The organism is Bradyrhizobium sp. CCBAU 11357 (assembly GCF_028128865.1).
GTDB lineage: Bacteria > Pseudomonadota > Alphaproteobacteria > Rhizobiales > Xanthobacteraceae > Bradyrhizobium.
Genome location: NZ_LBJW01000100.1, coordinates 114,139 through 171,387 on the forward strand (window position 1 = coordinate 114,139; position 57,249 = coordinate 171,387).

Sequence of the window (57,249 nt, forward strand, 5' to 3'; positions counted from 1 at the left end):
CGCTGCCGACGATGGCCTCGGCGTGACGCGGCTGAAACAGCAGGGCGCGATCGAAACTCTCCTTGGCACGCATGATCTGCCCAAGCACGATCTCGACCATGCCGCGATTGCAGAACGCATCGGCATAATCCGGCTTCAGCTTGATAGCGCGCTCGTGCAGCTCGAGCGCCTGTTCGTACTGCCCCAGATGCATCAGCGTGTTGCCGAGATTGGTCAGCGCCACCGCGAAATTCGGTTTCAGCGCGATCGCCCTCTCCTGGCACCGCCGCGCCTCCTCGTAATTGCCGAGGTCGAAATGCACCGTCGCGAGGTTGTTATGGGCATCGTGCAGGCGCGGATCGAGCGCAATCACGCGCTCCAGCAGCTCTTTGGCCTCCTCGAGGCGCCTTCCGTCATGGGCGCACATGCCGAGCAGGTGAAGGGCGTCGACATGATCCGGAAGGGCTTTCACGATCTCGCGGCACAGCGCCTCGGTTTCGGCATATCGGCCCTGGCCGTAGGCGTCCGCCGCGGCGGCAATCACGGCGTCGGCCTGCTTCAGCAATTTCTTCTGCAATCGCGCATTCTGGAACGCGCGCGCGCCGCCGCCGCTCTTCTGCAAGGTGTCTCTCCGTAGGATGCCCTGCGCAGAGTCTAACTGATTCGCGAGCCGGGCCGGCCGGTCTGCCGAGATCCGTCGGTTCCGGGATTTCACGGGGCCCGGCGCAAGATCTTGCTACGCCACCCCCGAGGCGGCGGCACAATGATCGCGCCAGAACCGGCGATAGGCCGCTTCGACCTCGCGCGTGTAAAGTCGGACGTCGCCGGCGGGCGAGGCAGCGATCCGCGCCGGCAGATCCGCCCGCAACTTTGCCAGATGGGCCGGCTGCGCCGCATATTTGCACGCGATCGCGGCATAGCCCTCGTCATCCTCGGCCACCCAGTCATCGAGGCCGACGGCCGCGACGATGGAGCCGCCGGCGCGCGACGAAGCGCCGCTGCCGAGCTTGGCGACGACCGGAACGCCGGCATAGAGGGACTCCCAGGTGCTGATACCGCCATTCTGCGGGAACGTATCGAGGGAAATGTCGACCATCGCAAAGGCCCGCAGATGCTCGGGGCGCGAGGTCGAGCCCATGCAGATGACGTTCTCTTCGGCGATGCCCTGCGCCGTGAACCGCGCGATCAGCCGATCGCGCAGCAATGGATCGTCAAGCAGCCCGTTCTTGACGATGATCTTCGATCCCCTCACCGCATGCATGACTTTCGCCCACACCCGGATGGCCTCGTCCGAAATCTTGAAGATGCGGTTGAACACGCCGAAAGTGACGTAGCCGTTGCGGAGCATGGGAGGCTCCGAAGGCGGCACGTGCAGGATCGGATCGATCGTGATCAGGCACGGCAGGTCATGGACCTTCTCGGCCAGGAGATGGCGCGCCGATTGCGGGATGAAGATCGGGTCCGCGAGCACGTAGTCCATGGTTCGAAGGCCTGTCCCCGTGGCGTGCCCGAAGCCCGTGACCTGGATCGGCGCCGGCTTGCGGGCAAAGACATGAAGCCTGCTGCCAGTCGTGTGCCCGGACACGTCGATCAGAATGTCGATCCCATCGGCCTGGATGCGGTCGGCCAGCTCATCATCGGACAATTGCGCGGCGTCGACAAAGACATCCGCGAGGGGCTTGAACCTCTCCGTCATCTCGTCCTGCACCGGCCAGCAGGAATAGCAGACGATCTTGAACCTGTCGTGATCATGATGGCGCAGCACCGGCAACAGCGAGTACGCCGCCGAGTGATTCCTGAATTCGGACGCGACGTATCCGATCACGATCCGCCGGTCCGGATCGAGCGACCGGGGCGCCAGCGTCCTTTGCGCAAGCTTGGCACCGATCGCATCCCACCAGTATCTTCGCGCGGCCTGCTGCGCGGCGAAATCGGCCTCCGGCAGGTAGTCCAGCACGAAGATCTTGTATCCGATCGCTTCCGGGAAGTCCGGCGCGATCTCGAGCGCAGCGTCGAGGTGTGCGAGCGCGGTCCCGATGTCTCCCTGATTGACGTGGCAAGCCGCCAGAAGCGCCAACCCCATCTCGGATCGCGGATTGACCTCGAGCAGCGTCTTGACGCTCGCCATCGCCCGCGCCGTGTTTCCCGCGAGAATGTCGATCTGCGCCCGCCAGCACAGCGCGAGCTCGAGCCGTGGCGATTGCACTAGAGCCGCGTCGAGATCCGCGGCCGCCTGCTCCAGCCGGGACAAACTGAGGTTGAGCCGTCCACGCTGCAGCAGAATCCGCGGCGAACCCGGCTTGATCGCGAGCGCTGCGTCGAAGGCGGCAGCCGCCTCCGCGAAGTGCCGGAGCTCGAGGCTGACCATGCCCCTGCCCGCGATCGCCTCGGCGTGAGATGGCTGAAACGACAGGGCGCGGTCGAAGCTCGCCTTGGCGCGCTTGAACTGGCCGGTCATCAACTCCGCCATGCCGCGGTTGCAGAACGCATCGGCATAATCCGGCTTCAGCCTGATCGCCCGCTCGTGCAGCCCGATCGCCTCATCGCCGAGGCCGATGTGCAGCAGCGTATTGCCGAGATTGGTCAGGGTGATCGGACAATTCGCCTTCAGCGCGATGGCCTTCTCCTGGCAGGCGCGGGCGTCGTTGAATTTCTCCAGGGCGAAATAGACGGCCCCGAGATTGCCGTGCGCGTCGGGCGAGCGCGGATCGAGCGCAATCGCACGCTCGAGCAGGAATTCGGCCTCGTCGAGCCGCCCGCTGTCGAACGCGCGCAGGCCGAGCAGGTGCGTGGCATGGAAATGATCGGGAACTTCCTTCAAGATCTCGCGGCAGAGCATCTCGGCCTCGGCAAGCCTGCCCTGCCCGAGCGCCTCGATCGCGAAGGCCATGACGGCGTCCGCCTGCTTCTTCAGCTTCTTTTCCAGTCGCGCATTCTGGTATGCGCGCGCGCCGGCACTGCTCTGCAAGGTCTCTCTCCGGAGGATGGGTCCGAAGAGAGGCAAGCCGACTCGGATGGTGCCAGGCTTGCGGTCAGGCCGGCGAGGCCCCCGGCGCCGAGGCTCAGCGCAGAATCTGGCTCAGGAACAGCTTCGTGCGCGCGTGCTGCGGGGCGGCGAAGAACTCGTTCGGGGTGTTGGCCTCGATGATCTGCCCGGCGTCCATGAACACGACGCGATTGGCAACCTCGCGGGCAAAGCCCATCTCGTGGGTGACGACCAGCATGGTCATGCCTTCTTCGGCGAGGTCGACCATGGTGTCGAGCACCTCCTTGACCATCTCGGGGTCGAGCGCCGAGGTCGGCTCGTCGAACAGCATGACCTTCGGGTTCATGGTCAGGGCCCGGGCAATCGCGACGCGCTGCTGCTGGCCGCCGGACATCTGGCCCGGAAACTTGTTGGCCTGATGCGGGATCTTGACGCGCTCGAGGAATTTCATCGCGGTCGCCTCGGCGTCCTTCTTGGGGATGTTGCGGACCCAGATCGGCGCCAACGTGCAATTGTCGAGCACGGTCAGATGCGGAAACAGGTTGAAGCTTTGGAACACCATGCCGACTTCACGGCGAACCGCGTCGATGTGCTTGAGGTTCGGCCCGAGCTCGATGCCGTCGACGACGATCTCGCCCTCCTGGAATTCCTCCAGCGCGTTGATGCAGCGGATCAGCGTGGACTTGCCCGAGCCCGAGGGGCCGCAGATCACGATGCGCTCGCCCTTCTGCACCGCAAGGTCGACATCACGCAGGACGTGGAATTCGCCGTACCATTTGTTCAGGCCGGAAATCTTGACGATGGGGTCGGACATGGTGGCCTCGATCAGTTGCGGCGGTGGGCGTTGAGGCGCCGCTCGACGAACAACGAATAGCGCGACATTCCAAAGCAGAACATGAAGTAGATGATCCCGGCGAAGGCGAAGCCGGTGAACGCCGTCGACGGCGTCGACCATTTCGGATCCGCGAACGAGGCGCGCAGCGAGCCGAGCAGATCGAACAGCGCCACGATCGAGACCAGCGAAGTGTCCTTGAACAGCGAGATGAAGCTGTTGACGAGGTTCGGAATGACGTGCCGCAGCGCCTGCGGCAGCACGATCAGCGAGGTCGTCTTCCACCAGGACAGCCCGAGGGCGGCGGCCGCCTCGCTTTGCCCGCGCGGGATCGCCGCGAGCCCGCCGCGGACGTTCTCGGCCTGATAGGCACCAGTGAACAGCGCGATGCCGATCAGCGCACGCACCAGGCCATCGACGGTGAAATTGCCGGGCAGGAACAGGGGCAGCATGTAGGTTGCGAAGAACAGCACGGTGATCAGCGGCACGCCGCGCCAGAACTCGATGAAGGCGATCGAGAAGATCCGGATCAGGGGAATCGTCGAGCGGCGGCCGAGCGCGAGCGCAATGCCGATCGGCAGCGAGGTGACGATGCCGGTGACGGAGACCACCAGGGTCACCAGGAGGCCGCCCCACAGGTTCGTCGTGACGACCGGCAATCCGCCGTGGTCGAGATCCATCAGCTTGATCACGATGGCGATGGCCATGAAGGTGGCGATGCTCGATGCCAGAGCCCGCCCGCCGGTGCGAACACCGCCGCCGAGAACGAAGGCGATCAGGCAGACGATCGCGGCTGTGATGGCGAAATCCGTCCAGACCGACTGGCCGGTGCCCTGGATATAATCGCGCAGCCAGGTGAGCGGAAAGATCAGCCAATGGATCACCGTGCCGAGCAGGACGATGAGGCTGCCGACGGCCCAGAGCAGCGGGCCGACCGCAGAGGTCCTGCTCGAGGTGAGCAGCGCCTGTCCGGCACCGACGATGCTCTCGTCGAACAATTGCAGCAGGCCGGCGGTCCAGCTCAGCCCCAAGCCCTTGATGCCGCCGCCGTGCAGCAGGAAGAAGGCCACCACCGGAAAGGCGACGAAGAACAGGCCGGCATTCAGGCTCTTTGCCGGCAGCCGCGGAATGAGCAGCGGCAGCAGCAGGATTGCTGCGAGCAACAGCGTCAGGTTCACCCGCCAGCGCTCGGCCTCGGGATAGAAGCCGTAGATCAGTTGCGGGAGCTTCGCCTGGATGTAGGGCCAGCAGGCGCCGACTGCGAAGCCGGCGTTCTCGGCGAGGCACGCGGCGCGGTCCTTGCCGCTCCAGACTGCATCGACCATCAGGAACTTGACGGAGGGAATGATGGTGAACCAGAGCAGCAAGGCGCCCAGGATCGTCAGCAGGATGTTGGTCGGCGAGTTGAACAGGCGCGTGCGCATCAGGCCGATGAAGCCCGTCGTCTTCACCGGAGCCGGACGCTCGGCGAGCAGGTCCTGGCGGACGAAGTTGGATGACATGACATCGCTCATGCGCCGAGACTCCGGCTGACGCGCCAACCGTAGACGCTCATGATCGCGCTGGTGAGGAGCGAGATCAGGAGATAAACACCCATCGTCATGGCGATGATCTCGATCGCCTGGCCGGTCTGGCTCAGCGACGTGCCGGCGAACACCGACACCAGGTCAGGATAGCCGATCGCGACCGCCAGCGACGAGTTCTTGGTGAGATTGAGGTACTGGTTGGTCAGCGGCGGCACGATGACGCGCATGGCCTGCGGCACGACGATGAGGCGGAGCGTGGCGCCGCGGCTGAGGCCGAGCGAAGATCCCGCCTCCATCTGCCCCTTGTGAACGGACAGGATGCCCGCGCGCACGATCTCGGCGATGAAGGCGGCGGTATAGGTCGACAGCGCCACCGTCAGCGCCACGAATTCCGGGATGATGCGTGAGCCGCCGGCGAAGTTGAACCCCTTCAGCTGCGGCAGCTCGAAGGTGAAGGGCAGACCGAATACCAGCATCGTGGCGAGCGGAAGCCCGAACAGCAGGGCCAGCACGTAAGGCCAGATGTGGATCACCTGCCCGCGCTGAAACAGCGCTCGCCTGGCGTAGAAGCGCAGCGCCAGCGCGGCGACGATGCCGAGCGCCAGCACCGCCAGGAACGGCTCGAGACCGCTCTGGCCGATCGGGCTCGGAACGACGAGGCCGCGATTGCTGATGAAGGCGACGCCGAGCAGGGAAATGCTCTGCCGCGGATTGGGCAGAGCCGCGAGCACCGCCAGATACCAGAACAGGATCTGGAACAGCAGCGGCAGGTTGCGGATGACCTCGACATAGATCTCGCCGACCCGCGATAGCAGCCAATTGGGCGACAGCCGGCACAGCGCGACGATGAAGCCGATCACCGTGGCGAAGAAGATGCCCACCACGGAGACCACGAGCGTGTTCAGCAGCCCGACCACGAACACGCGCAGGAACGTGTCCGAGCCGGTATAGGAGATCAGGGTCTGGTTGACGTCGAAGCCGGCATTGTTCCTGAGGAAGCCGAAGCCGGCGGCGATGTGCTGGTTCTCGAGATTGGCCCGCGCATTGGAGACGATCTCGTAGCCGATCCAGCCCAGGATCGCCGCGAAGGCAAACTGGACGGCAACGCCGTTCCAGCCTGCCTTGCCGCCCAGAATGCGCCGGATCTTCAGCGCGATCTGGGGCGGCGGTTTTCGAGCCTCGGTGCTCATGCCGCTGACGGCCGATCAGGGGTTATCAGCGGATCGGCGGCGCGTACTGAAGACCGCCCTTGTTCCAGAGATTGTTGACACCGCGATTGATGCCGAGCGGCGAGCCGGTGCCGACGTTGCGATCGAACACCTCGCCGTAATTGCCGACGGTCTTCACGATCCGCACCACCCAATCCTTGGTCAGGCCGAGCTGTTCGCCGAAATTGCCGTCGCTGCCGAGCACGCGCTTCAGCTCCGGATTTTCCAGCTTCGCCTTCTCGTCGACGTTCTTCGAGCTGACGCCGAGCTCTTCGGCGGTGAGCATCGCAAACAGCGTCCATTTCACGATGTCGAACCACTGGTCGTCGCCGTGGCGCACCATCGGCCCGAGCGGCTCCTTCGAGATGATCTCGGGCAGCACCATATGGTCGTTGGGACTGGCGAGCTTGAGGCGATTGGCGTACAGGCCCGACTGGTCGGTGGTGAAGACGTCGCAGCGGCCGGCTTCATAGGCCTTGACGGTTTCGTCGTTCGTGGCGAACGCGATCACCTCGTACTTCATGTTGTTGGCCTTGAAGTAGTCGGCGAGATTCTGCTCGGTGGTGGTGCCGGTCTGCACGCAGACCGACGCGCTGTTGAGCTCGAGCGCCGAATTCACCTTCAGCGACTTCTTCACCATGAAGCCCTGCCCGTCGTAATAGGTCACTCCGGTGAAATTGGCGCCGAGCGAGGTGTCGCGCGAGATGGTCCAGGTGGTGTTGCGCGAGAGTACGTCGATTTCGCCGGATTGCAGCGCCGTGAAGCGGTCCTTGGCGGACAGCGGCACGAACTTGACCTTGGTCGGATCGTTGAAGATCGCGCCGGCAATGGCGCGGCAGACGTCGACGTCGATGCCGGTCCAGTTGCCCTTGTCGTCGGGCGACGAGAAGCCCGGCAGGCCCTGGCTGACGCCGCAGGACACCATGCCCCGGTCCTTGACGGTCTTAAGCGTTTGCGCATCGGCGGCTTGGGCGGTGAGGCCGGCGGCGAGAGCAAGGGTGAGAGCCAGGGTTACGCGTGTCATGGGCTTTGGGCCTTTCAAGGTCGTCTCAAGGTCAGGAATGTTGTCGTTAGGTTCATCTCTGCCAGGCCAGGTCTTCTAACTGGCCTTGCAAGAGTCATGCTGGAAAACCTTGCCGAACACTCGCCGATCTCGGGAGCCCATATACCTTCATCCCCACCGCTGGCGCCCGCCATGTCGTTGGCTGTGACGCGAAGTCCGGTCAGGCAATGGATCGAAGGTCGCGGCAGGCCCCTCAACATGCGGCGACTGAATAGCACCTGCGCATCACAGAACGACTGGCGAGCCGGGTCAAGGGGTTGACGGGACTCTTCTGTGTTCTGTTATTAACGACCGCGGCCTTCCGGCCGGCCCAGGGGCGCGATGCGTCCGGTGGAAAACGCGGTTTTGAAAGCAGACGCATGGATTCTTCGCACCCCCAAGAGCAGCACGCCGAGACCCGGCTGGTCACCTCCGGCCGCGACACCAAGGCGCAGAAGGGGTTCGTCAATCCGCCGGTCTTCCACGGCTCGACCGTGCTCTATCCGACCGCCGAGGACCTGCACGCCCATCGCGGCGAGTTCACCTATGGCCGTCACGGTTCCCCGACCACCAAGGCGTTCCAGGAGACTCTGATGGCGCTGGAGGGTCCGCAATGCGCCGGCGTCGGCATCGTGCCGTCGGGGCTGTCGGCGATCTCCACCACCCTACTCTCGGTGCTGAAGGCCGGCGACCACATCCTGGTGGTCGACAACGTCTATCGGCCCACGCGCAATTTCTGCAACGGCATGCTGACCCGCTACGGCGTCGAGACCACCTATTTCGATCCGCTGATCGGCGCCGGCATCGACAAGCTGTTCAAGCCCAACACCCGGGCCGTTCTGGTGGAGGCGCCGGGCTCGCAGTCGTTCGAGATGCCCGACATCCGCGTCATCGCCGACGTCGCGCATGGGCGCGGCGCGCTCGTCATCGACGACAATACCTGGGCGACGCCGCTCTATCACCGCTCGCTGGAACAGGGCGTCGACATCAGCATGCAGGCCGCCACCAAATATATCGGCGGCCATTCCGACATCATGTTCGGCACCATCTCGGCCAACGCCAAGGCCTGGCCGATGATCGCCGAAGGCATCCGCCTGCTCGGCGTCTGTGCCGGCCCCGACGACGTCTTCCTGGCGCTGCGCGGCCTGCGCACCCTGTCAGTGCGGCTCGCACAACATCATCGCTCCGGGCTCGAGATAGCGCGCTGGCTGGCGGCGAGGCCTGAGGTTGCGCGCGTGCTGCATCCCGGGCTTGAGACCGATCCCGGTCATGCGATCTGGAAGCGCGACTTCAGCGGCGCCTCGGGCCTGTTCAGCATCGTGCTGAAGCCGGCGCCGCAGAAGGCGGTCGACACCATGCTCAACACGCTCAAGCTGTTCGGCATGGGCTTCTCCTGGGGCGGATTCGAAAGCCTCGCGATTCCCTTCGATTGCGACGCCTATCGCACCGCGACCAAATGGGCGCCCGGCGGCCCGACGCTGCGTCTCCACATCGGGCTCGAGAGCACCGACGATCTCAAGGCCGATCTCGATCGCGGCTTCGCTGCCCTCAAAGCGGCAATGTGAGCCTCAGGATTGGGCATCTCGCCTGGCAAACGCGCCACTGCGATGCAGCCAACTGGCGGGATTGAACAAGCGGAGCCGAATCCTGGATCAGCGGTCCAACGTCTTCGAGGCGGTGCCGCGGTTCTTCCAGATCAGCATGATGTTGCGGATATAGATGATCGTCGCCAGCGACTGTCCGAGGATGATGATGGGCTCGCGCTTCACGACGCCATAGACCAGCGTCATCAGCCCGCCGCCCATCGAGCAGAACCAGAACGCCATCGGCACCACGCTGTTGCCGGCGCGCTCGCTCGCGATCCATTGCACCAGGAAGCGCGCGGTGAAGAACAATTGCGCGACGAGGCCGAACGCCAGCCAGAAGTCGAACTTGGCGACGAAGACGTCATAGAGATAATTGCTCAGCGCCTGACCGTATTGAATGATCATGCGTTCACCTCGGTCACTTCTGGAGTCGGCTTCTTGCGGCGGATCAGCCACCACACGCCTGCGAGATCCATGATGCCGATCCACAGCCGATCGAAGAAGCCATAGTTGGACACGCCGGAATGGCGCGGCCGGTCGATCACGTCGACATAGGCGATGTCGTAGCCTTCGCGGCGGACCAACGCGGGGAGGAAGCGATGCAGCCCGTCGAAATAGGGCAGCATCAGGAAGACGTCGCGGCGGAACGCCTTCAGCCCGCAGCCGGTGTCGCGCGTGCCGTCCTTCAGGATGGCATTGCGAACGCCGTTCGCCACGCGCGACTGGAGTTTCTTGAAGCCGGTGTCCTTGCGCCCGACGCGCTGGCCGGCAGCGAGCCCGACGCGCCCTGCCCCCTTCTCGACCGCCGCGATCAGGTCGGGCAGGAAGGCCGGATTGTTCTGGCCGTCGCCGTCGAGCGTCGCCACGATCTCTCCGCGCGCCGCGCGCACGCCGCTGCGCACGGCCGCCGACTGGCCGCCCGATCTTGCATGGCGAAGCTGACGCAGATTGCTCCGCTCTTTCATGATGGCGCCGAGCCGCTCGCCGGTGGCGTCGGTCGAGCCGTCGTTGACGTAGATGATCTCATAGGGCCAGCGGCCATCGAGCGCCGCGCCGATCTCCGCGATCAGCGGCGCGATGTTGTCGGCTTCGTTGCGCACGGGAACGACGATGGAAACCGAAGGCTGGGACGTCGACAAATCGAGGCTCGTGGTTGGAATTGACCTGCCCAAGGGAACCGGCGGTCCCGGCAGGCAGCCGCTTTTATGGGGCGGATGCCCGGTGGGCAACCCTTTTAAGGCGGTCGGAAAACGTCCCTGAAAGCGGCACGATGGTGCCGTCGGCACGGATGGCAAAGCCGAGCTTTCGGGCCGCGAACCAGTAGCGGACGGCCATGGCGCCGACCGTTCCGACCAGCGCGCCGGCCACGACGTCACTCGGGTGATGCGCCAGCAGCACGAGGCGCGTCAGCAGGATCACGATTGCGTAAGTGAACATGAAGACGCGCAGGCGCGGCCACAATGCGGACACGGCAAACGCCAGGGCGAACGCGGCCACGGCGTGGCCCGACGGCAGGCTGGCATAAGCTCCCGTCCCCTCGAACGGCACGAAGTTGAACGGATTGGCCGTGCCCCCGACGAAGGGGCGTCCGCGGCCGATGAGATATTTCAGGATCTCGGCAACGAAGGCTGACACGGCAACCGACACAAACATGAATTGCAGCCGCGTGCCGAAGCCGAGCAGCAGCGCCCGGCGGCTTCCGTGCTGCCCGGCCGCGACGAGCGCCAGCACCACCAGCGCAGCCCCCAGCAGCGAGAGGATATACTCGTCCTTGCCGAAATCGGTCAGGATCCGGATCGGCCACAGGCTCGGCGTGCCGCGCGGCGGCATCAGCTGGATCTCGGTCTGATCGAACGCGACCATCAGCACGATGACCAGCGCTGCACCCGCCATGGCAAGCCACAGCGAATGCCGCGCCAGCTTCCGGGCGGCCTCGGCGCGGCGCGAATGCGAGGGCGACCGCACGAGCTGCGCCAGCGCGCGCCAGGACACGGCGAGCAATTGCGCGGGGTAGCCCGCATGCGGCGCAATATCGGTCGGGGCCCCCATCCTATTCGGCACCTTCCGAGCGGAAGATCGAGATCGAGATCGCGCGCCCTTGCGAGAAATTGTAACCGTCGATGCGCGCGCCGACCTTGTAGCGCAGCCCGATCGCCTCGGCGCGCTGCACGAAGCTGCGCTCCGAGCGCTGCTCGATCAGCGCGAAGCGGCAGCTGCCCTGCCGCAGGAAGTCCGCCGCGCCGGAGCCGTCGGTGAGCAAGGTCCGGGTGCCCGCCAGGAAGACGAGGCTCGGCTCGTGATAACCGGCCGCAGCCGCCTTCGGTCCGACGCAGGTGACGTTGCGAAGCGCGCGCGCGATCTCGATGCTGGGAAAGAGCGGCGTCAGCGACGGCAGGACGATGCCGTAAATCGTCACGGCGAGCATCAGGGCTGCGACCAGCGCGTTGAGCAACGAGCGCTCGGCGCGGTTGGTATCGAACAGCCACCAGGCGAACAGGCCGAAGATCAGCGCGGCCGCGATGAACGGCCAGGCCACGAAGGCGGGCTGCCGCGTCAGCATCACCGCGCCGACCACCGCAATGATCGAGGCGGCGGCGGGGATCGCGAACCACCAGGCCGAGCCGCGCATGAGCCAGGAGCGCGACAGCACGCGCCGCTCCACGGCGCCGGCGGTGAGGATCGCGATCGCAGGATACAGCGGCAACACGTAATGCGGCAGCTTGGTCAGCACCGCCTCGAACACGATCCAGGACGGGATCAGCCAGGCCAGCAGGAACTGCGCGCCGGGCTCGCGCCGGGCCCGCCACACCGCGGGCGCCGCCATCGCCGCCAGCGGGGCCCCCGGCCAGAACGTGATCCAGAACAGCGCCAGGTACAGTCCGGGCGGCGCGCCGTGGGATTCCTGGGCCCCGATCTTGCTCAGCATGTCGCCGCCGACGGAATCGGCAAAGAAGGTTTCGCCCGCGCGCCAGAAGATCGCGACGAACCAGGGCAGCACCAGCACCAGCATCCACATCAGGCCCCAGACAGGCCGCAGCTTCCACAGCCAGGAGGCGTCGCGGTCCTGGATCGCGAGCGCGACGATGGTCAGGCCTGCGAACATCAGGATCAGCGGGCCCTTGATCAGGATGCCCACCGCGAGCGCGGTCCAGAAGATCGCGGGCCAGCTCCACGGCGGATGCGTCTCGTCCTCGGCGCGCTGCCAGGACAAATAGGCCCGCGCCATCGCGCCCATCGCGGCGACGACGCAAAGCAGCAGCATCGCATCGGTCTTCGCCAGCCGCGCTTCAACACCGAGCAGCACGGAGGCGCACATCATCAGCGCCGCCAGCACCGCGGCGCGCCGCGTGACGAAGCCGAGCGCGGCCCAATAGGTCATGAGCACGGCGCCGATCGCGCCCATCAGCGACGGCAGCCGGTAGACCCAGATGCGCAATTCGGCCTTCGGCAGCTTGAGCATCGTGGCGGCTTCGACGGTCGCCGATTGCAACCAGTAGATGCCGACCGGCTTCTTGTAGCGGACGTCCTCCTGAAAGCGGATATCGACATAGTCGCCGCTCTCGACCATCTGCTTGGTGGCCTGGGCAAACCGTGCCTCATCGCGATCGATCGGCGGAATGGTGAAGAAGCCCGGCAGGAACAGCAGCAGCGCGAACAGCACCAGGAAGCCGACCGCGCGCGCGTGGCTGGCGGTGACGATGTCAAGCATGCGCACGAGCCCGCTGCCCGGATTTGCGGGCGATTTCGACTCGCGGGGGGCTCCAAAACGGGGGCTTGGGTAGGTCTCGGCCATTGGTTCCGCTTACGCTGAAACCGCCATGGCCACAACCGCTTAAGGCAGGGTCATTGAATTCGAATGACGACTGTGTCCGCGGCGCCCGTGGCGTCGATCACGGTGAGCCGTGCAAAGCCCGGGCCGGGTGGATCGATCAGCCGTTGCCGGCGGCCGTCGATCTCGCCGAGCGCGGTGCCGTTAACCATGACCGTCAAGGGCAGCACGCCGCCGGCGACCTTGACCGGCATGGCTGCGCTCTCCCGGCCACCTGATCGATCGACGTCGATGCGCGAGCCGTTCAGGGGAAACTGGATGTGCAGCGCCTGCTCGCCCCCGCTTCGCACCAGTTCGCCGACCGGGCGGAACCGCATCAAGGGCAGCGGCAATTTCGCGTTGCTTGCGACCAGGGTTCCCTTGGGCGGCTTTGGCAAGGGGGCCAGCGTCTTGCCGCTGCGGGCGAAGGCGTCGAACAGGATGGGCGCAGCCGCGACGCGTCCGATCAGGCCGGGAACCGGCGCCCCATCCGGACGGCCGACCCAGACGCCGATGGTCATGCGGCCATCGAAGCCGACCGACCAGGCATCGCGATAGCCGTAGGAGGTGCCGGTCTTGAAGGCGATGCGGTTGTGGGCGGCGTTCTCCGGCGGGGGCGTGCCGAGCAGGACGTTGCCGACCTGCCAGGCTGCGACCTGATCCAGCAGCCGGAGCGGCTCGCGATCGTCCTTGGCCGTCACGATCTCGCGGAGCGGCTTGGTGGTTCCGAGCCGGGCGAAGCCGGCATAGAGCTGGGCAAGGTCCTGGAGCGTCACGCCGACGCCGCCGAGGCCCATGGCAAGGCCGGGCGCTTCGTCCTTGGGCAGGATGAGGTTGCCGCCGGCCTGCCGCAGCCGCGAGGCGAGCCGGCTCGAGCCGACGCGGTCGAGCAGCACGATGGCCGGCACGTTCAACGACAATTGCAGCGCCTTCCTCACCGGCACCGTGCCCTGGAAGGTCATGTCGAAATTTTCCGGCGCATAGGAGCCGAAGCGGACCGGCCGGTCGTCGATCAGGCTGTCGGGATGGACGAAGCCGTCCTCGAAGGCGAGTCCGTAGATGAAAGGCTTCAGTGTCGAGCCGGGCGAGCGGACGGCGCGGGTCATGTCGACCTGCCCTGCCCGGCTCTCGTCGAAATAATCGGCCGAGCCGACGCGCGCGAGCACGTCGCCGCTCTCATTGTCGATCACGATGATGCCAACCGAGATGTTCGGACCCAGCGCGATGGCGCGGTCGCGCGCCAGCGGCTCCAGCATCTTCTGCAGGTTCGCATCGAGCGTCAGCTTGATGATCGGCGTGTCCTTGACCGTCGACATCGCAGAGTCGGAGGCATGCGGCGCCAGGATCGGCATCGGCTTGCGCAGGTTCGGCACCGCCACAGCCTTGGCCTGCGCCGCGTCGCCGGCACTAACCACGTGCTCCTCGACCATGCGGTCGAGCACGCGGTCGCGCGCCTTTCGCGCCGCCTCCGGAAAGCGGTCGAGCCGACGCGTCTCCGGCGATTGCGGCAGCGCGACCAGCAGCGCGGCCTCCGCCAGCGACAGCCGCTTCGGCTCCTTGCCGAGATAGGCGATCGACGCCGCGCGGATGCCTTCGAGATTGCCGCCATAGGGCGCGAGCGCCAGATAGAGATCGAGGATCTGCTCCTTGCTCATGCTGCGCTCGATCTCGATCGCACGCACGATCTGCCGCAGTTTGGCGTAGAGCGAACGCTGCCGCCGCGGCTCGATCAGGCGGGCGAGCTGCATCGTGATGGTCGAGCCGCCCGAGACGATGTGACCGCGCGTTCCCAGCTGCAACGCGGCGCGCCCCAGCGCCAGCGGATCGATGCCGTCATGGGCGTAGAAGCGCTGGTCCTCATAGGCGAACAGAAGTTTCAGATAGGTCGGATCGACGTTGGTCCTGGCATCGACCGGCAACCGCCAGCGCCCATCCGCCATGGCATAGGCGCGCAGCAGCTTGCCGTTGCGATCGACAATGGTGGTGGAGACCTGGCGGGCTTCGTCGAGCGGGAGCGGGCCGAGGGAATAGACCCAGGCGACGAAGCCGATGACGGCGAGGATGAGGGTGAGTGCAGCGGCCGAGAGAAGGCGCATGATGGTGCGTCGTTCTCCTCTGCCGTCATTCCGGGGCGGCTCGAAGAGCCGAACCCGGAATCTCGAGATTCCGGGTCTGGTCCTTCGGACTATCCCGGAATGACGAGATACTTCGTTGGCCTCGCTCATCTCACTCACTTCGCCGCCCGCACCTCGACACTGCCAGTGCCGGTCCGCCCATAGCGCGAGGGGTTGTACATGTCCTCGACATAGGCCTGCGGCAGCACGTATTTGCCGGGCGAGACCGCGCGCACGACATAGGCGACGGTGAACACCGACTTGGAATCCGAGGCCCGGTCGACGGCCGCGGTGAAGCGGTCGTCGCGGAACTCGGTGTCTTCAGGCTCCTCGCCGTCCTCGATCCAGTCCAGCGTGCCGCTGTCGCCCGACGAGACCAGCTTCGGATTGTCGATCTCGAGACCGGCCGGCAGATAGTCGGACACCATGATGTGGCCGTACTCGGGCTTGGCCTCGGTGATCTTCAGCACCACCGCAAAACGCTGGTTCTGCTTGACCTTGCTGATGTCGGCTGGCTTGCCGTCGAGCGTGAAGTAGCTGCGCTCGATCTTGAAGCCGTTGGACGCCGCCGGCTCCGGCGTCACCGGTGAGCCCGAGACCGAGACGACCGCCTGCACCGGCGCATCGCCGGTGTTGGTGATCTTCAGCGGCTTGCCGCTCAGCGTGTCCGCCTTGTAGCTGCGATACAGGGCGGTCTTGACCGGCTGGCCATCGACCTCGATCGAGAGGTTCTCCTTGGCGAGCGCCCGCGCCGCCAGCACCAGCCACGCATTCTCCTGCGTCGAGGTGTAGGGCGTCAGCCCGCGGGCGGTCTCGACCCGCGACACCGCTTGCGTCAGCGTCGCCCTCGGCGCGTTGCCTTCACTGGCGAGCGACACCAACGCTGCGGCATCGCGCAGCTGCGAACCGTAGTCGGTGCGGCCGAATTCCAGCGCGGGCTTGGGCGCGAGGCTGTCGAGCGCCGCGCCATAGACCCGCTCGGCTCGGTTGCGATCGCCGACGAGAGCGAGCGCCGCCGCGAGCTGCGACTTCGCGATCGGGGTCGCGAGGTTGCCGAGCTTGGTGTCGGCGAGATAGCGGAGATCGCCGATCGGAGCTGCGCCGTTACGCGCCAGCACGTAGAGGCCGTAGGCGAGATCGCGGCCACCGTCCTTCTCCGGCTCGTTGGCATTGACGACGGAGTTGCGGATGCGGTCCAGCGCGTTCTTGAACAGCACGTCCGGCACCACAAAGCCCTTCTCGCGGGCGCGGGTGAGGAAGTCCGTGACATAGGCATCGAGCCAGGCATCGTCGCCGCCCGCCGACCACAGGCCGAACGAGCCGTTCGAGCCCTGGCGCGCCAACAGCCGCTCGATGGCGTCGCGGATGCGCTGGTCGACCTCGTTATCCATGGCGAGATGCGCGCCGGCCGCGAGCTCGTTGACATAGAGCAGCGGCATGGCCCGGCTCGTGATCTGCTCCGAGCAGCCATAGGGATAGCGGTCGAGCGCCTTCAGGATCGTCGCCGCATCGAGCGCGGTCGACAGGCTGGCCGAGACCGAGACACTGCCGGTGCCCGGCACGAGGTCGGAGAACATGTCCGAGGTCAGAGTCAGGCTCTCGCCCTTCGCGAGCGTCCGGATCGAACGCCGCGCCAGAATCTGCGTCGCCGCCTTGACGTCGAACGCATAGTGACGCGCCAGCGCGAGGCCGTTCGGCCCCTTGATGTCGACATCGAGCGTCGCCTGCCCCGCTGCGGTCGCATCGAGCGCAAGCGAGAACGAATTGCGCTGCTTGGCGGCGAGCTTCACCGTGGTTGCGGGATTGCCGGTCATCTTCACCGGACCGCCCGCCTTCACATTGATGACGTAGTCGCCGGCCTGGCCCTCGACATTGTCGATCTCCAGATTGACTGTGCCGTGGTCGCCGTTGAGCAGGAAGCGCGGCAGTGTCGTGGTCAGCACGACGGGATCGCGGATCACGACGTCGGTGTTGGCGCGGCCGAGCTTGGTCGCGGTCCACGCCACCGCCATCACGCGCGCGGTGCCGGCGAACTCCGGAATGTCGAAGCTCACGTCCGCGGTGCCGTCGGCGGCGACCGTGACGATGCCGGAATAGAGCGCGAGCGGCTTCTGCGTGGGCGGCGAGCCCTGGAGCTCACCCGCACCGGCATCGCCGCCGGACTTGATCTGGCCGCGCGTGCCGGACATGCCGTCGATCAGCTGCCCATAGAGATCGCGGATCTCGGCGCTGAGGCGGCGCTGGCCGAGATAGTAATCGTCCGGCGCGGGCGGCTTGTAATTGGTGAGGTTGAGGATGCCGACATCGACGGCGGCGATGACGATTTTGGCGTCCTCGCCCGGATTGAGGCCGTCGAGCTTGACCGGGATCTTCAGCGTGGAGTTCGGCCGGATCAGCGAGGGCGGCGACAGCTTCACCTGCAAGGTGCGGGTCTGCTTGTCGATGCCGAACCATTTCAGCCCGATCGCCCGGCCCGGCATGCGCTGGGCAGCCGCATCGAGCGGACGACGCAGCGTCGCGACCACATAAGCACCGGTGCCCCAGTCCTTGCCGATCGGGAGCTTCACCTGCGCGGTGCCTTCCTTGACGTCGATGGTCTGCGTCGTCAGCAGGCGGTCGCCGAGCACGTTGACGGTGAGCTTGCCGGCGCTGCGGACGTTGACCGAGACCGTCATGGTGTCGCCGGAGGCATATTGCGGCTTGTCGACCGAGGTCTCCAGGAGGTCCGGCGTGTCGGCGCTGCCGTCGGAATACCAGCCGACGTCGAACTGCACCGAGGTCACCGGACCGTCGGCATCGTTCGACTTGACGTCGAGCCGGTAGCGGCCGGGCTGCGGCGTGAGCGAGATCCGCGCCGGCTTGTCGGCCGCGATCGTGACGTCACCGTCGGCGACGCGGGAGGTCGACTTGACCGGCTCGTACTCCCAATAATTGTTCTGGCGGTACCACTGGTAGCGCGATTCCATCTTCAGGAGCTCGTAGCGCAGGCCCTCGCGGCGCAGCTTCTCGCCTTCCGGCGAGGCGAACACGAGGTCAAACTCGGCCTTGTCGCCCTCAGCGACGTTCTTGTCGCCGAACAGCGGCTTGATGCCGATCTGCGCCGTCGCGGGCGCGACCGGGAGCACGATCTTGCGCTCGACGGCGCGGCCGCCGGTCTCGACCATGCGGACGAAGATCTGCGCCTCCTGCGGACGCGTCGAGGCCGGTTGCTTGTCCAGCGTCACCGGGAAGGTGGCAACACCATTGGCGTCGGCTTCGGGCAGGCTCTCCAGCGGCGTGCGCTCGTTCGAGGTGGTTTCCTCGTCGTCGACGCCGAACTTGTAGCCGGCAAAGCCGGGCCGCTCGGCCGCGGGCGCGATCAGCATGTCGCCTTCGAGCTGAAGGCCTGAGGCCGGTGCGCCATAGAGGAAATGACCATCGGCCTTAAGCTCCACTGGAGCGTTAGCTTTGATCAGCTTGTCCTTGGCGGACAAGTCGAATTCGATCCGATCGGGCACGTAATCCTCGACCATGAAGGTGGTTTCGCCGACCGAAGCCCCCTTCGGATCGGTGAAGGCGCGCACCCGCCACGTTCCGGTGGGAACAGCCGAGTTGAGCGGCACGGAGAGCGTGCGGCCGCCGGCGCCCAGATCCGCCAGCACGGCGCGACGATATTCGACGCCGTCGGGGCGCTCGACCACCAGCGTCATCGGACCGCCGGTCACGGCATTGCCCTGCCCGTCGCGGAGCAGCGCGGTGAGGAAGACGGTCTCGCTGGAGCGGTACACGCCACGCTCGGCATAGACGAAGGCATCGGCGCCGGCGGGCGCCGCGCGGCCCGAGACGCCGCGGTCGGACAGGTCGAAGGCCGACGTCTTCAGGCTCAGGAAGGCATAGTCGGCCTTCTCGCCGGTGACCGTGAGCATCGCCGGCGACAATCCGCCCTCGCCGCGCGCAAGGCCGGCCTCGAACAGCACGTGACCGGTCTCGTCGGTCTTGCGCGTCGCCAGGATCTCGTTGTTGCGGGCGACCAGGCGCACCTCGGCCTTGCCGACCGGATCGGTCGACGCCAGCGAATTGACGAAGACATGGATGCCGTCATTGCCGGAGTAAGCGGAGATGCCGAGGTCGGAGACGATGAACCATTGCGTGGCGAGTTGGTAGTCGTCATCCGAGCCTGGGCCCTTGGCCGCTGCCGTCATGACGTAGACACCGGGCTGCAGTTCGCCGAGCGCCTGATCGACCGGGAATGCCGTGGTGACGTCCTGGTTCAGCGTCATCGCGGTCGCAAGCTCACCCGACCAGACCTTGACGCCGCGCTCGTCGCCGAGATCGCTGAGCTGATACTTGGACAGCGTCTTCTGGAAATCGCTGTCGACCACCGTGTTGATCAGGTTGCGGTCACCGATCCTGTAAACGTTGATGTTGACCGCGGGCGTGTTGACGCTGACGACGGGAATGCCGCGCTGGCCGGTCCGCGGCAGCACATAAGCGCGGCTGGTGAAGCGCACGAACGGCTTGCGGTCGCGCACATAGACGTTGAACTCGGCCGATTTCGGCAGGCCTTCCTTCACCGTCGAGGGCAGGCCGGCGCGCAGATTGATGTTATAGCGCTCGCCGTGCTTCAGCCCGTCGACGCAGAGCTGCTTGCCTTCCGCCGACAGCGCCGGCTTGTCCTGGCCCGCCAGCGCCAGGAACGGCGCGAAGTCGGTGCGCTTGGCAAGCTCTTCCGAGAACTGGAAGCAGGCCCGCGGGCTCGCCGAATCCGAGTCCACGGTATAGTCGAGCAGCCGGAAGCCGTGCTCGTCGCGCATCCTCTCATACTGGCCGCGAACGTCGGCGACCTCGCGCATGTCGAGCGACAGCCGCAGCGCATCCAGCGCCGGCCGCCACAGCTTGCGTTCGGCCAGCGCCTTGCCGAGCACGGCGAGCGCGTCGGCCTCCTCGCCCGGATTGCCGGCGCGCTGATAGGCGATATAGGCCGCGGTCGAGGCGCGCTCCAGCAGGAAGGTCTGCTCGCTCGAGCTCTTCGGCGAGATCTGGAAAATGACCTTGGCGAGCCGCAGCCAGTTGCCGGCATCCTCGGGCGTGGTTGCGGCGATCTGGCCGAGCACCGAAAGTCCGGTGCGATTATCATTGCGCCGGAAGGCGGCGTCGGCGTCCGTCTTCAGCGTCGCATTGGTCTTGGCGACCGGTCCCGCCTCGCTCTTGATCTGGGCCTCGAGCTTGATTGCGGAATCGGCGAGGTCGTCGCGCTTGAACGCCTTGTCGGCGGCCTGTGCAGCGACAAGGCCGAGCGCCAGCGCGGCGCAGATTGTGACGGCGCGTACAAGACCGATCATGGAGGACTCCCGGAAAGCGCGGACGAACGCCGCGGCGGCAAATGAAATGCGCGGAAAGGTGACCGACTCAAGGCGATGGAACCGTAAGGTGCAAATCGTCGCATTCGCCATGATAAGGCAAGCCCAGGGAGACCAGCCGAGATACTGCCGCGCACGCCGTCCTGATGGCGCAGCATGACCTGACCAGTCGACCGGCGGCCGTGTCCCGGAAGCTGTTCAGCGTTCCCGGCGATGTGATCCATCGTCCAGTCCGCTGCCGCTCAACCCGGCACCCTGACACCCCACCGTTCCGCTTTGTCGCCGCAGTGAGGAAAACGGTTCGGTTCAGGCTTGGCGAAACACCCAATTTTTCATATTGGCATGCTACATGAACGGCCAGCCGCCCAATCCGGGCGGCCCCAACCGGCCGGCTCAAGACGGTCCCGTAGCTCAACTGGATAGAGTAGCGGATTTCTACTCCGCGGGTTGCAGGTTCGAGTCCTGCCGGGATCGCCAGTCACGACAAGCAAAATACTCAAGCAGAACCAGACCTTGCCCACTTCCGCGGCCGCGCCCGCGCGCGTTCTCATTGGAGAACAAGTGCGGACAAAAGGGGCCAATTGGGGCCATGTGGGGCACCAAATCCCCGGAGAAATCCCCGGAGCGATTCCGCACAGCGAAAGCCGTTAGAAGGAACATTCATTTCCGCCGCGCAGTTGATGTCCGTCGTTTCGGAGTCAGCGTATGCGTTTCTCGCCCTCGATCGTGCCGGCCGATCGGCTCGACCGCGACATCTACCTGGTGCTTGAGGATTTCGGCGCGCGAGCCGGCTGCGCCTGGCGCGAGACCGACGAGGCCGACACGGATCTCGAGACCGTGCTGCAGGACATCATCTCCGGCCAATACGCCTATCCCCTTCGGATCGTCTGCTTCAATCCGGTCGAGGGCTGGTCGCGCGATGCCACGGCCGACGTCGCAGACGCGCTGGCCGAGCGCGCCGCCAACACCGACGCCGAGATCGCGCCAGCGCTGCAGGACTTCATCAACGCCAACGCGACGCTTGACCTGCAGCTCGCGCTGCCCCTTCGCGCTGGATAGAACAATCAATTGGGGGGCAAGTTAGACCTTGCACACGTACCGTCTGCGGCGTCTGATCGGCATCGAACGCGTAGCGTTGAGGCCCTTCATGGCCAACGAACTCGTCATCAGGCGGTCCAGCCTTCCAGTGGCGCAGAGGACGTGCAGAGCTGCCCAGTACGTTCGTATGTCCACCGAGCGACAGCAGTACTCAATTCAGAACCAGGCAGCAGCGATCGCTGCATACGCGCATTCAAAGAAGCTGACGATCGTTCGAACTTATAGAGACGAAGGCGAAAGTGGTCTTTTGATCAAAAATCGAGCCGGTCTCATTCAGCTCCTGGAGGACGTACAAGCGGGAGAAACCGATTTCGGCCATATCTTGGTCTATGACGTGAGCCGCTGGGGCCGCTTTCAAGATGCGGACGAGAGTGCGCATTACGAGTTCATCTGCAAGCGAGCCGGCATCAGAGTGAACTATTGCGCGGAGCAGTTCGACAACGACGGAAGCATGCTCGCCAGCATCGTCAAGAACATCAAAAGAGTCATGGCGGCGGAGTACAGCCGAGAGCTTTCGGCCAAGGTCTATGCTGGACAATGCCGATTTGCTCGACTGGGTTACAAACCTTGCGGCAAAGCTGGTTATGGTCTGGTGCGAGAGCTCGTCGACGAGAAGGATCATTCAAAAGGCATTCTTAAGAATGGGGACCGCAAGTATCTCACCACCGATCACATTCGGGTTCGCCCCGGCGATCCACGCGAAGTCGCAATCGTGAGATGGATATTCACTCGCTTCTTGGAAGTGAAATGCGAAACGGTAGTGGCATGGGAGCTTAATAAGAATGGGGTGCCGACCAGAACAGGAAGACCTTGGACACGTGTTATGGTCGGAGCCATTCTCAGAGATGAGACTTACATAGGCAATCTGATCTTTAATCGGCGGTCGTGGAAGTTGCGTCAAGTTCGCAAGTACAATCCTCCTGACGAGTGGATCCGAGCTGAGAGTTGCCTTGATCCGATCGTCGATCGCAACCTCTTCTTGCAAGCGAACAAATTTATTAGCGAACGGCGTGTTGATCTGTCCGAAGAGGAAATGATCTTTCGCTTGCGTCGAGCTCTGCTCGAAAATGGCCGCCTCAGTGTAAGCATCATCGACCGCACGCCGGGCCTGCCCTGTGCTGCAACATGTCAGACCCACTTTGGCAGCATGCGAAATCTTTACCGGCTGCTTGGTTTCACCCCGAAGCGAAACTATGAATTTCTGGAATCACGCCCGCTTTGGGCCGAGCAAAAGACGAGGCTCGCGTCTCGTATTAGAAGCGCCGCTAAGCGCGCTGGCTACCGCGCGAGCACGGGCGGATGGACCGACACATTGCGCGTAAACGGTACCTGCGTTTCAGTTCGGGCGGCACGCTGGACTCCTCCGCAGGAAAAAACGCATGCTCCGCATTGGACCATTCAATGCGACGCTCATGTTCCCGCGGGGTGGATCGCCGCCATACGACTTACCGAACACAACAAAGGCATTCTCGATTACGTGTTATTGCCTACCGATGGTAGGGTGAAGAGAACCATAAGGTTCACGGATTCGGCCCGCAAGCGCCACGATATCGCTTGTTTTGAAACAGCCGATGCCCTTGTCAGAGCGATCATAAGGCGGCTAGCCAAGAAAGTGCCTTCCCGAGCCAAGCCGACGCCGACGAGCAGAGAAGCGAGAAAACGGCAGCCATAATCCATGAGCGGCCGCGTGCGGCACTGATCGACCGCAGATATAAGAACGCGCCCAGCAGCGGCCCGTAGTTTCTCCTGAAGTCTCCGTTGAGTTTCGCAATCTTCGACAGTTCGGAAGACACAACTTCATCGGACATCGTGCTGGTCCTTGATGTTAGAGCCAGCGCCCTATGAACCACTGTTTTGCCCGACGGAGCAATCAATTTCGGACTTTCAAAATACGGGCAGCACCCGCAAATGTAATCAGACGGGACCCGGAGAGGGTTTGTCCGGGTCCCTAACATCCCGGAACAGACGCCTTCCCTCTAAGGCCGCTCGGAAATTTCCTCTATTCTATGTCGGCGACCATGGAAGTTTCATTTTCGGAACCGGCGAAAGGAGTCGCTTTTCCGCCTTTTCCCGATTAAATTTTTATTCACCGGGGCTGGCTGCATATTTCATAGACGCGGGCCGCAGCGAATGAACCTCTCGCTGCGGCCTTCGTGTGTGTGTGTGTCTAGCCCGCCAGTGTGAACCGGCCGCAATAATGTACAGCTGGTCCAAGTATTCCTTGCGACCCGCCGCGAACTGCTGAAGGTTCATGGCGATGCCAAGAACTCGCTAATGACCATCGACGACAAGGACGCCGAGGAAGTCGAGCGGGAGCGAGAACGGGTCCGTAGGTTCGTGAGCTCGTGAGCCACTGGATCGCGTCGAAACCCATCCGGGAAATCCGCACGCGGACGGCCTTCGATGTCGGCTCTTGGCCCCCTCAGCCGAAGTCTCCGGCTTTCAGCCGGCAGACCGCTTTTGACCCTTAGCAGACCAGAGATCGATCTTGTGGTAAGACTTTCCCAGCCCAATTTGGCCGAACGGGTCAGCCCCAACTCTGCGATGCACAACATTCGTCGCCTTTCAGGTCTGCTATTTCTCGCAGCATCACCAATTGCTCACGGTACGCAGCGAAGCGAGAACTGAGCATGACGGAGTTTTTGGCGATCATTGCAGAATACGCCCGTCAGCCTCAGGTGCAGGTCTGGTTTCTTGTCGGCAGCATCGTGGGCTCGATCTTCGGTCTCTACTTTCGGAAAAGCGCTGGGCCGCCGATAATGAGCGCTCTGGTTTTCTTAGCTCTCTTATTGCCCGCGCGGTTCTTGACGCCCCCGACGTGGTTCACCATCACCTACGCTATCCTTTTTATCCTGACGGGTTTCGTTGGCTTCTGCGCCGGTTGGATACCCGGACTAGTGCTTGGTCACGTTTGGGGCCTCTTACTGGACCGCACGAAGAGACAGGCAGCATCCCAGCCACCACACGATGACTAGCCCTTTCAGCATGTCAGCCAGAGCCTGCGACTTCCGCTGCTGGCCCGAAGCTGACAGCGATCACGGGGCAAGCGGCGCTAGCTTGAGTATGGACACCTGGTTCAAGGTTGTGACATATTTGTTGCGCAACCGCCGAAATGAGGCCGCTCGATGGATCGCTTACCGTACGTTCTGATGGTCGCCACAGGAGCGATGCTTGGCGTTGTTCTGGTCACGTTTTTGATGGGGAGATCAGCTGGCGATATTCTCTATTCGGGAATTTCCACAGCCGTTATCTGGGCAGTTGTTCACGCTGGCTTCTTGCGCTGGAGAGGCCTGCCGCTCGACATATCCTTGCGCGAGTATAATCGCCACTGCGATCCGGGGACAGGTTGACAAACTGCGGGGAATGAAACGCACTCGTGACTATGGGGGGCCGCCTAACAAACAATTGAAATCGGCAGCTTGCCCAATCGACTAAGATGGCACTGCATGACCGAGTCTCGCGAACCGAGAAGCGTGCGTCCTGATCCTCCACCCGAAGGGGTGGTACGATCCGACGTGAGCGGCGCCATCAGTCCGACACATGATCAATCGCCCATCGGGTGGCAACCACCTCTAACGACAAAGTGGGAGCGAGCCATCCTATGGGCCGCTATAGCTGCTAGCGTGCCCATTGGAGTCTATTTTAAAGGTTCGGCTTATCTCGGCGGGATGCTACTGGACGGTCTTTGGTTGGGGCCGTTCCTTTATCTGTGGGCAGAGAAGTATCGTTCTTCACGCAAGCAGTAAGCCGCCATCGCCTCTTTACTCCGATGTCGCTTGTTGGCCCATCTGCGAAGTTGCGCTGCGTCTCACAGAGGTCTGCTTATCGCGGCAGAGCGGACCAGATTTGCTCAACCTGAGTTCTTCGCATTTTGACCCGAAGCGGACGTCACATCGTGGCTAAATCAACGTCGCTCGGCCACAGGCGCGGCCAACCGATCGATACACTTTGAATTTGGTTCTTAAGTGCGCCTAAGCTAATACTCGCGTACCGGTTGAGTATGTCATCTTTGAGCTTCTCCATGTTTATCAGGTTTGTTGTACACGAAATCGATAGCAGTTCGCGGCGACGGCAAGGTCTATTTCGGGCCGTGCAGGCTCTTGAGGACTCTGGCGGGCTGACCGTCGAGGATGCCAAACACCTCAGTTCCATTTGCGGCTGGTTTGACGAGCATCTGCGCGAACCAGAACGCTTGGCAATTTCCTCTCACCACCATGGAAAGGCCCAGGCAATAAGTTGGTTCAAAGACACCGCCACAAACCACGTCGCAAAAATGCGACAATTAGCAGAGGTGCTGGTGCGCTACGGAGTGCCAGTCGAGATGATAAAGACTAAGCGATTAGGGTACATTCTGTACGAAGATGAATTTCAAGTGGCGGCGTTTCCATTTAACGACACGCCGACGTAGTCGGAGGCAGCGAACCACGATAAGGGCGTAGTGGAAGCGCAGAGGCAGTATTCATGAGCGAAAATCTCGACATGGCCGAGCGGTGTGCTCAGATTTCAGAGACAGTAAATGATGAAACCGTCCGGTCGATATTTGCCCGGATGTCTCAGCTGTATCATCAGTTGCACGAGCAAGAGGAAAGGCTTGCAGATTGGAAGAGGCAGCAGGCTCCTTCTTCAACAATTGATTTTATATTCAAGAAGCCTAGGGGTTAGCGCAACTGGGGCTCGAAGTGAGAACTCCGCATGACGGAATTGTCTACGATCATTTCAGATTACGCCCGTCAGCCTCAGGTGCAGATCTGGTTTGTTGTCGGTATCATCGTCGGATCGATCTTCGGTCTCTACTTTCGGAAAAACGCTGGGCCACCGATAATCAGCGCGCTGGTCTGTTTAGCTCTCTTGTTGCCCGCGCGGTTCTTGACGCCCCCGACGTGGTTCACCATCACCTACGCTATCGTTTTTATCCTGACGGGTTTCGTTGGCTTCTGCGCCGGTTGGTTGCCCGGACTACTGCTTGGTCACGTTTGGGGCCTCGTATCGGACCGCACGAAGAGACAGGCTGCATCCCAGCCGCCCAACGATGACTAGCCCTTGTCCGAAGCCAGAGAGACCGCGACTTCCGCATTTGTTGCGCCGCGTCTGACGGAGGTCTGCTCATCGGGACAGAGCGGACCAGATTTGCTCGACCTGAGTTCTTCGCATTTTGACCCAATTGCGACATGTGCGCCGCAGGATTGTTGCGATGCAGAGCGCGTGGATATAAGAAAGGACTACGGCGGCAAGATCGTCCGCAAGGCCAACCGCTACGCCCCTCCCCAGCAACTGGTACCTCATCGCATGACCAAAGCGCGCGCCGTCCCCATGCCTAGCAACAGCGTGCTTGCGCCGCTTTACGCGGGCGCAGACCTTTTGGACGCCTTTGCAGTTCAACTGCCGGCGGGGGTCAGCGATGATGTAGAGGAGCTGGCACGCGCCGCGCTCGAACGACAGGCGTGGTGGATTCGTGCGCTCACGCGTGTCCGAGATGTGGTGATGGCGACAGTCGCCGTCAAATCGTCGCGCGCCGTCGGTCTTGCCGCAGCGGCGCGTGGGCCGGTTATCGGTTTCTTCCCGGTGCTCTCAAAGAGCGCGACGGAGTTGGTAGTGGGCGCGGATGACTGGCATCTCGACTTCCGCGTCGCCATCCAACTTCGCGCCAATGCAGCAAATGGGCGCGAGCTGGTCGCGGGTACCGTGGTGCATTGCCATAACCGACTGGGGCGTATCTATCTTACGACGATAGCACCGTTTCATCGCGTGATAGTGCAGGCCAGTTTAGAACAGGCGGCAAGAGCGATGAAGATTTAAGCATGCTTTTGGTGGTCGCGACTGGCTGTAGTCGGCCATTTGCGGTCGACGAACGAGTCTGCTTCTGGCCCTTAGCTGAACAAGGCTGAGCCGATCGAATTGTCGGCTGTCGGCGGCAAAGCGGACGCGAGGGTCTTCATTGCCGCACCACCGGCGCCGCCTGGCCGCGCTCGAGCACGCGCACTCGCGTCTCATGATCGGCGAGCAACTGCTGCTGCGCCGTCGTGAGTTGCCGCAGCGATTTGATCTCGCCGGCCTGCTCTAGCGACTGCTCGCGCATCGAGTCGATCTTTTCGCCGATGCGGTCGATGGTCGACAGCGCCCGGCTGCCCATCATCAGCGCGATCGGCAGGATCAAGCTGGTGGCGACGATCATCGCCCCGCGCGCCCACAGCGTAAGCGCAACACTGTTTGCGAGCTTCTCGCCCGCCGTCTTCTCGTGATCGGCCATGCCGTCGCGCGCCCCCATATTCGATGCGATGTGATGCGTAGAACCGAAGCGGCCTAAGCCGCCGCGCGCGAGCGGCAGACGCGGATCTGATCGCGCAGCTGCTTGTAATCACCGACCATCAGGCGAAGGGCGGAGTCCTTCGGTAGCGCCTGCAGCTCTGCAAGGGCCCTGTCCTGCGTCGCCGCGTCGTATTCGTTGATGCGGGGGCAGATGGTCTTGACCACGACCTCAGAACTGATGGGATCGCAGGCTGTCAGCAACAGCATCATCGGAAGGGCGGCGAACATCGTCCATCGCATCGATCGTCTCCACGGTTTCAGCATTGACCTTCGCCGCGACCTCGGCCGCGCCGGCTTGCTTGAGGGCCTGGTCGGCCTGGTAGTCGTTCCAGAGATCGAGCAGGAACTTGGCGAGAGCGCCGAGCAGAAGCCCGGCGCCCTCCTTGGCCAACCATGCGGTGAGCGCGCTGGTGGTGATCATGGCGGCTACGCTGCAGCCGCGGGCGCGCCGCTCGGCGTCGCCGGATTGTGAACGTCGAGCGCAATCGCCTGCGCTTGCGCCACAGCAGGCTGCTGCGGCAACAGGTCGAGAATGCGCTTCTGGATTGTCTCCGGCGTGAGGCCGAAAAACTTCAGCGCATCGGGAATGGCGTGCAGCGCCGTGTTGGCTGCAACCGCGAGCGCGTCGCTGCCGACCTCCACCTTAAGGCCTTGCACCTTGACCGCGCCCTTTGCGACCAGGCTCGAGGCCTGGCGGTTGAGGAACGCAGTCAGCGCCTCGCGGTGCTTGGCCTCGATGTCGATGTTGAACTTGGCCTTGATGGTCCAGGACACCCAGCCCACCAGGGCCGTGATGCCGGCCGCGACGGCGCCGTTGATGGCGTCGACCAGGCCGCCAGTGAAGGCCTGGCCGACGTCGATGGTGGCCGCCTGCACCGGCGCGGCCGCGAATGCGGATAACGACAGAACGGACGCGGCAAGGACCGCGCTGAAACAACGCCTCATGGTTCACCTCTTCTGGTTTGTGATGCGCGTAGAGTCCCGCTACGCCCGGAAATTGTTTAGGCCTCGCTCTTCACCGGCTTGCCGGCGGTGTTGACGATCGGCAGCGCGACCATGGCGACGGACGCCGGAAGCGGCGCGCCCTTTGGCCAGTAGAAGCCGAGAAACACGTCGGGACGGTATGGCGAGACATTCACCTGGTCGTTCTGGTTGCCGCCGCAGCAAGCGAGTGCGCCCTCCCTGGTGCGGCCCGCGATGAAGGTGACGTGGCCGCCGCCGTTGCGCGTCTTCACCGCAATAGCACCGACGGCAGGACCGGCCAGGCGCACCACAGGCTCGGCCTTGGTGTCGGCATAGGACAGCGCCCACAGCGGGCGGCTCGAGGGTTTTTCGCCGGCCCGGGACAGGCAGAATGACACCCAGCCTGCGCACCACGGCGTCGCATCATGCTGGTAATCCCGAGCGACGGACTGAATGTCGGCGACGAGCTCTGGATTATCGGCGTTTCCTGCACCCTCCTTCAACCCGAGATGCGCAAGCGAGACAGCAAGCCATAGCGGGGTCGCGGGCGGCGCCGACACAACCGGCCGATCGAGCAGCTCCGCGGTCGCGGCATCGACGACACCAGTGACCGGGAGCCCGGCGCGTCGCTGATATTCCTCGACAGCCGCGTCGGTCTGCTGGCCGAAATAGCCCTTGCCAGTGAGGGGATACCCGCGCGCTTTCAGCGCGAGCTGGATCTGCTTCACCGCGTCGCCGCTCGCGCCCATGCGCAAGGGTGCCGCGGCCACAAGAGCTGCGATCGTCATGGTCCTTTTCCTTCGTTTTATGCAGGCCGCTCCGGGCCTAGTGCACCGCTACCGACAACCCGAAGATCGGAATTACCTTGGTGTTGAACGTCTTGACGCGTGCCGCAAAGGACGTCCCTGGCGTGCAGGACGTGTCGGCGGTTTCGGCGATGGTGCGGCCGCCCTGACCGTTGATTGATACGGTAGACAGCGTCGCCGACGACCAGTTTGTGCCGCCGTTGCAAGTCACCTCGGCAGTCAGGTCGGTGTTGAGCGTCGGAGCGGCGGCAGGGTCATAGTCGAGCAGCACGCGCCCGAACGACACGCTCGAGTCCGCGGTCTGCGACGTCGTGACGAGGGTCATGTTGCTGGTCGTAGCAATGTAGAACGTAAGCTCGCCGGCCCAGGCATTTCCGCTCGCCGTGCCGCTGGAATAAATCACGCGCCAGTAGCGGTGCGCCCCAGCGCTGACGGCAAGATCCTTGACCACCGATTGAGATGTGCCCGCCGGCAGGGTGAAGGTGTCGGCGGTCGTGAAGCCGGTCGTGAGACTGGTGTCGCTCCATTGGATGGCGAAAACGACAGAATTGCCAAAACCGTTGGTCGACGCCGTGATCATGCGAACGCGGCGAATGTCCTTGGCAGATCCAAGATCATAGGCGGCACGGAGGGACGAGGTGATCCCGCCCGGATCGGCGGCCGGCGTCGAATCATTGCCGTCATAGAGCTGGGCTTGCGCAGCGCCGCTGCCCGCGAACGTGAACGTGGTGTCGACGGCGGTCGGCGATTGGGCAACGAACGGCTGCGCCGGCGCCACGTAGCCCGAGGAGGTATTCACCGAATAGTTCGAGGAGCTGCCTGTATTGACCCCGTCCGAGGCCTTATACCCGTCGGCAAAGGAATAGAGCCCCCGCCGATAGCTCGCCAGCGCCTTGGATTGCTGAATGCGGTCGATCAGGCCGTCGCGGCGGTAGGTGTCGGCTATCGCGACGGTGCCGGACGTTGTGATCGGCCCGCCGGTGGTCGTGAAGCCGTCGGTGTTAATCTGCGTGACCGTGCCGCCGCCCCCGCCGCCGGAGCCGGAGCCGGTGGTATTGCGCCAGCGCGAGGTGCTGCCGTCGTATTTAAGATGCGCGGCGGCTTTCGATGCGAGAATGAAATCCGCGCCAAGGTCAAAACGGTTAGCCGCAGTCGAGGACGCGCTGCCGTCCTTGAGCGTGATTGCAAAAGCTCCGGTGTTGAACAGGAACAGATCGCAGCCGGCGACGCCGCCGGCGATGCCGGTGATGTTGCGAGCCGCGTCCGAATTGACGATCAGCGTCGAGGTGGTCGCGCAAACGACAGAGGACGGATTGTAGTCGTTCTGGTCGGCCGTGATCTGGGCCGGCGTCGACTGTGTCGAGTCACGGCGCGCGCCGGTGAAGTTCGCGACGCCGCTGATGGTCGGCCCGGAGAAGGTGCCGCCGGTGACGGTCTTTCCCGTGAACGTCAGCGCGGCCGGCAACGATATCGTCGGAGCACTCGACACGCCATCACCGTTCGCCACCGTGATCTCATTCGCGGTGCCGCCGATGGTGCGGCATAGCCAGGTATCGGTCGCACTCCGGATCGCAAGCCCGGTGCAGGACAGACCCTCCACGGCGCCGAGGTCGTTGGCGAGCGTGAACGTCGGATCGCCGGCGACGCCGGCCGGATTGGTGATGGTGAAGCCCGCCGCCGGCGCTACCAAGCTGCGCTGCGCCCAGGTGTCGGCCGCGGTCCGGACCGCCAGGCCCGTCGAGGTCAAGCCCTCGAGCGCGGCGAGGTCGTTAGCGAGAACAAAGGTCGGATTGCCGGCCGTGCCCGCGGGATTGGTGATCGTGAACCCAGCTGCGGGCGCGGTCAGCGTCCGCGCGGCGCCCGTGCCGGCGCCGGTATAGGCCCAGAAGCCGGCGGTCGAATTCGCGGCCAGCGCCGCCAGATCGGCATCATAGGCCTGAACATCGGTTCCGATCACGACGCCGAGCGTCGCGCGCATCTGCGTGTTGGTCGTATTGCCCACCAACGTCCGCGCCAGCGCGGAGAAATCAGCGACGGCTGCGCTGCCGGATCCCGTGAAATATGGCACCTTGTCGGCCGCGCTGGTCAGGCCGGCCAGAGCAACCAGCTCGGCGTCCCCGACATTCAAAGTCCCGGCCACAAACGAGAGCATCCCGCCGATCGTCACGGGCGCCCACGTATTTGATCCCGACCGATAATAGATCGTGTTCGTTCCCGACAAGGCTGCGAGCGCGTCGAGATCGGCATCCCACGCCTGTACCGCGGAGCCGATCGTCAGGCCAAGCGAGGCGCGCGCTGCCGGAGCAGTGCTCGCGGCGGTGCCACCCTTGCCGATCGACAAGGGCGAAGTGCCAGGGCTGGTTTGCGCCAGCGCCGGCGTCCAAAGGAGCGCGAGCGCCAGCGTGATGATGCCGCGAAGCTTCATGTTTCAGTCCGTAGGTTGTGGTGAGACGATCAGATCCAGCCGCTGCCGTCTTCGAGCGGCGTCAGCTTGATTGAGCCCCCGTTGGAGTCGATGACGTAGGACGTGCCGCCCATGATCGTCTTCGACGTGCCGCGCGAGGTGATGGTGATGTTGTTTGTGGCGGCGTCATATTTGCCGTCGACAATCCGGACCGGCCGCCTCGTCGTCGCAGGATCGGGGATGGAGGCCGGCGTCGCCGCGCCAATTGTCTTCCTGACTACGATGATATCCGCGTCGTCCGTTTCGACGGTCACCGTTCCGGCGGCGGTATGCACACGCTGCGTCAGCCCTTCCGCTACCGCCTCGGAGCCCTGCGCGAGCCCAATACCGACATAGCGCCTCGTCTTGGCGTGACCCCCGAGTGTCACGGCGATCTGGTAAAAGCCGCTCACGCAAAAGAATCCAGCGTCGCCATTGCCATCGGTCGTCAGGGGATTGCCGATCGGCGACGTGCTGGCGCGGTCGCTGTAGAGAGAGGCAAGCGGCTGCCCCGGAACCTCTAGCCTGACCTCCACGGTGGCACCAGGCACCACGTTGCCTTGGTTGTCCGTCACGGTGATGTCGTAACGCGGAAGTGTCATCAGCCCAACCCCCTCAATTGATCTGCGGGCCGCGGATATCGCCGGCGCCGAGCGTCAGCGTGATGAAGCTGATGCCATCGATCGCAGTGCCCGCGGCGCCACCGGCTCCGGCCAAGCCGCCACCGGATCCGCCGTTGCCCGCCAGGCCAGGACCGCCGCCGCTGCCGCCAGCGCTGCCGGCAACGCTGCCGGAGAGCGACCCGCCAGGGCCGGCCGCGCCGCCGCTTGCAGAGCTGCCGGGAGAGCCGGGGCCGCCGGGTGTGGCAAGGCCGGCATTATTGCCGCCAACACCCCCAGAGCCGCCGTTCGTGCCGGCGCCGCCACCACCACCACCACCGCCGCCGCCGCTCCAGATCTTCCCACCGCCTGAGGCATCGAGCGCCACCGCTTGTCGTGTGTAGAAGGCGCGACCTCCAGGACTCCCGTTACCACCACTCGTCGGATTGTTCGGGTTTGCGGCGCCATTACCGCCGACACCGCCGGTGCCGCCCATGCCCTGCACCAAGCCGTTCACGACGATCGCAATGGTGACACCAGCCGGCCAAGAACCGACATCGAACGCCGGCAATGCCGTCGACGTCGAGCCGATGATAACGCCGGCATTGATCGTCGCGGTGACGATGTCGCCAGCTTGCGGCGCCGGGTAGATCGAATCGTGGGCAGTCCTCAGATTGACGTTGAAGGTGTTGGCATCGAAGACGATCTGGCGGTTCGACAAGTCCTGGTCAGGCGCGCTCCACAGCATCTCCTCCGCCTCCACCGTGAACCTGTCTGGCCCCGGGTTCACGCGCGTCGTCTGGATCGGAATGTTGCTCTGCGCCCCCGCTGCATCCTGCACGCAAACGGATTCGACGCGGTAGCCCTGGCCGAGCTCAACATCCGTCTCGGCGTAACGCGCGGTCGCAAAGGTCACCCGGCGAGGCGGATCGCGAAAGCGGCCGATGAGGATCTCGCCGAGCCGATCGGCGACAGTCCTGCCGGCCTCCGGAATCCACCGCGAATAGATGACCCTGATCGCCGGCGATCCATAATCCGCCTCCGCATCCTCGTCGATGATGAGCGACGTGGAACGGTAGTTGTCGAGGTTCGAAAGCGGCTTGGTCGGATCCTTCTGGCCGAAATAGACCTGCACGCGCGACAGCCTCTGGTCGGGCTGCTCCTTGAGCGTCAGCGACTTCTCGAGCGTATTGTCCGGTGTGAAGGTGTTCGCATCGGTGAGAACGCCGTGCAGAACCTTTAGGCGGACCTTCTGAGCGACATTGTCATCCCAGATGGCGAGCCCCGCCTGCTCGGCCAATTCGGACAGCAGCGTTGCCACCGAGGTCGGCTCGCAAATGGTCGCCGTGTAGACCGTGCCGAGATAGGCTGCGGTTTCTGCCTGCCATTCCGCGAGGTTGATGTAGCTCGCCGGCACGCCGGCGTAATTCACCATAAGATCGTAGGCGATGTTGGCGACGTCCTGCCCCGAATATCGGAGCACCCGCTGGACACGATCTTGAGCCTTGTGCGTCGTGGCGGTGGTACCGAGTTGTCCTCGAACCACCGTCAGCGTGTTGCCGACGCGTGACGTGAGCTGAACGATCTCGTTGCCGCCGATGCAGAGATAGTCGGTTCCACCGGTCGGGTACTCGGCATTGCCGATCCCAGATGGAAGTATTGCGATGGAGGTCGTGACGGCCGTGATGTCCGCCGACAGATAACCATTGGAGAGCGCCGGCGCCTGTGCCCGATCGCCGTCGGCGAACTTCAGCACGTCCTTGGCAATGATCGTGTACTTCCCGTCCGGCGTCGGGCCATCGAAACTGTCAACGACGAAATGGCGCCTCTCCATGTCGGCAAGATCTTGACCGACGACGCCGCTGATCCAGCGCAGGCTGCGGCCGCGCAAAAACGGCTGGCGGGCGCGGAATTTGCCCCAATAGGTCCCTTGCGAATAGGGATCATAAGCACGCTCGGTGCGATACTTGTCGTAACCCTGCCCCGTGTCGGAGTGCGGATGGTCGCGAAACGTGATCGTCAGCGACGCACGCTGGCCAAGGTTCTTGCCGAGCGAGACCGTCGCCGGCGAGAACTCGACGGACAGGATCGATGGAATGCAGTCGATCTCGCGCGGCAGGTACTCGGCCGGCTTGGCAAAGCGAAGTGTCACCTCCGACGCGGAGAAGTGCGCGCGATCCTGGCAGGTCTTGACCGAGTTGAAGCACTTTGCATCGCCCGTGGTCGGGATCGATGCCGTGCACGGCGCGACGCCATAGGTGAGCGAGCAGATCGAAAGATCGATCTCGACATAGGTCAAGGACTGCGTCATCAGACGACCCCGCTCACCTTGAGATCAAACGCGATGCGGTTCGATGGTCCGGTCGGAACCGGCATGGGGTCCTCGATCGTCCAGCAATAGCCGATCTCATAGGGATAGCTTTGCGGTCTCCAGCCGAAGAAAAACGGCGTCTCGGCGGCGACAGCGAGGAATTCATCACCGCCGTGGTCGCGATACCATTTCGGCGACAGCAGCGAGAGCGGAATGACCGTCTCGCGCCAGGCGCCCAGCACGATGCGGCCAAGGAATTTGCCGCTCTCGCTGCGGCCGCTCTGGACGTTGACGCGGCGCGCCTGCGTCAGTGGCGTATGCCCGACATAGATCTTTCGCTCCAGCACCAGAAGCTTGCCGACATACATGACCGCCACCCGCGGCAGCACGCCGGCGGGAGCCTGCATATAGAGTTTGATCTGACTGAATGACTGAGCCGTGAACCGGAACAGCGCCGGGCTGTCGTCGGGCAGCAACACGTCGCCAAGCAGCGTATTGCCCAAACTATCCTGGATGCTGACCGGGATCTGCTGGCTGCCAAAATTGTGGCCAGCAATGGCGACATAGTCGAGCGCATCGACGGTGTCGACCGTCACCGTGAGATATTGCCCGCCATCGCCGATCGACCTCCATTCCAGATGCGTAGCCGGATTGGCAACATTCGACGCAGGATGATCGGGATCGGCGAACGTCGCGGAAATGTTGGTCGGCGTCACGATGTTGCGCCATCCGATCACGGGATGATCGAGCGTGACCGGAAACTCCGGCGTCGCGTCGGTGAGGACGAAGTTTTGCGAGATGACGAGCGACATCAGGCCGGCCTCACCTTCAGGACATAGCCATCCGCGAGCATGTCGTTGAGGCCGTCCATCGTCTCCCGCAGCCATTCGCGCGTCGCGCCAGCACCCATCGCCAGGTTCACCACGGTCGGCTGAGACCCGGAGCCGCGGCGCGGATCGGCCCCGCCCTCGCCCGGCCGCCAGATGTCGACCTGCTCGCCCGGCGTTGCCATGATCGGCACGAATTGCGAATCCGCGCCGCCGCTGCCGCCGACCGTGAACGAGCCGCCGGTCTTGAAGCCGGTCGGTACGCTCTGGCTCTTGATCTGCGCGACCAGGCGCGCGCCCTGCGCCAGCACGGCGGCCATGGCGGCAAGATTCGCCGGGAACGGCAGCTCGAGCGCCTTGGCGGCGCCGGTGAACATCGAGATGGTCGCCTGGATAGCGCCGAACACCTGCGCCGCCTTGGCCATACCGGCGCTTTCCTTGCCGAACGCGCCTGCGATGGTGGCGAAGCTGCCGGCGATCGAGGCCCCCGCCTGCCCCCAGGTCGCCTGCGCGGCCTCCGCGATCTGCTTCTGACGCTCGCCATAGGTCTCGAGCGAGATGACGCCGGCGGCGTACAGCTGGTTGAGCTGCGTCATCTGCATGTCGAACTGCTGCACGGGGTTGAGCGCCATCACCGTCGCCTGCGCGCCGGCCACCTTCATCGCCGCCATGGCGGCGGCATCGCCGGCGGCCTCGATCTTGGCGCGCAAGGCCTCGGTCACGATCACGTTCTGCGACTTGGCGATGGCGTCGGCCTGCATCACGATCTTGAGCTTTTCCTGCTCGCCGATCGTCTTGCCGATCGCCAGGGCCTCCGCCTCGTGCCCGGCCGTCGCCTTGGCCTGCGTCGCCAGAAACTTCTCAACCGCATTGGTCGAGGTGTCGGCCGCACTGACAATCGGCGCCGCGGTCAAGGCCCACGCCTTGCCGTATTCCATCACCTCGCGGTTGAGCTGCTTGATACCGAGCGCCTGGCTTTCCCAGGAGAAGGTCGGGATGTCAGACCACAGCGACGACACGGTCTGCTTCAGCCCGGTAAAGGCCTCGCCGGTTTGCGCCGCGCCAGCCTTCATCTTCTCGAACGCCGCCGAGACCTCGCCGGAAGCGAGCAGGCCGAACGCCGCCTTGAGATTGGAGGCGGTCGCGAAGATCTGCTGCCAGGTCGTGACCAGCGTCACGCCGACCGTCACCAGCGCCTTCATGGTGTTGGCGAGCGCATCGCCGACCGAATTCCACAGCTCGGTGTTCTTGCGCGTCTCGAGCATCACCTCCGACAATTGCTCGAACGAGGGCAACATCTTCGCAGTCACCGTCATCACGATGCCCTGCTTGATGGAGTCCATCCGCTTCAGATTGTCGTTGAAGGCCTCCGCGGCCATGGTGGTCTTTTTGTCCAGCACCAGGCCGAACTTCGCCGCCTCCTCGCCGGCCTGCTCGAGTCCATCCCGGCCCTGGTTGAGCAGCGGGATCAACGCGGCGCCGGACTTGCCGAAAATCTGGATGGCAAGATTGGTCTTTTCGGCGCCGTCCTTGTAGAACGCGAACTTGTCGGCGACGTCCTTGATGACGTCGGAGGAGCTGCGCAGCGTGCCGTCGTTGTTCTTGACCGACACGCCCATCGCGTTGAAGGCGTTCGCAGCCGGGCTCGCGCCCTCGGTCGCTGCCGCCACCATGGCCTTGGACAGCTTGCCCATGGACTTGCCGAGCGCCTCGGTCGAAACGTCGGAGAGATCCGCGGCGTATTTGAGCTTGGACAGCTCCTCGGTCGACAGCCCGGTCGATTGCGACATCTTGTTGAGCTGGTCGGCCGCCTCGATCGCGGAATGCACTTGCGAGGTGACCGCGATCGCGGCCGCGGTAGCCGCCGCCGCGGCGGCCGCGAAGCCGAGCGCAAGCTTGCTGCCAAAGCTCGCAAGCTTGCTCTGCGATTCCGAAAGACTCTTGTCGAGGCTCGACGTATCGCCGCCGAGAATGACGCGGAGCTGTCCGATCACCGACATCTAGGACACATCCTGCTTCGCAATGACCTGGCCGCCAAAAGCCTGCGTGAGCAGCTTTGCGACGGCCTTCATGTCCTGCCAGCTCTGCCGCTTGCGCGGCTCGCGCGGCATGCGGGCCTGCAGCCGCCGTAGCGGCGGCGGCTTTTTGCTTCGGCGCAGCTCCTCGGCGGTCCACACCGACCAGGCGCGCTCGTTGTGCTCGCGGATCAGCCGACGCTGGTGGCCCGACATGACCACGACGATCTGGCGCGGGGTCTTGCGCCAGAACGCATCGTCATCGAGCCCGAGCGAGATCCACTGCTCGAGGAGGCCGAGCCAGTCCCAATCTACGGGGTCTGACTCGGCTCCGGAGGGTTCGCCGGCGCCGCCTCAGTCAACGTGCCGAACGCACCGTTGAAGGCGCGCACGACCAGGCTGCAGGCCTCGACCGGATCGAGCTTGGAGAAGTGCCGGCCGACCTCCTTCAGCTCGAGGTCGGGATACATATCGAGCAGCCCGGCCCAGAACATGGTGCGGATCACGCCAAGCCCGAACTTGTCGGGATCCCGCATGTCCGCCTCGATCGCCCCCATCTTCTTGCCGAGCTGCTCCTCTAGACGGAACAGCGCCTCGGCCGAAAACGAGAGCGTGCGCCGTTCGCCATCCGACCCGACGAACGGCACCTCGCCCTTCAATGGATTGCCTCCCATGACCGGCGCTCCCGCTAGACCTGGACCAGGATCGGCTTGCCGGTCACCTTGAGGGTGACAGCGGCCGACATCTTGTCGTCGATCGGCGAGTCGGGCTCGTAGCCGGTGAGAATCGCCGCAAAGCTGAAGTAGGAACCATCCGGGAAGATGATCTTGCGGTTCTTCACCGCGAAGCGGCCCTGCAAATCCAGCTCGGCCATCAGGCTTGCGGCCTCGACGCTATCGGGAACGAAGTTCATATCGAACGACACCTCGCCGCCGTCCTTGAGACCGGCGATGAACTCGCGCCAGGCTTCCGGCGACAGCTCGTGCGTGGCCTCGACCGTATCGCGCGACAGCGCCGGCGGAGTGATGCCGACCACCTCGGCAAAGGTCGCGAACACTTCCGGCGTGGCGCCGTTGCCGGACTGGAAGAGCGTGCTCCAGCCGAGCGTTGCATCGGTAGACATGCGGCAAATCTCCTGTTGATGCCTTCAAGAGCCGCGTCAGGAATGACGCAGCAAAGTGGAGCGGAGAACGACCCTCGCGCTTGCTTAGCCAGGGACACCCGACATGGTCGGATTAAACGCAAGGACGGTGGTCGACTTGGCGACGCCGATCGGGGTGAAATATTCGCCGGTGCCGACGTCGGCGAGCGGGCAGATGCCGCCGGGCGTGTCCGACAGGTAATAAGTCACGCCGGCAGTGAACACCGCGTTCATGGTGATGTCGCTTCCGGGCCGCGCGATCTGCAGCGGCTGCCCGGCCGACGCTCCATTTAGAGCCACCCCGCGCACCACGCGCGCCGCGGCGGTCGGCGCATTGGAATCCGACTTGAAGTACTGGCCGGAGGTGGCGTCACGATAGACGAGCTGGCCCGCGGTGATCGCTTCGCCGGCGGCGCCCTGCTCGGTACGCGCGCCGGTGTTGGCGAGCACAGCAGATGCGGTAATCACGAGATCGACCATTTCAAGTCTCCTTTGGCAGTGTTGAGGATGAGCACGAAAACAACTAGACGGCCGCGGCCGGCGCACCTTCGGACGTGCGATAGGTCACGAGGTACTCGAGGCGCACGCCACCGATGTGCCGCTCGCCGGCGGCCTCGGCGATCATCTCGGTCGACACCAGCTTGATGTCTCGCGCGAGACCGTTGAGAAACGTGCCGAGTTGATCGACAAGGCCCCACATGGCCGCCTCGACCTCGGCCGCGATCTGGTCGAGCGTGTCGTCCGGAACATCAGGCAGCGACACGCGGCCCTCGATATCGAGAATGCCGACGCGATCGAGCTTCGGCGGGCGGCCACCCGCGCCACGCGCGGAGGTCTCCGACCGCATATAGACGAGCAACGTCGGCTCATGCGCCGGCGACAGCGGCCGCGTCCGGCCGACATACACGCGACCAGCCGTCGTCGGCAGCCCGGTCAGGGCCTGCACCACGGCGTCGCGGATCTGCTTGCGGACATGATCAGCCATCAGGCAGCCTTCGGCAGCTTGGAGAGCACGAATCTTTCGAAGCCGAGCCGCGCATTGGCGACGAGCTTCTGATCGAACACGGCGGCTGCACGCTCATAGAACGGGAAGCGCTTCTGATAGCGCGGCGCCCGCACGAACATGATGACCGGCACAATCGCCTGCAGGTCGGCGCGGTAGTAGATCCCGGCCGCGACGTTGCGATCGGCGTTGCCCGGACCGCCCGACCGCAGCACGAAATAACGGCCGATACCTTTTTTCTTCGCCCGCGCGCGCGACTTCTTGGTCTGGTTGGCCTGAGCGCCAGCCTTTTGCTCGGCCGCACCGAGCTGCGACAGGATCCGCTCGATGGTCGAACCGGCGATGTTGCCGAAGGAGTCGAGCTTGACGCCGCTGCCAGGCACCGCGAACTCATCTGACTGCATCAGACCGGCCCGGATCAGCCGCCGCTCAAACGCCTTGTGGACACGCGCCCCGCCCTCGACCTGCGGCCCGAGATAGCGCCACGCCGGCACCGATCCAAAACCGTCCTTGAAGTAGACCTCGGCGACCAGGTCCTGCTTCGTTGCCGGTTTGACATAGAGCGCATTGAGCGTGAACCGCGTCGGCCGGTCGAACACGCTTTGCATGGTCTCGACCTCGGCCGCCTTGATGTCCTTGGCGGTCTGCGTCAGCGCATAAGCCGTGACAAACGGCGCGTCGCGCTCCGATAAAGCTCGGAGCGCGCGGCGGACGTCCTCGACCTCGACGCGGTAGTGCACGCCGACCGGCATCAGACGATCGCCCCCAACCGCAGCAACGCCATGCCCTGGCCATCGGGCTCGATCGAGGTCACCTCGAAGGCGCCGACGCCGGTGACGGTCAGCTGATCGCCGGCATCTGCGTCGGCGGTAGCCGGCAGATCGGCCTGCCGGCAGAGAAAGGTCGGCCGCGCATCAAGCGAGGCCGCATCGTTGAGCGCCGCAGCGATCGTGGGCCGATCGAGGATGCCGGGAAGCGTCGTCGCACCGCCGCCGGCCGCGGGCGCATAGGAGCCCTCGGCGCCGAATTCATCGACGCTGAGGAAGGCCAGGCGGTCGGCGGCCGTCTCAATCGGCATGGATCAGGCGAGGTCCAGCGAAACGAGATAAGCCTCGACCTGCGGAAACTGCCTTTGGATGTCAGCGTCGGCCTTCCACTTGGCGCGAGCCTCGTCCTGAAGCTTGGCCTTCACGTCAGCATCAGCCAACGCTTTAGCCTCGGCCGCCTTCAGGCGGGCTTCCGGCGACATCATTTCCGCGGTGAAAGCGGCGACCGCGCCGATCGCGGAAAGCCCCTCAATGACCTTCTGGTCAAGATCCACAACCTCGCCGGGTTCGAAGGTCTTGATGACGTTCTTGCCGTCAACCACTTCACCGTGCTCGATGCGACTCATTGCGATCATGTCGCCGGCGGCCTTCGGACGTTTCGCCACGTTCGTTCTCCTTTGATTGAGAATAGGAAGATTGCGGCCTGCCTCGAGGCAGGCCGCTCGTTTCCGCTCGCCGTCTTAGGCGACCGCGTTCTGGAAGAAGTACGCCGCGTCGTTGGCGGCGATGACTTCCTTGACCGACTCGCCAACGCGGACGCGCGAGCCGCCGCGCAGGCCGACGCTCGGGTCCTGGCCGATGGTGCCGGCGATGCGCTCGCCCCACTGCGCGGTGAAGCCGAACGTGACGGTGCCGGTCGGCGAGACCACCTGCGGCGCACGGTAGATGAACGATGCATGCTTGCCCCACAGGCGGGTCAGGGACGCGGCCTGGCCGGGCTTTGCCGAGTTGTACCAGGACGAGCCGACCAGGACCTCCTCGAGCTCGAACAGATCCGCCAGCGCCTGACGCGAGACCGGCGAGCCGCCGCCCGTGGCATTGCCGCCGTTCGGATAGATCGCGGCCGTCACCTTCGGGTGCGTGCGCAGCTTGGACCAGGTGGCCTGGCCGAACACGGCAACGTTCGGACGGATGACGCAAGTGTCGAGCGCCGTGATGATCGCCTGCACCGGATCGGAGTTGGTAAAATCCGACCATTGCGTGGTGCCGGCAAGCGTAGACCGCTGGGCCGCGGGATACGTGCCGAGAGCAAACAGCGTCGAGGCGACGCGGTTCTCACGATCGAGGGCAATCAGATCCGTGAGCAGCTCGGTCGAGCGCGCCTCGGGGTCGATGGGCATCACCCCCTGCACCGCTTGCGCCGCCTGGGCATTGGCGATGTCGGACTGCGGAATGCGGTCGTCGAGACCGTAGTCGATGGTGGAGTCGGTCTGCTCGGTCGCCGACCAATCGATCTCGTTCGGCGCCGACTTGCGGCCCACGCGAGTGTCCGGGATGGTGAAGCCGTCGGCGATGGCATACTTCGACCACTTGAACGCGGAGGAATCGACCGGCACGCGCGGCAACACCAAGTCGGAGATGAACGCCTGGTTACGATACGCCAGCGTGATCGCCATGAGGCGCTGCTGGATGACGAAGGGAGCTTGAGCCATTTAACCGTTCTCCTTTGAGAGCGAGCTTGAGAAAGAGGGAAGCGACGCTGGAACTGCGCGAAAGATCAGCCCTGGAACGAGCCGGGCGCGACCTTCACCGGGATGATGTCGCCCACCACACCGGAGATGAGCGCCATCCCGATGATGCGGTTGTTGCTGCCGGCCGCCGGCGCTGCCGTGATGCCCTGGCCGGACGCATCGGAGGTCAAGAGATCGCCGCGCGCGACGGTGCCGCCGAGCTTGAGATCGGCGATGCCTTCGTGCACCACGTCGGTGCGCTCGCCGGACGCCGCGGCAATCTCGGTCGTGATGCCGATCAGCTTGTCCGTCGCAGCTGCGCCCTGCAGAACGCCGTAGTCATTGGCGCCGACCTTGACGATGATGTTGGCCGCGATGGCGGCCTCGGCGAGATAGGACTTGGTGACGCCGATATTGGCCATAGCTTGCTCCTGAGAGTTTGGGGTTGCTTTTGCGGGTGAACTGACGCGCTTGGCGTCAGCGGTTGTTTTCGACGTGCGCGACCGCCTGTGCGACGGACAGCTTCACGCCGAGCTTGGCCTGCTCGTCCTGGTACGCGCGCGCACGCGCGGCCAGCTGATGGGCAGTTTCCTTCGGCGCATCTTCGACCTTCGCCGTCGCAGTGCTCGCCGGCGCTGCAGCCACCTTCGCCGTGGCGCCCTCGACGTCCTTGATCGCCTGCAGCTGGCCTGCGCGGATCTGCTTCTCGGCGGCGAGCAGGCGGCCGGCCGCCATGTCCGCGGACACGGCCGGATCAGCCTTCATCTCCGCGACCAAGGCCTCGTGACCAGGCAGCGACGCCGCCTCGATCGCGAGAATGCGGGTGCGCTCGACGGTGGCACCTTCGGCGCGCAGCTGCGTGCAGAGATCAGGATAGGCCGCGGCGAGGTCCGCGAGAGTGGTGGCAGGCGCCGTCTGCACTTGCGCCTGCGGCGGCGCAGGCGGATCCTGCAGAGCCGTCGTGGTCGCAGCCGCAGCGAGATGCACGGCCGCCAGTCCGGAAGTGTTCATGGTCTTCTCCTCGTGATGGCCGTGATGGCCGTTTCAGTTGACGCTCTTGACGAACTCGTCGAAGGCCGCCTGGGGATCGATGATCCCGTCGACGAGACCTGCGGTCACGGCTTCCTGGCCGTAATAGGTGCGCGCTTCCGTCGCCATCGCGCCGGCGGCAGTGAGGCGCGCGCCGCGGCCTGCCCCGACGGCTGCGGCGAATTGCTGGCGGCGCAGGTCGACTCGCGCCTGAATGCCGGCGCGGACATCGTCCGGCAGCGGCGCGGTCGGCGTTCCCTCCGCCTTGTGCGCCCCTGACGTGATCAGCGTGACGCGGATGCCGTCCTGCTCGAGCTTCTTCGACATGTCCGCGTGCATGGTCAGCACACCGATCGAGCCGGCGGCGCCGCGATCGGACATCACGATCGCCCGGGTTTGCGACGCCAGAAGGTAGCCGGCGGACAATGCATGGTCGGTCATGATCGCCAGGGTCGGCTTTGTCGCCGACAGCTTTGCGATCATCGCCGCGGTTTCGAACGCGCCGTTGACTTCGCCTCCGAAACTATCGACCTCGAACACCACGCCTTTGATCGAGGGATCGCGTGTCGCGCGCGCGATCTGCGTCTGCAGTCCCTCATAGGAGGTTTCGCCGGAGGCCTGCCCGATGAACTTGCCCTTGTGCACCAAGGTGCCCTCGATGCCGATCACGCCGACATTCCCCACACGCTGCACCAGCGCGGCGCCGCGGCCGCGGTCCTCCATCGCACGGCCCATGGGATCGCCGAGCAACCCCATCTGCTCAGACGGACGGCCATTGGCGAACGCCGTGTGCTGGATCGGAACGATACCCGGCAGCGACAGTCCGCCCTCGACTATGCGCGCGCCGAGGCCCATCAGGAAGGCCTGCAGCTTCCCCGGCTCGACCATCAGCTCGGAATCGAACAGGCGGCTCGCGATGTGAGGCATCAAGAGGGTCATTCGGCAGCACTCCCCTGCGGCTGGGTTTCGTTCTCGGCGTCGCCGGCGTCTTGTTCGTCCTGGTTTTGCGCGGCGCCCCTGCCCTGGTCCTGCTGCCCCTGTTGCGCCGGCGCGGGAGCACCCAGGCCGGCCGCGTTCCGCGCCGCCTGCTCTTTCCCGAGCTGCTCGTTCTTCTTGTCGAAATCGCCGCCAGTGCGCTCCATGCACACCTGCTCGCGGCTCTTGACGCCGGTCTGGATGTCGAGCGCGTCCGCCTGTGCCTCCTGATAGGGATTGAGGCTCTGGCGTTGCGGGCCAACCCACTGCGCGCCGCACCAGGCAGCGCGGATGACCGGGTCGCTGAAGAAACCGGGACGGTTGAGACGGCCAGAAGCGACCGCCTCCTCCATCATCCACTCATAGAGCGGCTGGCAGAAACGACCCGCAAACCAGGACCGGCGCCGGCGGAAGGCTTGCCAGGCCATCTCCAGCGCGGCGCGCGAGGCCGAATAAGACGCCGTGAAGCTCTTGAGCAGAAGCTCGACCGGCAGCTCGAGCGCCACGCCGATCTCGCGGCAGAAGGCCTTGACGAATGCATCGTAGTTGGCGTTCGGCCGCTGCGGATTGAACGACGTGAAGGTCTCGCCAGGCCCGGTCGAGATGATAGCGCCGGCGCCGAGCTTCACCTCATTGTCGGCAAGGCCTGCATCCTTTTCGCCGACGATCGGACCGCTCGCATCATCATCGGCAGGCGCCTGGATGATGCCGGTGATGAATGACGTCACGACCGCGGCATCGACTTCTGCCGTGCTGTAGGTCGACAGCTGCTGCAGGTGCTCGACGACGACGGCGAGATAGGGAATGCCGCGCGACTGTTCAGGACGCAGCCGCTCGTAAACATGCAGCACGGTCTTAAGCCCGGCATCGCTCCAGGCCGGCACCCGCTCCCACTTCAACCCCACCATCCGGCGCGCGCCGGGATGTCGGTTGGAGACGTGATAGGCGACCGGCACGCCGTCAGCGTTGAACTCGACACCGCCAGAGAGCCGATCGCTATCCAGCGCCCAATTCGGGTTTGAGACCCGGTCGGCCTCGAGCAGCTGCACCTTGGTGCCGTAGACGTCGCCGGGATCCTTGCGAAAGCGACGGACGGCGAACACATCGCCCGACTCGAGGGCCGCGCGCAGCGACAGCTGCTGCATCTCGTCCATGCATTGCACGCGCGTAAAGTCCGCTGTCGCGCAAAACACCTCCCACTCGCGCTCTTGCTCGGCCTCGTAGGCATCGGCCTGCTCCGGCGTGAGGCCCAGCGCCTTGCTGTCGATCGACGCCTCGAGCTTGAGGCCGTCACCGACGACACCGATGGACGTGGTCGACACTGCCCCGGCAGCAAGCGGCGCGTTGCGGCCGAGATCCCGCGAGCGGCCGCGCAATAGCGGCAGATCGAGGAGCGAATCTGCGTCGGCACTGCCCTGCCCAGGAAAAAACGCTTTGAGCGAACGCCGATCGCGTCGGCCGCCGTTGTAGCCGCCGCCCCCGAAGGAGGCATCGAGCCGCGCGCGCGCGTGCATGCGGGCAAGCCCGGCCGCCGGCGAGAATGCCGAGACGAAGCGATCAATGAAGTTCTGACGGAAATCGCTCATCCGAACGGCACCACGTAGCGCGTGCGGCGACGGCCGCCTGACGCCGCTGGCGTCAAGGCCTTCACCTTCGCGTCCCAGAATTCGATCTGCTGCCGGATCTCGGCAGCATCTGCTCGCTGAAGCTTGCGACGACCGTTGCCGGTTTCAATCTCGTAGCTCTGACTGCCGGCGACCGCCGCCGAGGCGGCGATCCAGAGGGCGAGCTGCGCCTGCGCCTGGGCGAGCGTGATGCCTGCCATGGGGTGGGCTCCTGCGATAACGGTGATGGTTCTACCTGCGCGGCACGGGCGCGATCACTGCCCCTGAGGGAGTGGCCCCGCTTTTGAGCACGTTATTGTCGCCCGTTGCTCACCGGGGGGTCTCTGAACGAGACTAGTATTTAATTGGTTCGACGCACGTTCATACAATGATCGAAACTCTTTCACGCCGACGCAAACAATCGAATTGTCGGATTCATCGCGTCCGGTCGACAGAACACCGGGATCACCGGAATATACAGAACGACGGCATGGACCTATGATGATTGTAGAAGCCGTGGCTCAACCATCTTGTTAGGCCCTCTTCTGACACTCGCAGTTATCGCTGATACGCACGTCGGACGGATGCCGCTGTTGCCGGGATGGCTAACAGCGGCACTTCCGATCCATGCGACGTGGATTGCTACTTCTTGGCTGGCTTCGCGCCGACCGCTTCGCAGCTGACGTCCGCCTTAAAAGTTTTTATGAAATCGCATTGGCCGACGGGCCCAGGGTGATAGCTCAGAAATTCGTAGCCCTCCGCTCTGGCCTGCTCCTTACAATGTTGTCCATAGAGGCGAAGCTTCGTTCCAGTGTCGGCATCTTCCGTGCATTTTTCGCAAACCTCGGTCACTACGCAAGCTGTATCGGCATATGCGACTGCGGCTCCACAAAGCATCGCCATCCCTAAAAGGGATCCTATTGCCTTACTCATTTTTGACTCCCTGAGATTGAAAGTCGTTACGCGTAACCCTTAAAATATGCCTCAGGTTGTAGCGAAGGTCACACGGCAAGATGTCGCGCCGGGATTGTGAACTGTTTGTCATGAGTCAGCATCACTGACCGTACCGCACCCACATTGCCAAGGAACTGAAGATGACTCATTCGCTCATTGATGCCGGACGCGACAAACATTGGGATCATTTATCTAGCGCAGGAGACCAGAATGAGATCCAAATTTATCTTCATCATCAGCGCTGCAGCAGTTGCAGCCACGCCAAATCTTGTGAGCGCACAGGACGTTTTGGTCCAGCGGTACAATGTGTTCGTTCAGCGCGACCAGCAAAGCTTCATCGAAAAGACCGTCAAAGAGCTCAATACTCCAGAAGGTAGTGCCGTCCTCACGGTCGTTGGGACATATTTGGGCATGGACCCCAAAATACTAAATGCTGCGGTGGCCGGAACGGCGTCACTCGTCGTCCCCTCCAATCAACAAGATACTAGCGGGATCATCAGAAGCCCCGAAGGCTACACGGTATGTCTTGCAAGACCCGCTGACCCGAAGATGGGAGCGGGTCAGCATGGGATCGAAACGCACGGAGATACTACGTTCAACACAACGCTGTTGCGGGTTATTCCTGGCAAGGTCAGCGACGACGGATTGAGTTGGTCCATGAGTGTTCCAAAAAAGCGTGGAACAGATACGCGAGTTGCGGGTTCTTTTGACATCGTCTTCGTTAAGGCTGATCCGGGATGGCGCGAGCGATATCCGGCGTGTCGTCCTGCCGGCGAGCACCCTTGGCTTGCTCGCAACAATCGGACGCAACTGAACGCCAGGTGTACCGTTCAGCATGCATGCGGATCATGAAAATGCTGCGGCCTGTCTCGCGCCGGGTGCGGCGGCGCGACATGATTGGGCGATACCAAGAAAGGACAATCTGGTCGGGAGAGAAGGGATTTTTGCGTCCATCGTCATTCCAGATCATCTCCTATCAGTCCTTTGCGGAGCCGCCGTTTCAGATTCCGGATGAGAGAACACGCCTGCCTCGCGTTGGCTTCGGTCGCCCGACCAGAGCGGGCTTTGCCGCGATTTTGATCGGGGCCGGCGCGAACAGATCCGGCTCGGCGACAACAGGCGGCACACCTCGCTCGCGCGCCAGGGCCGCCCATTGCTCCGAAGACAATCGCGAAAGGCCTAGATATTCGGACATTGCCATCGCGTAGATCCGGCAGTCGAGCAGATGGTTCGGGCCGGTTTCCTGCCAGACCTTGACCGTGCGGCCGCGCACCGTCGTGGTCTTGAGATACTCGGCGGTCTGCTGCTTGAAATAGCGCTCGTCGCAGCCCTGGTGGTGGTGGCAATAACCGTCCGGATCGACCTCCGCGCCCGCCTTACGGCCATCCTTCTGCAGGTTGGTGTAGAACGTCGCCTTGAGCGACCAGGTGCCGACCGGCCACAGCGTGGCGCCCTTCTTGATCTTCTTGCCGGAGAACTTGACGTCGACCGGCACCGGTGTGCCGATCGCCGGCGCGGTCCAGCCCGACACGCCCTTGATCGCATAGGCCCGCGGTCGCGAGCGGCAGAACGCATAGACCTGGTTGGAGCGGCCGCCGTCGCCGGCGTCGATCGCCATGCAGTCGAGCACGCGGTGCCCACCGAACGCGTCAGGAAACTGCCGCTCATAGAACGCGGCGAGCTTAGCAAAGGCACCGGCCTTGTGATCGGTCGTCTCGCCCTCGAAGAATTCGTGATGGATCGACCACGACTCGCCGTTGTCGGCGAAGGCGACGGCCTCAACCCAGATCCCGGAATGCTGCACGTCGGCGCCGGCGACCAGCAGCAGGCCGCGCGCCGGCACCACGCCGGCGGCATAATCCTCCCGCCGCTCGAGCAGCCGCTCATAATCCGGCGCATCGCCCTTCAATTCGAACGGCAGGCCGAGCGTCAGATTCCAGAACGTCTTGAGCTTGGTCGGATTGTCGCCGGCCTCGACGTACTCTTTGGCGATTTCATCCCAGGGGACGAACGGCGAGGACAGCGCGTCGAAGTGGTAGGACTTGAACTTGCCGGCACCAGGCGCGGTCGGCACCCAGCGGCCGGTTTCGTACACGGCAAATTTCTGCCAGCCTTCGATCACGGTGCCGCAGCACGGCGGAATGTAGTGCGCGGCATACGGCGGCTCGCGATCGAACATGAAGCTTTCACCCCACTCGAAGCGCAGATTATCGTCACCGCAGTGCGGGCAGGTCATGGTCCAGCGACGCTTGTCGCCGGCCTCATACTTCTGCTCGATCTTGGACGTCCCCTTGATCGTCGGCGTCGAGAAATAAGCGCGCTTCCACGTGCCCGACCGCAGGAACGAAATCTGCCGCGCTCGGATCATGTCGAGCGGGTCGCCCTGGTCGTTGAGGTCGTCGGGATATTCGTCGATCTCGTCGCATAGCGCTTTCTTGATCGTCTTGGAGCGCAGGTCCGCGGTCGAGGTCGCTAGCGACAGGATCAGCGAGCAGTCCGGATCGAACTTTTTCCCATAGGTAGTCGACGACTGGCCGGAGCGCGAAGTCTGCGGCTTGACCTTGCGGCGCATCAGCGGCGACAGCTCGATCGCGCGGCCAAGCTTCTGCGAGTTGAAATCGGTCAGCGCCGAGTCGGTCGGCTGTACGATCATCATGTCGCAGGGATCGCGGTCGATCGAATGCAGCGCCACGACCTGCAGGCAGGTGGTGAACGCCGATTGCGCCGACTTCATCACCGCCAGCTCATTGTCCGGCGCGTCCGGGCCGAGCGCGTCCATCGGCTCGATTAGGTGCGGCGTTCGGGCGAGGTCGATCAGCTGCGCCTTGCGCTCGCCGTCGGGCAGGAAGAAATGCTGACCGGCCCAGGCCGACGGCGGCATCGGCGCCGGCGGCGCGAAGATGCCGGCGAACAGCCCGGCGATGACGGGAAGCGCGCGCGGGAAACTGGTCACTGCGGTTCGCCCTCGACGTCACGATCCGCCGCCGCGGCCAGGCGCATGTTCTGCTCGAGCTGCGTGCGGACCTCGCGAGCGACGCGCTTGAGCACCGAGCGTGCCCCGCCGGCGCCGTCCTTTGCGATTGCCCCGGCGATCTCGTCGGCGAAATTCGGCAGGGCCTCCAGCTCGCGGACGATCACGGCGGCGCATTTCTCCATCGAGGCGACGACGTCCTCGACCTTCAGCAGCTTGCCGCGCTTCTCCTCCAGTTCGATCCGCGCCCGCTCGGCACGGTATATCTCGGTTTCGGTCCGCGCCTTGGTCAGCGCGGCGATGTTTTCGTGCTGTTCCGGGCGGACCGACGCCGGCGTCGACGCTCGCGGCGCCGCGACCTCGCTGTCGACCGCGGCCAGGAGATCGTCCGGCTCGGCCTGGTCGAGCAGCACCCGCTCACGGCCCTCCCCGAGGGCGTGATCGGCCGCGGCGGCGTTGATCAGACGCGCGCGGCCCTCGCCCGGAACGAACGCCGAAGCCGGGATCTTGCCGCTGCTGATCAGTTTGGAGATGGCCTGGCGGGAAACGCCGCGATGGCGCGCGTATTCCGCCTGCGTCATGCCGTCCATTGGAGCCGGAGCCCTTTCGATCAACGGGGCGGCGTCAACCGCCCCTGTCAACCATGTCAACCGTGTCAACCTAACTTTGGGTCGGCCAAGACTACCGAAACGCCGGGGTGCGAATTACCCGCGGTCACTCGGAAGCCAGAGGGACCCGTGAAAAAAAGGGCCGACCGCGATGAAGCGATCGGCCCGCTGGATGTAGCGAAGTCTAGGGAGGAAACACCGAAGGAGGGCAGCGGCAAGGCCAACCACGCGGGGCCGCACAGTTTAGGGAGCGCATCGGGGCGGTTCTTCCTCAATAGCGGACCTGTGGCGGACGCCGTGGCGTGGGCAGCTTGTGACCCACTGCAGACATCAGGGCCGCACGTTGCCACCTGCTGCATCGTCTTTTCCCTCGGACCACATCATTTGATCCTTCAGCTTGGAAAAGCATTCCTCGCATACCCACTCATAGCGGGCACCAAGTCTATAATCAGTACCAGTGGTGTAACCTTCACGCAGGCTGTCTGGAGTTTTGTCAGAGAACTTGGCCCAGCAAGCGGCACAGTGGTCATGATCCCAGTCAGGACTTGGACGCTCCCAGGTTGACCTCCAGAAGGTCAGCCCCTTCAATGCATCGAGATAATCTAGATTTTGAGTCATGACTTTCTAACGCCGCCTCACTTGCAGCAGCTTCATATCAAACCGGGCTCGCATTGTCGCCTGTTGGCCCATCGGCGACGTTGCGCCGCGACGGTCCGAAGTCCGCTCGTTGAGCCAGAGCGGACGAGATTTACTCGACCTGAGTTCTTCGGGTTTTGACCAGCACCGGACCTCGGGAAGATTTCAATGCCCGCGGCGGCGGGTCTCCGATACAACACGGGATATAGTTACATTTCTGGATTGAACTGCTTAACTCTCTAATCGACCAATATTTCAAAAGAATCATAGGAGCCGCAATGTCCTCTCCAGAAGAAGACGATCGGCACGAGTTTTTAAGATCCTGCGGTAGGTTCGTCTCCGTAACACCTCCGAAGATCACAGCCTTGCTTTCGACCTCACTTACTAGCAGCGCAATTACCAGCTCCGTGGGCGGGCGTCGTGTATGCCTAATAACTATCGCTCGCAGAAGGCCGCCCGAGAGGCAGCCTTAGACTGTTACCGGTGTTTGCCGCTGTCCATCGGAATCTCCTCAACTTCCACTTCGCTGCGAGAGCGAAGATGGAGGCGCCGGAGAGAGTTGCTCCGTTCGAACCATTCAGTGCGCGGTCGCAACACCTAGGCTGGCTCGATCTGACCTTCGTCGAATTCGACCGGGGTCATGCGCTGGAAGATATCGACAAGGACATTGAGTCGGCCTTTCGAGTCAAGCCGATCGATTGTGCCCTGGAAGGACGCGAACGGACCGCTGGTAATGCGCACCAACTGGCCAATGCTCCAGAGACGCTTGCGACGGGATACGGGGATTGATCCCATTGCCTCCAGCGCGCGCACGTTCGCCATGTCGCTCGGCTTCAGGTAGGGATAGCAATCGCCCATCCTGAAGTAGCCATCCACGCCGTCGACCCTGACACCGCCTAGCGAGGCCTGGAAATCAGGGATGAAGATGACCTGAGCGAACAGCGGCGTCGCGATTTCGCAGATCCGACCGCGATGCATCGCGCGCTTTCGGATGACAGGGAAATAGGCGCTGACGCCACGATCCTGGAAGGTTCGCATGACCTTGCGCTCCCGGTTCGGATATGTAAGCAGCACGTACCAGCGCTGCGGCTCCAGCGGCACGGCGACAGCTTCATCGAGCATTGGGACGAACTCCACGAACTCACCAATTCTATAGGTCATGCTCATTCGTCCCCCGCTCCTGTGACGCGTCGTTCTGCGATGCCGCCTCCTCGGCCGATCGGCAGGGCGTGCCGTCGACCTTGAGCGGGAATTCCCACGGCGCAAAGAAGCCCATCCTCACACCGACCTTTTCGACCAGAGGCGGACGCCCGGAGGTGATGTGCTTGGCCAGGAAGCCATTCCAAGCAGCGATCTGTTGGCGATCCTCAATCCAGATCCAGTCGGCGCGCGGCGGCGCATTCGCAAAGCCGAGCAGCTGCGGCGTCAAATGGTACGGATAGAGCATGCGTCCGTTGCGCACATACGGTTTGATCCGCGCGACTGCAAAAAGAGTCTCGATCGCCAAGGCCTCCCGCGAGCCGACCATGATCGGCGGCGCTGCTGCAGGTGTATCGGCATCGGTCGAAGTCTCTTCACTTTTCGCACGCGGCTTGGGTGCCGGCGCGACGCGCTCGGCTATCTGTTGCTCAATGCGCTTGCGACGCGCGCGCTCCTCGCGCCGTGGCGAGACGATCGCCTCGCAGGCGAGATAGACCTCGCGTACCGTTGGCAGAAAATCCTTTCGGATCGGCAGCCCTTCGGCCGGATGCGTGACGGCGCAGATCACGTCGTCGGGATACTTCGCGAGCACTGCCGTGATCGCGGCGACGTAAGTGTCAGGATCTGCTGCGTCAGCCCTTCGATAGCAGCCGAGGAGCAGCCGCGCCCGTTCTGCTGCGTACTCCGTCACCACCGCTTGGTCGGGCGTCGAATGATCGGAGACGGTCGACGAGACGGTCAGCGGCTTGAATGAGGTTTCCGCTTCGGAGTCGGTCATTGCTGGTCACCACTCGGGTTTCGGCCGAACGCGCTTCGGCGATCGGCAACGGCGCCTGGCGCCGGGCATACGCGGTTGCGAACACTTTTTCGAAATACGAAAAGGGCTTGATTGGTCGCTCGCCGGCGAAGCGTGAGGCCTCGGCAGCGATCATGTCCGGTGGCCAGCCCTGCTGCAGCCAAAGCACGGCGCGGTACTCGAGCCCCGCCAACTCCGGGGGGATTTCGAGCAGAGTCTGGATGCCGATCGCCTGGAGGAAAGCAGCGGCGAGCGCCCGCGATGCTGGCGTGAACGCAGAAGCGGTCGCGCGCGGAACCATCTCATCCCGTTTTATAGGGGGCGTTAACAAAGGGTCGTTATTGGTGCCAACGTATGGATTGGCACCCCGTGCCACCTCTGGATTGGCACCCCGTGCCACCCCAGAGTTGGCACCCCCCGTGCCAATAGGTTGGCACCCCCCCTCCTGAAATGCGCTTTCTGCATGGCTCCAGGTGACGTCGTCATCTGGCGTTGAAGGGATGCGATCAGCATCAAAATCATCGCGATCAAGCAACACGCGATAGGCATAGGCCAGCGAGGGACGGCCGCCCGCCTCCTCGACCTTCACGTCGCGCCTCTTGCGCTCGACGTAGCCTGCTTCACAGAGCCGGTTGAGCGAGTTTTGGAGCGACGCGCGTGACGTCCCGATCTCTTCGGCCATGGTAGTTTGCCTGCGCACACACCACCCTGCACGATCGGTGTGACGTCCAAGCAGGCACAGCACGCGGAGATCGCTGGCTTTCAGAGATGGATCCGTCACCGCAGCGGCGGGGATGACTGAAAATCGAGGGCCTGACAAGGTGATGCTTTCTTGAGAATTCGAGTCAGCTGGACGCGCTAAGCAACGGAACACGAGAGAGGAATTGACGCTGCCTACGGCCTATCGTCGTCGATCATCACATCGACGATCGCTTGCGCAGTCATGTAATCGAAAGCGCCCGTTTCGATAGCCTTGGCCAGACGCGGCCACCATCGATCTGGAAAGCGCGCGCCGTTGACCGTGCGGCCGAAGCTCACGACCTGGTACTTGTCGAGGCCATCAACTTCGCGGTCGGCGACTTTACGGGTCAGCGCGGTGATGACGTCGGCTAACTTGAGGCCCGCATGCCCGCCAGCCGCGATCGTCGAAACAATGAGGCTGGTGTCAGGCATCGACGCAGGCCTCGCACGCGGGCGTGTTGCCGCCGCGCCGGATCAGCTCGGTGCCACGAAACCACTCTTTCCAATGCTGCGGAAACCCGCGCTCATCGCTTTCATGGCGCGAGACGCAGACGATGTCGCAGCCATTGCGCTCGCACACCTTGCGCGAGCTATGGCCATCGTCGCTGCGCACCTTTTCGCTCCAGCGGTGATTCACGATTGCGACCTCCGCACGCGAGCCTCGAGGTCGCCGAGCACGAAGGTCGTCTCAGGGCCGGAGACGTCGATCGCCGTACGCTCGGCCAGCCCGCTGCGCTGCCACCAGGCAATGGTGTAACCTGCTATGAAGCCGGCAAAAAAAACGACGAAGCCGCCGCCGATCAGGATCTCGCCGCGGATCATTTGCGCCCCCGATTGCGATCAAGTTTTTCGCCTTCGGCGACTACCAGCGCGGCAGCGCGCACCAGGTCGCGCCGGTTGTCCTGCGGCTTCCACCAGTCGAGCGACCATGGCCAAGCTATGGGTGGCTTCGGCCCGAAGCTCTCGTCCGCACGGCGGCGCCACGTCGGCATGATCGCGTAGCTAGAACCCGCGGCAGCCAGCTCGCCAACCGGATGCGCATCGTCATGCGTTGTCGACCAACCCTCCTGCTCAATCTGGCGGAATCGCTCGGCAATGACTGCCTGCATGAACGGCGACAACGGCCGACGAATATGCATAGCTTCAAAGAGCCGTCGCAGCAGATAAGATCGCGCGATCGAGATCACGGTCATGATCAGGGCGAACAGCAGATTCTGCTGAAACGAGATGATGACGCCGAGCAGCGGCAGAAAATACATCTGCGCCGCAAGGCTGATGCCGAACCCGATCGCGATATTGATGACGCTCTCGACGAGCGACATGATCTTGCTTTGCTTCACGCCTCTGCCCCCTGATGCTGTTGAACTGACGGCGGACCGACCAGTTGCGCCAGGAAGGCGCGACCGTCGTCGCTGACGGAGATCTTGGTCAGCCCGCAATGGGCAAAGCCCTTGCCGACGAGATGGCGCAGCATCTGCGGCTCGATCGCGCCGCCGGCCTCAACCGCGAGCAGCGCCAGTTGCTCGGCCAGCTCGTCGTCATCAACCGGCAGCCGCGTTTGGCGCGCGACGTCGACCACCTCCGGCGGCGGTGCATCGTCGATCTGGCGCGCGACGTCGAAAAGCGACATTTGCGGCGCGCGATACGGCTCAGTCAGATCAGCCTTCGGCGCCGGTAGCGCAGCCTCGGCCGCCTCGAGCTCGCGCAGGCGGTCCCAGCCCTTGCCGCGCAGCGCCCATTGACCTGAGGCCTGATAGGCCATCTCGCGCGCCAGCCAGTGCGGACCGAGCACGTCGCAGAGCGCGCGCTTGGGATGGCAGAAGTCAGACAGTATCTTGAGCTGCTCGCGTTCTGGCAATTCAAGCGCGTCGAGATCGGACGGCGCCAACCATTCAGAGCCGGCGAGCTGGTCGATGGTGACGACGTCGTTGTCGTCATAAGGCGCGCGATCGTCCGCGACGGCCGCAGCGGCGCTGGCCCCGTCAGTTGCTTCCGCTGCGGCCGCCTTGTCGACGCCGCCATGCGGCGGCGCGACGTGCTCACCGGAGGGCTCCGGGAGATCATCGCCCACCGGCGACGAGCTATCGCTCGCGCCGGACGGGTTGCCGATCGCGCCTTCCGGCGCGACGGCGGCTTGATTGCCCCACGCGCCCCAGCCTTCCGGCAGCGGGTGCTCGGCGTCGACGCGGGCGAACAGCTCGAGGACCGGCAGGCCGCCGGCCATCGAGGCGATCATCTCGCGGTAGAAATCCGGCTTGCGCGAGTGCTCGCGCGGCCGCTCGCGATGATTGGAGCCGAACTTTTTCTCCGGCATCGGCAGCCCCTGCCCCCGCTTGAACAGCAAGAGCAGCTCGTCCTGGTCGCGAAAGATCTTTCCAGTGCCGGCGACGCCCGGATGATCGGGGTCGGTCTTGGTCCAGACGGCCAGCGTCGAATAGCTGTCAAAACCCCAGGACTTCGCCACGGCATAGCCCAGCGGCATCGGCACCCTGGCGCGGACGATCTCGCCGGTGCCGACGACCTCGACCTCGGTCTCGATCTCATGCAGCGCGAAGGCGTGCGCGCGCGGAATCCAGAGAAACAGCCAGGCGTCGGGCAGCATCATCTCGGCGACCGGCAGCGCGCAGATCTCGTCCCACGTCATGGTAGGGTAGTGGTTTTCGTAAGAGCGGTCGGTCACGCCCTGGTATCGGCGCCAGGCCGGGTCGGCGTAGATGACCGGATATTTCCGGCCCGACGGCGCGAGCTGCGCCGAGGCATCCGAAAGAGTGCGCGCCAGGTTACGGCGGTGCTCGGCGCCCTGCTCATCCGTCACGATGCGCGTGATGTCCATCGAAACGCGCCCTTTGAGGGAGCGCATCACGGCCTCGTGGTGCTCGATTGCCCGCTCGAAATCGGCCGGCGCCATGTCGGCGATGCGCTGGGCGCGCGCGGAGAGCTTGCGATCGATCCCCGCCTCGGCCAACGTGGCCGGGCGGTCTACCTGTTCCCGCTCGGACTGGTAGGGCTGGCCGCCCTTGGCGAGCCCAACGGATTTTTTCTGCTCGCGGACCAGCTCCCCAAGCCGCCGTTCAGCTCGGAAGCGGATCTTGGCGGCGTGGATCTGCAGCTCCACGTTCCGGGCCACCTGCCCGGCAAGGCGAATGGCCTCCCATTCGTCCCGGATCTGCAGGACCTCATCGACCGCGACTGCCTCGGCCAGGGCGCGGCGCGCCGCCTCGTATCGGACCAGCTCGGTCAAAACGGGATCTCCTCGAGCTGTTCACGCGCCGGCAGGCTGGCGAGCAGCCCGGCCAGGATGCTGTC

At 64.0% G+C, this 57,249-nt stretch carries 56 protein-coding genes, 1 tRNA gene and 1 pseudogene (2 of these 58 cut by a window edge); 9 read left to right on the forward strand and 49 right to left on the reverse strand.

All coding sequences use genetic code 11. The features are described 5' to 3' along the window. From XI05_RS18405 to XI05_RS18430, 6 genes are all read right to left on the reverse strand, one after another. A protein-coding gene (locus XI05_RS18405) for an O-linked N-acetylglucosamine transferase, SPINDLY family protein (RefSeq protein ID WP_271504182.1) crosses the window boundary here: on the reverse strand, nt 1-601 show its 5' portion. 1,673 nt of this gene lie to the left of the window's left edge; the window shows 601 of its 2,274 coding nt (coding positions 1-601); the start codon lies at nt 599-601; its stop codon lies off the left edge, out of view. A 114-nt stretch (nt 602-715) separates the two neighbouring features. Beyond that, a complete protein-coding gene (locus XI05_RS18410) occupies nt 716-2,947 on the reverse strand; it encodes an O-linked N-acetylglucosamine transferase family protein (protein ID WP_271504184.1) in 2,232 nt (743 codons plus the stop codon). 94 nt (nt 2,948-3,041) lie between these two features. Beyond that, nucleotides 3,042-3,779, reverse strand: a complete 738-nt coding sequence (locus XI05_RS18415) for an amino acid ABC transporter ATP-binding protein (protein WP_260370394.1) — start codon at nt 3,777-3,779, stop codon at nt 3,042-3,044. An 11-nt stretch (nt 3,780-3,790) separates the two neighbouring features. Further along, the gene (locus XI05_RS18420) at nt 3,791-5,311 is read right to left on the reverse strand and encodes an amino acid ABC transporter permease (protein ID WP_271504186.1); all 1,521 of its coding nucleotides are present in this window, start codon (nt 5,309-5,311) and stop codon (nt 3,791-3,793) included. Next, nucleotides 5,308-6,513: an amino acid ABC transporter permease gene (locus tag XI05_RS18425; protein ID WP_271504188.1), complete on the reverse strand. Its 1,206-nt coding sequence runs from the start codon at nt 6,511-6,513 to the stop codon at nt 5,308-5,310. Before XI05_RS18425 ends, XI05_RS18420 begins: the two co-directional genes overlap by 4 nt. Before the next feature lie 25 nt (nt 6,514-6,538). Then, complete coding sequence (locus XI05_RS18430; RefSeq protein ID WP_271504189.1) at nt 6,539-7,555, reverse strand: amino acid ABC transporter substrate-binding protein; 1,017 nt, start codon at nt 7,553-7,555, stop codon at nt 6,539-6,541. A 398-nt stretch (nt 7,556-7,953) separates the two neighbouring features. Between XI05_RS18430 and metC the strand changes: the two genes are divergently transcribed. Continuing rightward, entirely contained in the window at nt 7,954-9,138 is a 1,185-nt protein-coding gene (gene metC, locus XI05_RS18435) for a cystathionine beta-lyase (RefSeq protein WP_271504192.1), read from the forward strand. Nucleotides 9,139-9,225: 87 nt separating this feature from the next. On the opposite strand, the gene XI05_RS18440 is transcribed toward metC, so the two are convergent. From XI05_RS18440 to XI05_RS18465, 6 genes are all read right to left on the reverse strand, one after another. Next, nucleotides 9,226-9,564 (reverse strand): lipid-A-disaccharide synthase N-terminal domain-containing protein, encoded by a 339-nt coding sequence (locus tag XI05_RS18440; RefSeq protein ID WP_271504194.1) that lies wholly within the window; start codon nt 9,562-9,564, stop codon nt 9,226-9,228. Beyond that, nucleotides 9,561-10,298 (reverse strand): glycosyltransferase family 2 protein, encoded by a 738-nt coding sequence (locus XI05_RS18445; RefSeq protein WP_271504196.1) that lies wholly within the window; start codon nt 10,296-10,298, stop codon nt 9,561-9,563. Before XI05_RS18445 ends, XI05_RS18440 begins: the two co-directional genes overlap by 4 nt. Before the next feature lie 64 nt (nt 10,299-10,362). Then, nucleotides 10,363-11,208 carry a phosphatase PAP2 family protein gene (locus XI05_RS18450; RefSeq protein WP_271504198.1) on the reverse strand — a complete coding sequence of 282 codons (846 nt, stop codon included), beginning with the start codon at nt 11,206-11,208 and terminating at the stop codon, nt 10,363-10,365. Between the two features lies 1 nt (nt 11,209). Beyond that, nucleotides 11,210-12,952, reverse strand: coding sequence for an ArnT family glycosyltransferase (locus XI05_RS18455; protein WP_271504200.1), 1,743 nt, complete (start codon nt 12,950-12,952; stop codon nt 11,210-11,212). 50 nt (nt 12,953-13,002) lie between these two features. After that, entirely contained in the window at nt 13,003-15,063 is a 2,061-nt protein-coding gene (gene pbpC, locus XI05_RS18460; protein WP_271504202.1) for a penicillin-binding protein 1C, read from the reverse strand. Nucleotides 15,064-15,197: 134 nt separating this feature from the next. Further along, nucleotides 15,198-20,402, reverse strand: a complete 5,205-nt coding sequence (locus tag XI05_RS18465; protein WP_271504204.1) for an alpha-2-macroglobulin family protein — start codon at nt 20,400-20,402, stop codon at nt 15,198-15,200. Between the two features lie 418 nt (nt 20,403-20,820). Here XI05_RS18465 and XI05_RS18470 point away from each other — a divergent pair. The 7 genes from XI05_RS18470 (at nt 20,821) to XI05_RS18500 (ending at nt 27,314) form a co-directional block, all read left to right on the forward strand. Continuing rightward, a tRNA-Arg gene (locus XI05_RS18470) sits at nt 20,821-20,897 on the forward strand. A 228-nt stretch (nt 20,898-21,125) separates the two neighbouring features. Then, complete coding sequence (locus XI05_RS18475; protein WP_271504205.1) at nt 21,126-21,479, forward strand: hypothetical protein; 354 nt, start codon at nt 21,126-21,128, stop codon at nt 21,477-21,479. Nucleotides 21,480-21,567: 88 nt separating this feature from the next. Further along, the gene (locus XI05_RS18480) at nt 21,568-23,190 is read left to right on the forward strand and encodes a recombinase family protein (RefSeq protein WP_271504207.1); all 1,623 of its coding nucleotides are present in this window, start codon (nt 21,568-21,570) and stop codon (nt 23,188-23,190) included. Nucleotides 23,191-24,148: 958 nt separating this feature from the next. Beyond that, complete coding sequence (locus XI05_RS18485) at nt 24,149-24,493, forward strand: hypothetical protein (protein WP_271504209.1); 345 nt, start codon at nt 24,149-24,151, stop codon at nt 24,491-24,493. Between the two features lie 1,046 nt (nt 24,494-25,539). Continuing rightward, complete coding sequence (locus XI05_RS18490; protein ID WP_271504211.1) at nt 25,540-25,926, forward strand: hypothetical protein; 387 nt, start codon at nt 25,540-25,542, stop codon at nt 25,924-25,926. 284 nt (nt 25,927-26,210) lie between these two features. Next, nucleotides 26,211-26,555, forward strand: a complete 345-nt coding sequence (locus XI05_RS18495) for a hypothetical protein (RefSeq protein ID WP_271504214.1) — start codon at nt 26,211-26,213, stop codon at nt 26,553-26,555. A gap of 3 nt (nt 26,556-26,558) precedes the next feature. Beyond that, nucleotides 26,559-27,314 carry a DUF2867 domain-containing protein gene (locus XI05_RS18500; protein ID WP_271504215.1) on the forward strand — a complete coding sequence of 252 codons (756 nt, stop codon included), beginning with the start codon at nt 26,559-26,561 and terminating at the stop codon, nt 27,312-27,314. Nucleotides 27,315-27,450: 136 nt separating this feature from the next. On the opposite strand, the gene XI05_RS18505 is transcribed toward XI05_RS18500, so the two are convergent. From XI05_RS18505 to XI05_RS18620, 24 genes are all read right to left on the reverse strand, one after another. After that, entirely contained in the window at nt 27,451-27,690 is a 240-nt protein-coding gene (locus XI05_RS18505; RefSeq protein WP_271504217.1) for a hypothetical protein, read from the reverse strand. Between the two features lie 128 nt (nt 27,691-27,818). Further along, nucleotides 27,819-28,052, reverse strand: a complete 234-nt coding sequence (locus XI05_RS18510) for a hypothetical protein (RefSeq protein WP_271504219.1) — start codon at nt 28,050-28,052, stop codon at nt 27,819-27,821. Next, entirely contained in the window at nt 27,994-28,245 is a 252-nt protein-coding gene (locus XI05_RS18515) for a hypothetical protein (RefSeq protein WP_271504220.1), read from the reverse strand. Before XI05_RS18515 ends, XI05_RS18510 begins: the two co-directional genes overlap by 59 nt. Nucleotides 28,246-28,250: 5 nt before the next feature. Then, nucleotides 28,251-28,769 (reverse strand): hypothetical protein, encoded by a 519-nt coding sequence (locus XI05_RS18520; RefSeq protein WP_271504224.1) that lies wholly within the window; start codon nt 28,767-28,769, stop codon nt 28,251-28,253. Nucleotides 28,770-28,825: 56 nt separating this feature from the next. Beyond that, the gene (locus XI05_RS18525) at nt 28,826-29,575 is read right to left on the reverse strand and encodes an NlpC/P60 family protein (RefSeq protein WP_271504226.1); all 750 of its coding nucleotides are present in this window, start codon (nt 29,573-29,575) and stop codon (nt 28,826-28,828) included. Between the two features lie 37 nt (nt 29,576-29,612). Next, complete coding sequence (locus XI05_RS18530) at nt 29,613-32,018, reverse strand: hypothetical protein (RefSeq protein WP_271504228.1); 2,406 nt, start codon at nt 32,016-32,018, stop codon at nt 29,613-29,615. Between the two features lie 29 nt (nt 32,019-32,047). After that, a complete protein-coding gene (locus XI05_RS18535) occupies nt 32,048-32,638 on the reverse strand; it encodes a hypothetical protein (protein ID WP_271504230.1) in 591 nt (196 codons plus the stop codon). A 13-nt stretch (nt 32,639-32,651) separates the two neighbouring features. Then, nucleotides 32,652-34,946: a hypothetical protein gene (locus XI05_RS18540; RefSeq protein WP_271504232.1), complete on the reverse strand. Its 2,295-nt coding sequence runs from the start codon at nt 34,944-34,946 to the stop codon at nt 32,652-32,654. After that, nucleotides 34,946-35,758 carry a hypothetical protein gene (locus XI05_RS18545; protein WP_271504235.1) on the reverse strand — a complete coding sequence of 271 codons (813 nt, stop codon included), beginning with the start codon at nt 35,756-35,758 and terminating at the stop codon, nt 34,946-34,948. Before XI05_RS18545 ends, XI05_RS18540 begins: the two co-directional genes overlap by 1 nt. Then, nucleotides 35,758-37,773, reverse strand: coding sequence for a hypothetical protein (locus XI05_RS18550; RefSeq protein WP_271504237.1), 2,016 nt, complete (start codon nt 37,771-37,773; stop codon nt 35,758-35,760). Before XI05_RS18550 ends, XI05_RS18545 begins: the two co-directional genes overlap by 1 nt. Beyond that, a complete protein-coding gene (locus XI05_RS18555) occupies nt 37,774-38,004 on the reverse strand; it encodes a hypothetical protein (protein ID WP_271504239.1) in 231 nt (76 codons plus the stop codon). Between the two features lie 95 nt (nt 38,005-38,099). After that, entirely contained in the window at nt 38,100-38,462 is a 363-nt protein-coding gene (locus XI05_RS18560) for a hypothetical protein (protein ID WP_271504241.1), read from the reverse strand. A 14-nt stretch (nt 38,463-38,476) separates the two neighbouring features. Then, complete coding sequence (locus XI05_RS18565; protein ID WP_271504243.1) at nt 38,477-38,911, reverse strand: phage tail tube protein; 435 nt, start codon at nt 38,909-38,911, stop codon at nt 38,477-38,479. A gap of 84 nt (nt 38,912-38,995) precedes the next feature. Further along, on the reverse strand, nt 38,996-39,409 hold the full coding sequence (locus tag XI05_RS18570; protein WP_271504245.1) for a hypothetical protein: 414 nt from the start codon (nt 39,407-39,409) through the stop codon (nt 38,996-38,998). A 43-nt stretch (nt 39,410-39,452) separates the two neighbouring features. Beyond that, on the reverse strand, nt 39,453-39,914 hold the full coding sequence (locus XI05_RS18575; RefSeq protein ID WP_271504246.1) for a hypothetical protein: 462 nt from the start codon (nt 39,912-39,914) through the stop codon (nt 39,453-39,455). Beyond that, nucleotides 39,914-40,684 carry a hypothetical protein gene (locus tag XI05_RS18580; protein ID WP_271504248.1) on the reverse strand — a complete coding sequence of 257 codons (771 nt, stop codon included), beginning with the start codon at nt 40,682-40,684 and terminating at the stop codon, nt 39,914-39,916. Before XI05_RS18580 ends, XI05_RS18575 begins: the two co-directional genes overlap by 1 nt. Continuing rightward, complete coding sequence (locus tag XI05_RS18585; protein WP_271504251.1) at nt 40,684-41,010, reverse strand: head-tail joining protein; 327 nt, start codon at nt 41,008-41,010, stop codon at nt 40,684-40,686. The genes XI05_RS18580 and XI05_RS18585 overlap by 1 nt, the downstream gene beginning before the upstream one ends. Nucleotides 41,011-41,013: 3 nt before the next feature. After that, nucleotides 41,014-41,364 carry a hypothetical protein gene (locus XI05_RS18590; RefSeq protein ID WP_271504253.1) on the reverse strand — a complete coding sequence of 117 codons (351 nt, stop codon included), beginning with the start codon at nt 41,362-41,364 and terminating at the stop codon, nt 41,014-41,016. Nucleotides 41,365-41,439: 75 nt separating this feature from the next. Further along, nucleotides 41,440-42,411 carry a major capsid protein gene (locus XI05_RS18595; protein ID WP_271504256.1) on the reverse strand — a complete coding sequence of 324 codons (972 nt, stop codon included), beginning with the start codon at nt 42,409-42,411 and terminating at the stop codon, nt 41,440-41,442. Between the two features lie 65 nt (nt 42,412-42,476). Then, entirely contained in the window at nt 42,477-42,851 is a 375-nt protein-coding gene (locus XI05_RS18600) for a capsid cement protein (RefSeq protein ID WP_271504259.1), read from the reverse strand. A 55-nt stretch (nt 42,852-42,906) separates the two neighbouring features. Further along, the gene (locus XI05_RS18605) at nt 42,907-43,440 is read right to left on the reverse strand and encodes a hypothetical protein (protein ID WP_271504262.1); all 534 of its coding nucleotides are present in this window, start codon (nt 43,438-43,440) and stop codon (nt 42,907-42,909) included. A 33-nt stretch (nt 43,441-43,473) separates the two neighbouring features. Further along, on the reverse strand, nt 43,474-44,397 hold the full coding sequence (locus XI05_RS18610) for a S49 family peptidase (protein ID WP_271504264.1): 924 nt from the start codon (nt 44,395-44,397) through the stop codon (nt 43,474-43,476). After that, nucleotides 44,394-46,019 (reverse strand): phage portal protein, encoded by a 1,626-nt coding sequence (locus XI05_RS18615; RefSeq protein ID WP_271504266.1) that lies wholly within the window; start codon nt 46,017-46,019, stop codon nt 44,394-44,396. The genes XI05_RS18610 and XI05_RS18615 overlap by 4 nt, the downstream gene beginning before the upstream one ends. Further along, nucleotides 46,016-46,258: a DUF6148 family protein gene (locus XI05_RS18620; RefSeq protein WP_271504269.1), complete on the reverse strand. Its 243-nt coding sequence runs from the start codon at nt 46,256-46,258 to the stop codon at nt 46,016-46,018. The genes XI05_RS18615 and XI05_RS18620 overlap by 4 nt, the downstream gene beginning before the upstream one ends. Before the next feature lie 943 nt (nt 46,259-47,201). On the opposite strand from XI05_RS18620, the gene XI05_RS18625 reads away from it, so the two are divergent. Continuing rightward, nucleotides 47,202-47,843: a hypothetical protein gene (locus XI05_RS18625; protein WP_271504272.1), complete on the forward strand. Its 642-nt coding sequence runs from the start codon at nt 47,202-47,204 to the stop codon at nt 47,841-47,843. Nucleotides 47,844-47,991: 148 nt separating this feature from the next. Here XI05_RS18625 and XI05_RS18630 read toward each other — a convergent pair whose 3' ends face one another. From XI05_RS18630 to XI05_RS18680, 13 genes and pseudogenes are all read right to left on the reverse strand, one after another. Continuing rightward, entirely contained in the window at nt 47,992-49,944 is a 1,953-nt protein-coding gene (locus XI05_RS18630; protein WP_271504275.1) for a phage terminase large subunit family protein, read from the reverse strand. Continuing rightward, nucleotides 49,941-50,552 carry a hypothetical protein gene (locus XI05_RS18635; RefSeq protein WP_271504278.1) on the reverse strand — a complete coding sequence of 204 codons (612 nt, stop codon included), beginning with the start codon at nt 50,550-50,552 and terminating at the stop codon, nt 49,941-49,943. The genes XI05_RS18630 and XI05_RS18635 overlap by 4 nt, the downstream gene beginning before the upstream one ends. A 348-nt stretch (nt 50,553-50,900) precedes the next feature. After that, entirely contained in the window at nt 50,901-51,188 is a 288-nt protein-coding gene (locus XI05_RS18640) for a hypothetical protein (protein ID WP_271504281.1), read from the reverse strand. A 615-nt stretch (nt 51,189-51,803) separates the two neighbouring features. After that, nucleotides 51,804-52,373 carry a transcription termination/antitermination protein NusG gene (gene nusG / locus XI05_RS18645; protein WP_271504282.1) on the reverse strand — a complete coding sequence of 190 codons (570 nt, stop codon included), beginning with the start codon at nt 52,371-52,373 and terminating at the stop codon, nt 51,804-51,806. Beyond that, on the reverse strand, nt 52,357-52,998 hold the full coding sequence (locus tag XI05_RS18650; RefSeq protein WP_442869292.1) for a hypothetical protein: 642 nt from the start codon (nt 52,996-52,998) through the stop codon (nt 52,357-52,359). The genes nusG and XI05_RS18650 overlap by 17 nt, the downstream gene beginning before the upstream one ends. A 40-nt stretch (nt 52,999-53,038) precedes the next feature. After that, complete coding sequence (locus XI05_RS39805) at nt 53,039-53,791, reverse strand: hypothetical protein (protein ID WP_442869293.1); 753 nt, start codon at nt 53,789-53,791, stop codon at nt 53,039-53,041. 30 nt (nt 53,792-53,821) lie between these two features. Next, nucleotides 53,822-54,076 (reverse strand): annotated as a pseudogene (locus tag XI05_RS39810) (helix-turn-helix domain-containing protein); the annotation flags it as partial. A gap of 20 nt (nt 54,077-54,096) precedes the next feature. Then, nucleotides 54,097-54,375, reverse strand: a complete 279-nt coding sequence (locus tag XI05_RS18655; protein ID WP_271504287.1) for an ABC transporter substrate-binding protein — start codon at nt 54,373-54,375, stop codon at nt 54,097-54,099. Continuing rightward, on the reverse strand, nt 54,368-54,580 hold the full coding sequence (locus XI05_RS18660; protein ID WP_271504289.1) for a cytochrome C: 213 nt from the start codon (nt 54,578-54,580) through the stop codon (nt 54,368-54,370). The genes XI05_RS18655 and XI05_RS18660 overlap by 8 nt, the downstream gene beginning before the upstream one ends. Continuing rightward, entirely contained in the window at nt 54,577-54,765 is a 189-nt protein-coding gene (locus tag XI05_RS18665) for a hypothetical protein (protein ID WP_271504292.1), read from the reverse strand. The genes XI05_RS18660 and XI05_RS18665 overlap by 4 nt, the downstream gene beginning before the upstream one ends. After that, nucleotides 54,762-55,283, reverse strand: a complete 522-nt coding sequence (locus XI05_RS18670) for a DUF7220 family protein (protein WP_271504295.1) — start codon at nt 55,281-55,283, stop codon at nt 54,762-54,764. The genes XI05_RS18665 and XI05_RS18670 overlap by 4 nt, the downstream gene beginning before the upstream one ends. After that, entirely contained in the window at nt 55,280-57,184 is a 1,905-nt protein-coding gene (locus XI05_RS18675) for an MT-A70 family methyltransferase (RefSeq protein WP_271504298.1), read from the reverse strand. The genes XI05_RS18670 and XI05_RS18675 overlap by 4 nt, the downstream gene beginning before the upstream one ends. Beyond that, nucleotides 57,181-57,249, reverse strand: the 3' end of a protein-coding gene (locus tag XI05_RS18680) for an HNH endonuclease (RefSeq protein WP_271504303.1). 423 nt of this gene lie beyond the right edge of the window; only the last 69 of its 492 coding nucleotides appear in the window; the start codon falls outside the window, past its right edge; it ends in the stop codon at nt 57,181-57,183. The genes XI05_RS18675 and XI05_RS18680 overlap by 4 nt, the downstream gene beginning before the upstream one ends.

Coding starts and splice junctions, on each gene's coding strand:
- XI05_RS18415 (WP_260370394.1), bottom strand. CDS start 3,779: ATGTCCGACCCCATCGTCAAGATTTCCGGCCTGAACAAATGGTACGGC.
- XI05_RS18420 (WP_271504186.1), bottom strand. CDS start 5,311: ATGAGCGATGTCATGTCATCCAACTTCGTCCGCCAGGACCTGCTCGCC.
- XI05_RS18425 (WP_271504188.1), bottom strand. CDS start 6,513: ATGAGCACCGAGGCTCGAAAACCGCCGCCCCAGATCGCGCTGAAGATC.
- XI05_RS18430 (WP_271504189.1), bottom strand. CDS start 7,555: ATGACACGCGTAACCCTGGCTCTCACCCTTGCTCTCGCCGCCGGCCTC.
- metC (WP_271504192.1), top strand. CDS start 7,954: ATGGATTCTTCGCACCCCCAAGAGCAGCACGCCGAGACCCGGCTGGTC.
- XI05_RS18440 (WP_271504194.1), bottom strand. CDS start 9,564: ATGATCATTCAATACGGTCAGGCGCTGAGCAATTATCTCTATGACGTC.
- XI05_RS18450 (WP_271504198.1), bottom strand. CDS start 11,208: ATGGGGGCCCCGACCGATATTGCGCCGCATGCGGGCTACCCCGCGCAA.
- XI05_RS18455 (WP_271504200.1), bottom strand. CDS start 12,952: ATGGCCGAGACCTACCCAAGCCCCCGTTTTGGAGCCCCCCGCGAGTCG.
- pbpC (WP_271504202.1), bottom strand. CDS start 15,063: ATGCGCCTTCTCTCGGCCGCTGCACTCACCCTCATCCTCGCCGTCATC.
- XI05_RS18465 (WP_271504204.1), bottom strand. CDS start 20,402: ATGATCGGTCTTGTACGCGCCGTCACAATCTGCGCCGCGCTGGCGCTC.
- XI05_RS18475 (WP_271504205.1), top strand. CDS start 21,126: ATGCGTTTCTCGCCCTCGATCGTGCCGGCCGATCGGCTCGACCGCGAC.
- XI05_RS18480 (WP_271504207.1), top strand. CDS start 21,568: ATGGCCAACGAACTCGTCATCAGGCGGTCCAGCCTTCCAGTGGCGCAG.
- XI05_RS18485 (WP_271504209.1), top strand. CDS start 24,149: ATGACGGAGTTTTTGGCGATCATTGCAGAATACGCCCGTCAGCCTCAG.
- XI05_RS18490 (WP_271504211.1), top strand. CDS start 25,540: ATGTTTATCAGGTTTGTTGTACACGAAATCGATAGCAGTTCGCGGCGA.
- XI05_RS18495 (WP_271504214.1), top strand. CDS start 26,211: ATGACGGAATTGTCTACGATCATTTCAGATTACGCCCGTCAGCCTCAG.
- XI05_RS18505 (WP_271504217.1), bottom strand. CDS start 27,690: ATGATCGTCGCCACCAGCTTGATCCTGCCGATCGCGCTGATGATGGGC.
- XI05_RS18510 (WP_271504219.1), bottom strand. CDS start 28,052: ATGTTCGCCGCCCTTCCGATGATGCTGTTGCTGACAGCCTGCGATCCC.
- XI05_RS18515 (WP_271504220.1), bottom strand. CDS start 28,245: ATGATCACCACCAGCGCGCTCACCGCATGGTTGGCCAAGGAGGGCGCC.
- XI05_RS18520 (WP_271504224.1), bottom strand. CDS start 28,769: ATGAGGCGTTGTTTCAGCGCGGTCCTTGCCGCGTCCGTTCTGTCGTTA.
- XI05_RS18525 (WP_271504226.1), bottom strand. CDS start 29,575: ATGACGATCGCAGCTCTTGTGGCCGCGGCACCCTTGCGCATGGGCGCG.
- XI05_RS18530 (WP_271504228.1), bottom strand. CDS start 32,018: ATGAAGCTTCGCGGCATCATCACGCTGGCGCTCGCGCTCCTTTGGACG.
- XI05_RS18535 (WP_271504230.1), bottom strand. CDS start 32,638: ATGACACTTCCGCGTTACGACATCACCGTGACGGACAACCAAGGCAAC.
- XI05_RS18540 (WP_271504232.1), bottom strand. CDS start 34,946: ATGACGCAGTCCTTGACCTATGTCGAGATCGATCTTTCGATCTGCTCG.
- XI05_RS18545 (WP_271504235.1), bottom strand. CDS start 35,758: ATGTCGCTCGTCATCTCGCAAAACTTCGTCCTCACCGACGCGACGCCG.
- XI05_RS18550 (WP_271504237.1), bottom strand. CDS start 37,773: ATGTCGGTGATCGGACAGCTCCGCGTCATTCTCGGCGGCGATACGTCG.
- XI05_RS18555 (WP_271504239.1), bottom strand. CDS start 38,004: ATGTCGGGCCACCAGCGTCGGCTGATCCGCGAGCACAACGAGCGCGCC.
- XI05_RS18560 (WP_271504241.1), bottom strand. CDS start 38,462: ATGGGAGGCAATCCATTGAAGGGCGAGGTGCCGTTCGTCGGGTCGGAT.
- XI05_RS18565 (WP_271504243.1), bottom strand. CDS start 38,911: ATGTCTACCGATGCAACGCTCGGCTGGAGCACGCTCTTCCAGTCCGGC.
- XI05_RS18570 (WP_271504245.1), bottom strand. CDS start 39,409: ATGGTCGATCTCGTGATTACCGCATCTGCTGTGCTCGCCAACACCGGC.
- XI05_RS18575 (WP_271504246.1), bottom strand. CDS start 39,914: ATGGCTGATCATGTCCGCAAGCAGATCCGCGACGCCGTGGTGCAGGCC.
- XI05_RS18580 (WP_271504248.1), bottom strand. CDS start 40,684: ATGCCGGTCGGCGTGCACTACCGCGTCGAGGTCGAGGACGTCCGCCGC.
- XI05_RS18585 (WP_271504251.1), bottom strand. CDS start 41,010: ATGCCGATTGAGACGGCCGCCGACCGCCTGGCCTTCCTCAGCGTCGAT.
- XI05_RS18595 (WP_271504256.1), bottom strand. CDS start 42,411: ATGGCTCAAGCTCCCTTCGTCATCCAGCAGCGCCTCATGGCGATCACG.
- XI05_RS18600 (WP_271504259.1), bottom strand. CDS start 42,851: ATGGCCAATATCGGCGTCACCAAGTCCTATCTCGCCGAGGCCGCCATC.
- XI05_RS18605 (WP_271504262.1), bottom strand. CDS start 43,440: ATGAACACTTCCGGACTGGCGGCCGTGCATCTCGCTGCGGCTGCGACC.
- XI05_RS18610 (WP_271504264.1), bottom strand. CDS start 44,397: ATGACCCTCTTGATGCCTCACATCGCGAGCCGCCTGTTCGATTCCGAG.
- XI05_RS18615 (WP_271504266.1), bottom strand. CDS start 46,019: ATGAGCGATTTCCGTCAGAACTTCATTGATCGCTTCGTCTCGGCATTC.
- XI05_RS18620 (WP_271504269.1), bottom strand. CDS start 46,258: ATGGCAGGCATCACGCTCGCCCAGGCGCAGGCGCAGCTCGCCCTCTGG.
- XI05_RS18625 (WP_271504272.1), top strand. CDS start 47,202: ATGAGATCCAAATTTATCTTCATCATCAGCGCTGCAGCAGTTGCAGCC.
- XI05_RS18635 (WP_271504278.1), bottom strand. CDS start 50,552: ATGGACGGCATGACGCAGGCGGAATACGCGCGCCATCGCGGCGTTTCC.
- XI05_RS18640 (WP_271504281.1), bottom strand. CDS start 51,188: ATGACTCAAAATCTAGATTATCTCGATGCATTGAAGGGGCTGACCTTC.
- nusG (WP_271504282.1), bottom strand. CDS start 52,373: ATGAGCATGACCTATAGAATTGGTGAGTTCGTGGAGTTCGTCCCAATG.
- XI05_RS18655 (WP_271504287.1), bottom strand. CDS start 54,375: ATGCCTGACACCAGCCTCATTGTTTCGACGATCGCGGCTGGCGGGCAT.
- XI05_RS18665 (WP_271504292.1), bottom strand. CDS start 54,765: ATGATCCGCGGCGAGATCCTGATCGGCGGCGGCTTCGTCGTTTTTTTT.